Annotated in this window: 55 protein-coding genes and 1 pseudogene (2 of these 56 only partly in view); 23 read left to right on the top strand and 33 right to left on the bottom strand. The window is 71.6% G+C overall.

Annotation, left to right across the window (positions count from 1 at the left end):
• Positions 1-601, top strand: the end of a protein-coding gene (locus ACH0A8_RS03140) for a DUF2142 domain-containing protein (RefSeq protein WP_209685163.1). 974 nt of this gene lie to the left of the window's left edge; 601 of the gene's 1,575 nt are visible here — the last part of the coding sequence; its start codon lies off the left edge, out of view; its stop codon occupies positions 599-601.
• Between the two features lie 102 nt (positions 602-703).
• On the opposite strand, the gene ACH0A8_RS03135 is transcribed toward ACH0A8_RS03140, so the two are convergent.
• Entirely contained in the window at positions 704-1,660 is a 957-nt protein-coding gene (locus ACH0A8_RS03135; RefSeq protein ID WP_406906459.1) for a lysylphosphatidylglycerol synthase domain-containing protein, read from the bottom strand.
• A gap of 147 nt (positions 1,661-1,807) precedes the next feature.
• Here ACH0A8_RS03135 and ACH0A8_RS03130 point away from each other — a divergent pair, with 147 nt between their 5' ends.
• Entirely contained in the window at positions 1,808-2,866 is a 1,059-nt protein-coding gene (locus tag ACH0A8_RS03130) for a hypothetical protein (RefSeq protein WP_209685159.1), read from the top strand.
• A complete protein-coding gene (locus ACH0A8_RS03125) occupies positions 2,863-4,068 on the top strand; it encodes a glycosyltransferase (protein ID WP_406906456.1) in 1,206 nt (401 codons plus the stop codon). Before ACH0A8_RS03130 ends, ACH0A8_RS03125 begins: the two co-directional genes overlap by 4 nt.
• Before the next feature lie 90 nt (positions 4,069-4,158).
• On the opposite strand, the gene ACH0A8_RS03120 is transcribed toward ACH0A8_RS03125, so the two are convergent.
• From ACH0A8_RS03120 to ACH0A8_RS03110, 3 genes are read right to left on the bottom strand one after another with little or no spacing between them, the layout of a single operon-like run.
• Positions 4,159-5,466: a UDP-glucose/GDP-mannose dehydrogenase family protein gene (locus tag ACH0A8_RS03120; protein WP_251159528.1), complete on the bottom strand. Its 1,308-nt coding sequence runs from the start codon at positions 5,464-5,466 to the stop codon at positions 4,159-4,161.
• Positions 5,467-5,519: 53 nt separating this feature from the next.
• The gene (locus tag ACH0A8_RS03115; protein ID WP_066655064.1) at positions 5,520-6,068 is read right to left on the bottom strand and encodes a PH domain-containing protein; all 549 of its coding nucleotides are present in this window, start codon (positions 6,066-6,068) and stop codon (positions 5,520-5,522) included.
• A gap of 4 nt (positions 6,069-6,072) precedes the next feature.
• Positions 6,073-6,936: a biotin--[acetyl-CoA-carboxylase] ligase gene (locus ACH0A8_RS03110; RefSeq protein ID WP_066655066.1), complete on the bottom strand. Its 864-nt coding sequence runs from the start codon at positions 6,934-6,936 to the stop codon at positions 6,073-6,075.
• Positions 6,937-7,010: 74 nt separating this feature from the next.
• On the opposite strand from ACH0A8_RS03110, the gene ACH0A8_RS03105 reads away from it, so the two are divergent.
• Together ACH0A8_RS03105 and ACH0A8_RS03100 are read left to right on the top strand one after the other, a co-directional pair.
• On the top strand, positions 7,011-8,606 hold the full coding sequence (locus ACH0A8_RS03105; RefSeq protein WP_066655068.1) for an acyl-CoA carboxylase subunit beta: 1,596 nt from the start codon (positions 7,011-7,013) through the stop codon (positions 8,604-8,606).
• Positions 8,606-8,881 (top strand): acyl-CoA carboxylase subunit epsilon, encoded by a 276-nt coding sequence (locus ACH0A8_RS03100; RefSeq protein ID WP_271825324.1) that lies wholly within the window; start codon positions 8,606-8,608, stop codon positions 8,879-8,881. The genes ACH0A8_RS03105 and ACH0A8_RS03100 overlap by 1 nt, the downstream gene beginning before the upstream one ends.
• Before the next feature lie 472 nt (positions 8,882-9,353).
• On the opposite strand, the gene ACH0A8_RS03095 is transcribed toward ACH0A8_RS03100, so the two are convergent.
• The 4 genes from ACH0A8_RS03095 to ACH0A8_RS03080 form a co-directional block, all read right to left on the bottom strand.
• On the bottom strand, positions 9,354-10,400 hold the full coding sequence (locus ACH0A8_RS03095) for a hypothetical protein (protein ID WP_144411329.1): 1,047 nt from the start codon (positions 10,398-10,400) through the stop codon (positions 9,354-9,356).
• Positions 10,397-11,698, bottom strand: a complete 1,302-nt coding sequence (locus ACH0A8_RS03090; protein ID WP_406906452.1) for a sensor histidine kinase — start codon at positions 11,696-11,698, stop codon at positions 10,397-10,399. The genes ACH0A8_RS03095 and ACH0A8_RS03090 overlap by 4 nt, the downstream gene beginning before the upstream one ends.
• A 5-nt stretch (positions 11,699-11,703) precedes the next feature.
• Positions 11,704-12,420 (bottom strand): response regulator transcription factor, encoded by a 717-nt coding sequence (locus ACH0A8_RS03085; protein ID WP_251155536.1) that lies wholly within the window; start codon positions 12,418-12,420, stop codon positions 11,704-11,706.
• Between the two features lie 122 nt (positions 12,421-12,542).
• On the bottom strand, positions 12,543-13,802 hold the full coding sequence (locus ACH0A8_RS03080; RefSeq protein ID WP_406906450.1) for a class I SAM-dependent RNA methyltransferase: 1,260 nt from the start codon (positions 13,800-13,802) through the stop codon (positions 12,543-12,545).
• Between the two features lie 14 nt (positions 13,803-13,816).
• Between ACH0A8_RS03080 and ACH0A8_RS03075 the strand changes: the two genes are divergently transcribed.
• Positions 13,817-14,626, top strand: a complete 810-nt coding sequence (locus tag ACH0A8_RS03075; RefSeq protein WP_406906448.1) for a Maf family protein — start codon at positions 13,817-13,819, stop codon at positions 14,624-14,626.
• Positions 14,627-14,705: 79 nt separating this feature from the next.
• Positions 14,706-16,484 (top strand): biotin carboxylase N-terminal domain-containing protein, encoded by a 1,779-nt coding sequence (locus ACH0A8_RS03070; RefSeq protein ID WP_271825316.1) that lies wholly within the window; start codon positions 14,706-14,708, stop codon positions 16,482-16,484.
• An 84-nt stretch (positions 16,485-16,568) separates the two neighbouring features.
• Here the strand turns inward: ACH0A8_RS03070 and ACH0A8_RS03065 are convergent, their stop codons facing one another.
• The 17 genes from ACH0A8_RS03065 to ACH0A8_RS02985 all read right to left on the bottom strand — a co-directional run bounded on the left by ACH0A8_RS03065 (position 16,569) and on the right by ACH0A8_RS02985 (position 33,324).
• The gene (locus tag ACH0A8_RS03065; protein WP_251155532.1) at positions 16,569-17,504 is read right to left on the bottom strand and encodes a hypothetical protein; all 936 of its coding nucleotides are present in this window, start codon (positions 17,502-17,504) and stop codon (positions 16,569-16,571) included.
• 230 nt (positions 17,505-17,734) lie between these two features.
• On the bottom strand, positions 17,735-19,381 hold the full coding sequence (locus ACH0A8_RS03060; protein ID WP_406906525.1) for a phospho-sugar mutase: 1,647 nt from the start codon (positions 19,379-19,381) through the stop codon (positions 17,735-17,737).
• 71 nt (positions 19,382-19,452) lie between these two features.
• Positions 19,453-20,280, bottom strand: coding sequence for a purine-nucleoside phosphorylase (locus ACH0A8_RS03055; protein ID WP_066655080.1), 828 nt, complete (start codon positions 20,278-20,280; stop codon positions 19,453-19,455).
• 32 nt (positions 20,281-20,312) lie between these two features.
• Complete coding sequence (locus ACH0A8_RS03050; RefSeq protein ID WP_209685140.1) at positions 20,313-20,591, bottom strand: PTS sugar transporter subunit IIB; 279 nt, start codon at positions 20,589-20,591, stop codon at positions 20,313-20,315.
• The gene (locus tag ACH0A8_RS03045) at positions 20,588-21,034 is read right to left on the bottom strand and encodes a PTS sugar transporter subunit IIA (protein ID WP_066655083.1); all 447 of its coding nucleotides are present in this window, start codon (positions 21,032-21,034) and stop codon (positions 20,588-20,590) included. Before ACH0A8_RS03045 ends, ACH0A8_RS03050 begins: the two co-directional genes overlap by 4 nt.
• Before the next feature lie 2 nt (positions 21,035-21,036).
• Positions 21,037-22,149 (bottom strand): adenosine deaminase, encoded by a 1,113-nt coding sequence (locus ACH0A8_RS03040; RefSeq protein ID WP_209685139.1) that lies wholly within the window; start codon positions 22,147-22,149, stop codon positions 21,037-21,039.
• 131 nt (positions 22,150-22,280) lie between these two features.
• A complete protein-coding gene (locus ACH0A8_RS03035) occupies positions 22,281-23,570 on the bottom strand; it encodes a thymidine phosphorylase (protein ID WP_209685137.1) in 1,290 nt (429 codons plus the stop codon).
• A 1-nt stretch (position 23,571) separates the two neighbouring features.
• Entirely contained in the window at positions 23,572-23,991 is a 420-nt protein-coding gene (locus ACH0A8_RS03030; protein ID WP_066658412.1) for a cytidine deaminase, read from the bottom strand.
• Positions 23,992-24,118: 127 nt separating this feature from the next.
• On the bottom strand, positions 24,119-25,405 hold the full coding sequence (locus tag ACH0A8_RS03025) for an ABC transporter permease (protein WP_066655089.1): 1,287 nt from the start codon (positions 25,403-25,405) through the stop codon (positions 24,119-24,121).
• Positions 25,402-26,748 (bottom strand): ABC transporter permease, encoded by a 1,347-nt coding sequence (locus ACH0A8_RS03020; protein ID WP_271825313.1) that lies wholly within the window; start codon positions 26,746-26,748, stop codon positions 25,402-25,404. Before ACH0A8_RS03020 ends, ACH0A8_RS03025 begins: the two co-directional genes overlap by 4 nt.
• A complete protein-coding gene (locus tag ACH0A8_RS03015; RefSeq protein ID WP_066655091.1) occupies positions 26,745-28,265 on the bottom strand; it encodes an ABC transporter ATP-binding protein in 1,521 nt (506 codons plus the stop codon). The genes ACH0A8_RS03020 and ACH0A8_RS03015 overlap by 4 nt, the downstream gene beginning before the upstream one ends.
• A 95-nt stretch (positions 28,266-28,360) precedes the next feature.
• Positions 28,361-29,431 (bottom strand): BMP family protein, encoded by a 1,071-nt coding sequence (locus ACH0A8_RS03010; RefSeq protein ID WP_066655092.1) that lies wholly within the window; start codon positions 29,429-29,431, stop codon positions 28,361-28,363.
• A gap of 268 nt (positions 29,432-29,699) precedes the next feature.
• Positions 29,700-30,059, bottom strand: a complete 360-nt coding sequence (locus ACH0A8_RS03005) for a hypothetical protein (protein ID WP_144411330.1) — start codon at positions 30,057-30,059, stop codon at positions 29,700-29,702.
• Positions 30,060-30,345: 286 nt separating this feature from the next.
• On the bottom strand, positions 30,346-30,867 hold the full coding sequence (locus tag ACH0A8_RS03000; protein ID WP_144411331.1) for a hypothetical protein: 522 nt from the start codon (positions 30,865-30,867) through the stop codon (positions 30,346-30,348).
• A 60-nt stretch (positions 30,868-30,927) separates the two neighbouring features.
• Positions 30,928-31,323, bottom strand: coding sequence for a hypothetical protein (locus ACH0A8_RS02995; protein ID WP_144411332.1), 396 nt, complete (start codon positions 31,321-31,323; stop codon positions 30,928-30,930).
• Positions 31,324-31,484: 161 nt separating this feature from the next.
• Complete coding sequence (locus tag ACH0A8_RS02990) at positions 31,485-31,856, bottom strand: hypothetical protein (protein WP_406906444.1); 372 nt, start codon at positions 31,854-31,856, stop codon at positions 31,485-31,487.
• Positions 31,857-32,037: 181 nt separating this feature from the next.
• The gene (locus tag ACH0A8_RS02985; protein ID WP_406906442.1) at positions 32,038-33,324 is read right to left on the bottom strand and encodes an alpha/beta hydrolase; all 1,287 of its coding nucleotides are present in this window, start codon (positions 33,322-33,324) and stop codon (positions 32,038-32,040) included.
• A gap of 40 nt (positions 33,325-33,364) precedes the next feature.
• Here ACH0A8_RS02985 and ACH0A8_RS02980 point away from each other — a divergent pair, with 40 nt between their 5' ends.
• Complete coding sequence (locus ACH0A8_RS02980) at positions 33,365-33,523, top strand: hypothetical protein (protein ID WP_209685128.1); 159 nt, start codon at positions 33,365-33,367, stop codon at positions 33,521-33,523.
• A 528-nt stretch (positions 33,524-34,051) separates the two neighbouring features.
• Here ACH0A8_RS02980 and ACH0A8_RS02975 read toward each other — a convergent pair.
• The gene (locus ACH0A8_RS02975) at positions 34,052-35,167 is read right to left on the bottom strand and encodes a mannose-1-phosphate guanylyltransferase (RefSeq protein ID WP_066655104.1); all 1,116 of its coding nucleotides are present in this window, start codon (positions 35,165-35,167) and stop codon (positions 34,052-34,054) included.
• A 238-nt stretch (positions 35,168-35,405) separates the two neighbouring features.
• On the opposite strand from ACH0A8_RS02975, the gene ACH0A8_RS02970 reads away from it, so the two are divergent.
• The 6 genes from ACH0A8_RS02970 to ACH0A8_RS02945 all read left to right on the top strand — a co-directional run bounded on the left by ACH0A8_RS02970 (position 35,406) and on the right by ACH0A8_RS02945 (position 41,010).
• A complete protein-coding gene (locus tag ACH0A8_RS02970) occupies positions 35,406-36,644 on the top strand; it encodes a glycosyltransferase family 1 protein (RefSeq protein ID WP_251159542.1) in 1,239 nt (412 codons plus the stop codon).
• 78 nt (positions 36,645-36,722) lie between these two features.
• A complete protein-coding gene (gene sdhC / locus ACH0A8_RS02965; protein WP_209685124.1) occupies positions 36,723-37,172 on the top strand; it encodes a succinate dehydrogenase, cytochrome b556 subunit in 450 nt (149 codons plus the stop codon).
• An 18-nt stretch (positions 37,173-37,190) separates the two neighbouring features.
• Complete coding sequence (sdhD, locus tag ACH0A8_RS02960) at positions 37,191-37,637, top strand: succinate dehydrogenase, hydrophobic membrane anchor protein (protein ID WP_066655106.1); 447 nt, start codon at positions 37,191-37,193, stop codon at positions 37,635-37,637.
• Between the two features lie 91 nt (positions 37,638-37,728).
• Complete coding sequence (sdhA, locus tag ACH0A8_RS02955) at positions 37,729-39,522, top strand: succinate dehydrogenase flavoprotein subunit (protein WP_066655109.1); 1,794 nt, start codon at positions 37,729-37,731, stop codon at positions 39,520-39,522.
• The gene (locus ACH0A8_RS02950) at positions 39,522-40,295 is read left to right on the top strand and encodes a succinate dehydrogenase iron-sulfur subunit (protein WP_066655113.1); all 774 of its coding nucleotides are present in this window, start codon (positions 39,522-39,524) and stop codon (positions 40,293-40,295) included. The genes sdhA and ACH0A8_RS02950 overlap by 1 nt, the downstream gene beginning before the upstream one ends.
• Positions 40,296-40,365: 70 nt before the next feature.
• Positions 40,366-41,010 carry a glycohydrolase toxin TNT-related protein gene (locus ACH0A8_RS02945; protein ID WP_066655114.1) on the top strand — a complete coding sequence of 215 codons (645 nt, stop codon included), beginning with the start codon at positions 40,366-40,368 and terminating at the stop codon, positions 41,008-41,010.
• A 75-nt stretch (positions 41,011-41,085) separates the two neighbouring features.
• On the opposite strand, the gene ACH0A8_RS02940 is transcribed toward ACH0A8_RS02945, so the two are convergent.
• The 7 genes from ACH0A8_RS02940 to ptsP all read right to left on the bottom strand — a co-directional run bounded on the left by ACH0A8_RS02940 (position 41,086) and on the right by ptsP (position 48,599).
• Positions 41,086-41,757, bottom strand: coding sequence for a DUF805 domain-containing protein (locus ACH0A8_RS02940; protein ID WP_406906439.1), 672 nt, complete (start codon positions 41,755-41,757; stop codon positions 41,086-41,088).
• Entirely contained in the window at positions 41,754-42,383 is a 630-nt protein-coding gene (locus ACH0A8_RS02935; RefSeq protein WP_406906438.1) for a DUF805 domain-containing protein, read from the bottom strand. Before ACH0A8_RS02935 ends, ACH0A8_RS02940 begins: the two co-directional genes overlap by 4 nt.
• Before the next feature lie 64 nt (positions 42,384-42,447).
• Entirely contained in the window at positions 42,448-43,380 is a 933-nt protein-coding gene (locus ACH0A8_RS02930) for an NADP-dependent oxidoreductase (protein WP_406906437.1), read from the bottom strand.
• A gap of 239 nt (positions 43,381-43,619) precedes the next feature.
• Complete coding sequence (locus ACH0A8_RS02925) at positions 43,620-44,774, bottom strand: mannitol-1-phosphate 5-dehydrogenase (RefSeq protein WP_251159547.1); 1,155 nt, start codon at positions 44,772-44,774, stop codon at positions 43,620-43,622.
• On the bottom strand, positions 44,771-45,208 hold the full coding sequence (locus tag ACH0A8_RS02920) for a PTS sugar transporter subunit IIA (protein WP_022907882.1): 438 nt from the start codon (positions 45,206-45,208) through the stop codon (positions 44,771-44,773). Before ACH0A8_RS02920 ends, ACH0A8_RS02925 begins: the two co-directional genes overlap by 4 nt.
• A gap of 75 nt (positions 45,209-45,283) precedes the next feature.
• Entirely contained in the window at positions 45,284-46,840 is a 1,557-nt protein-coding gene (locus ACH0A8_RS02915) for a PTS mannitol transporter subunit IICB (protein WP_066655119.1), read from the bottom strand.
• A 103-nt stretch (positions 46,841-46,943) separates the two neighbouring features.
• Positions 46,944-48,599, bottom strand: coding sequence for a phosphoenolpyruvate--protein phosphotransferase (gene ptsP, locus ACH0A8_RS02910; protein ID WP_400339069.1), 1,656 nt, complete (start codon positions 48,597-48,599; stop codon positions 46,944-46,946).
• 261 nt (positions 48,600-48,860) lie between these two features.
• Here ptsP and ACH0A8_RS02905 point away from each other — a divergent pair, with 261 nt between their 5' ends.
• The 9 genes and pseudogenes from ACH0A8_RS02905 to ACH0A8_RS02865 all read left to right on the top strand — a co-directional run.
• A complete protein-coding gene (locus ACH0A8_RS02905; RefSeq protein WP_058728882.1) occupies positions 48,861-49,631 on the top strand; it encodes a DeoR/GlpR family DNA-binding transcription regulator in 771 nt (256 codons plus the stop codon).
• Between the two features lie 75 nt (positions 49,632-49,706).
• Positions 49,707-49,979: an HPr family phosphocarrier protein gene (locus ACH0A8_RS02900; protein WP_066655121.1), complete on the top strand. Its 273-nt coding sequence runs from the start codon at positions 49,707-49,709 to the stop codon at positions 49,977-49,979.
• A 139-nt stretch (positions 49,980-50,118) separates the two neighbouring features.
• Positions 50,119-50,961 (top strand): exodeoxyribonuclease III, encoded by an 843-nt coding sequence (locus ACH0A8_RS02895; RefSeq protein WP_066658424.1) that lies wholly within the window; start codon positions 50,119-50,121, stop codon positions 50,959-50,961.
• Positions 50,962-50,995: 34 nt separating this feature from the next.
• The gene (gene trpS / locus ACH0A8_RS02890) at positions 50,996-52,006 is read left to right on the top strand and encodes a tryptophan--tRNA ligase (protein ID WP_066655123.1); all 1,011 of its coding nucleotides are present in this window, start codon (positions 50,996-50,998) and stop codon (positions 52,004-52,006) included.
• 11 nt (positions 52,007-52,017) lie between these two features.
• On the top strand, positions 52,018-52,614 hold the full coding sequence (locus tag ACH0A8_RS02885; protein WP_251155520.1) for a GNAT family N-acetyltransferase: 597 nt from the start codon (positions 52,018-52,020) through the stop codon (positions 52,612-52,614).
• Between the two features lie 12 nt (positions 52,615-52,626).
• Complete coding sequence (ribD, locus tag ACH0A8_RS02880; RefSeq protein WP_406906523.1) at positions 52,627-53,748, top strand: bifunctional diaminohydroxyphosphoribosylaminopyrimidine deaminase/5-amino-6-(5-phosphoribosylamino)uracil reductase RibD; 1,122 nt, start codon at positions 52,627-52,629, stop codon at positions 53,746-53,748.
• A gap of 29 nt (positions 53,749-53,777) precedes the next feature.
• A pseudogene (gene ribA / locus ACH0A8_RS02875) lies at positions 53,778-54,401 on the top strand (GTP cyclohydrolase II); the annotation flags it as partial.
• A gap of 268 nt (positions 54,402-54,669) precedes the next feature.
• A complete protein-coding gene (locus ACH0A8_RS02870) occupies positions 54,670-56,091 on the top strand; it encodes an MFS transporter (protein WP_066655129.1) in 1,422 nt (473 codons plus the stop codon).
• Positions 56,092-56,363: 272 nt separating this feature from the next.
• Positions 56,364-56,521, top strand: partial view of an ABC transporter ATP-binding protein gene (locus ACH0A8_RS02865; RefSeq protein ID WP_406906432.1) — the 5' end (the start) only. Its footprint extends 1,717 nt past the window's final position; 158 of the gene's 1,875 nt are visible here — the first part of the coding sequence; its start codon is at positions 56,364-56,366; the stop codon falls past the right edge of the window.

The raw sequence follows: 56,521 nt of genomic DNA, 5'->3' as shown, positions 1-56,521 counted from the left end.
CTGGGGGACGCTCACCAGGACGTTCTGGGGCAGCCCCGGCATGCGTGCCCAGGTGAGCATCGGTGACCTCCTGACCGCACTCCTCACGGTCGCCACCGTGGCGGTCGTCGCGCTCTTCGCCTTCCGAGCGGGTCCGCTCCGACGTCCGGCCGTCGTCCTCGCGGTGTTCCCCGCGCTCCTCGTGGTCGTGCAGACGGCGACGAGCGCCCGCGGGTACCTCACGACGACCGAGGTCGCAGCGACGCAGGGACGGTACTACTTCCCCGCACTGCTCTGCCTCGTCGCCCTGAGCGCGGTCGCGTGGCGACGGCTCGCACGGCGGGTCCACGGGCGCGCCCTCGTCACCGGTCTCGCGGTCGGCCTCCCCGCTGTCGGTGCGTACGGGCTCGTGGTCGTCGGCAACTGGTTCTGGAACGCGGCCGAGCTCCTGCCGACGGCGGCCGGGTCCGAGCGCTTCCGCACCTTCGCGCCGGTGCCGCCCGTCGTCGTCGGCATCGTCGTCGCGTGCGTCGCGGTCGGCGTCGTCGTGACCGTCCTCGCGATCAGCCGGCAGAGGTACCTCGCCGCGTCGTCCCCCGACGTCGGCGGTGCCACGACCTGACCCGCCAATCGGCCGCACGCGACCCGCGGGGCCGACGTGTGACCCGACCGCCGGTCCGGCCCGCCCTGTCGCCCGGGTGCAGTGCGGTGCCGTGCCGGTCCGTCAGACCTGTTCGGGTGCCTCCGCGTCGGGACCCACGGCGACGACCTTCCGTCGGCCGGAGCCGAACCAGGTCGGGATCGCTGCGGTCAGCAGGAACAGCGCGTCCACCGCGAGGCTCCAGATGCGTGTGACGACGACGACGACCAGGGCGACCGGGCCCGGCATCACGATCGCGAGCAGGAGCCCCTGGACGCCCTCGCGGACGCCGAGTCCGCCGGGAGCGAAGACGGCGAGCATGCTGATCGCGGACGCCATGCTCGCCGCGCCGATCACGAACGCGGCGTCCTGGACCCGCAGCGCCGGGTACACCGCGAGTGCGATGAAGTAGTAGGCGGTCCCGGAGATCACGGCGCCGAGGACGTACAGCCCGGCGCCGACCACCACCGTGCCGAGCGCCGGCCTGACGTCGTCGTCGAGCGGTCGGCGTCGGAGGATCCGCAGTGCGAGCTGGATCAACCCGAAGAACACCCGCGGGACGAGGCAGACGACGCATCCCACGAACGCCACCACCATGAGGACCACGAGCCAGACGTCGAGGGAGTGCGTCCTGGGGTCGACCAGCAGGAGGACCAGGGCGAGCGCCAGGGTCGCCGCGATCTGCAACGCGCCCTCGAGCAGTCCACTGACACCCAGACGCGCCTTCGACACGCCGTGCCGCGAGGCGAAGTAGACCTTGCCGACGATCCAGGTCGCAGCGCCCGGGATGTACCGCCCCATCCACGACTTCGCGTACACGAACGTGAGCGTCGTACCGCTGCCACGCAGGTCGCGGGCGCCGAGCCTGCGGAGGAGGAAGAACCAGATGCCGACGCCCCAGTACCGGAAACCGAGGCTGATGGCCGTTGCGAGTGCGACCCACCACCAGTTCCACTCGACGCCGGCCAGCTGCGCCCAGTCCACGCTCCGGACGTAGAGGAACACGAAGACGGCGAGGGCGACGTAGAAGACGATCGGCACGGCCCGCGTCAGGATCCGCTTCGCCCGAGCGCGCCGTCCTGCACCTGTCTGTTCCACAACACCCTCCACGATGACGCCCCAGTCTAGGTGACGTGCTCTCGGGGTCCGGTTCGTCCGGGGCAGGGCCCTGCAGTAACATCCAGCGGGATGGCCACCACCTACAGCTTCTACGGCATTCTCGACGTCAACCTCCAGACCGAGCACCGGGGATGGCGACGCTACTTCGACAACGAGTACGCGCGCATCGCCCGGCCGAGTGCCGACGCCCCCGCCGCACCGCTCACGGTGGACGTCCGCATCGCCGACCGCGCACCGAGCCGTGAGCCCGGTGACGTCCGTGGCACCGAGCGCTTCAAGGGGCTCTTCAGGTTCTCGTACGTCATCCGGGGCCTGGACACCGACCACGTGACGATCTGGTTCCGCAGCCACTGGCTCGACCGGGTCTACATGAACGCCATCGGCGTCTACCTGCAGGCCCAGGTCCTCGAGCCGATCATCTACGCGAAGCTCCTCGAGCGCGACGTCCTGCTCATGCACGCCGGCGGTGTCGCGTCCGACACGAAGGGGTTCCTGCTCCCCGCGTACGGCGGGACCGGCAAGACGACGCTCAGCATGTCCCTGATGGCCGCCGGGTACAAGCTCCTCGGGGACGACCTGCAGTTCGTCGACCTGCGCCGCGGTGTGGTGCACCCGTACCCGCGCCCGCTCCACATCTTCACGTACAACGTGCAGAACCTCGTCGGCGCGAAGGTGCCGTTGAAGTACTCGTCGGCGGTCTACACGAAGAACGTCATCCGGTGGTTCCTCGAACGCCTCCTGCGCCGCGAGTTCCTCATCTCGACCCGGATCCACGCGGACGAGCTCTACCCGGGCGAGGTGTTCGCGGACTCGGTGCCGTACACGGCGATCGGCTTCCTGCGGAAGACCGGACCCGGCGTCGAGTCCGTCCGGATCACCGACGAGAACGTCGACGAGCTCGCCGACGGCATCGCCGCGTCGGCGGACCTCAACGACAGCCTGGCGTCGATCCTGGAGCGCGACCCGCGGCTGGCTCCGATGCTCGAGCGGGAGCACCGGGTCCTCGTCACGCTGCTGCGGCAGTTCGACCGGCTGCTCTACGTCAACACGCGACAGATGGACCTCTCGTCGCCGGACGAACTCGTCCGCGAGCTCGAGGCGGGCACGCTCCGGCCGTCGGACGCATGACCCGCCCCGCCGGGTCTGCCCGGCCCCGCCTGCTCGTGCTCGCGTCCACCTTCCCCGCCCACCCGGACGACGGCGTCCCCGCCTTCGTGCTGGACCTGGCTCGGCAGGAGGCGGTCGAGTTCGACACCGCGGTACTGACACCGCGGGTCGCCGGCGCCGCCCGCTCGGAGACGATCGACGGCGTCCGGGTGCGTCGGTTCGCCTACTTCCCGCGGCGCTTCGAGGACCTGGCCGACGGCGCGATCCTGGACAACCTCAAGGCCGACCGGAAGCGTCTGCTCCAGGTCCCGGCACTCCTCGCGGCACAGTTCCTCGCGGTGCGTCGAGCCGTCCGCGCCGCACGTCCCGACGTGATCCACGCGCACTGGGCGATCCCCCAGGGGCTCGTCGCGGCACTGGCGGCACCCGGGGTGCCCCTCGTCGTCACGACGCACGGCGGCGACGTCTACGCGCTCCGCGCCGCGCCGCTGGTCCGGCTGAAGCGCTGGGTGTTCGGGCGTTCGGCGCACGTCACCACCGTCAACGACGAGATGCGGGCCCGCCTGACGGAGTGGGGTGTCGACCCGGCGCGGTCGAGCGTCGTCCCGATGGGGGTCGACCTCGCGCCCGCGATCGCGGCCAGGGAGACCACCGTCCGGCGACCCGGGCACGTGGTGGCCGTCGGCCGGCTGGTGGAGAAGAAGGGCTTCGGGAACCTCGTCGAGGCACTCCGCGGTCTCGAGGGCGTCGACTGGTCGCTGACCGTCGTCGGCGACGGCCCGTGGCGCGAGCGCCTCGAACGACAGGCCGCGGGGCTGCCGGTCACCTTCGTCGGGCAGCGCGGCAAGCACGAGGTGCTCGCCACCCTGGCGTCCGCCACCGTCGTGGCCCTGCCGTCCGTACCGGCCGCGAACGGGGACCAGGAAGGGCTCCCGGTGACGCTCCTCGAGGCGGCGGCGGTCGGCGCGGCGATCGTTGCCAGCGACCTCCCCGGCATCCGGGACGTCGTCCGCGACGACGTCTCGGGCCTGCTCGTGGAGCCCGGCGACGTCGACGCGCTGCGCGCCGCCCTCGAGCGAGCGCTCACGGACGCCGACGCCCGGGAGCGCCACCAGGCCGGAGCGACCGCCGCTGCGGCCGAGTACGCGACCGAGCGCATCGGCTCCCGCTACCGGGACGTCCTCCGCGCGGCCGTCGAGCGCCGCACCCCGCTCCGGGGCTGAACGCTCCCGGCCGGGTCCGCCCGTCCGGAGACGACCGACGGCCGCTCCCGGTCAGGGGAACGGCCGCCCGTCGTCAGCGGGGTCGGACCGCTAGCGGCCCATGCCCCGGTAGGTGAAGCCGGCGGCGGTCCAGGCCTCGCGGTCGAGGCAGTTCCGACCGTCGACCACGACCGGCGACGCGACGAGCGAGGCGACCTCGTCCGCGTCGAGCGCACGGAACACCGACCACTCGGTCAGCACGAGCACGATGTCCGCGCCGGTGACCGCCTCGGTCGGCGATCCGACGTACTCGAGCTCCGGGTGCAGCCGACGGGCGGTCTCGATCGCCTCCGGGTCGTACGCCGCCACCGACGCGCCGAGCTCGTGCAGGCGTGCCGCGATGTCGAGCGCCGGGGAGTCGCGGACGTCGTCCGAGTTCGGCTTGAATGCCAGGCCCAGCACGGCGACGCGCTTCCCGGTGACCGTCCCACCGAGCATCTCCGTGGCGAGGTCGACCGCGTGCGCGCGTCGACGGAGGTTGGTGGCGTCCACGTCGGCCAGGAAGGCGAGGGACTCCCCCACGCCCAGCTCGTCGGCGCGGGCCTGGAACGCGCGGATGTCCTTCGGCAGGCAGCCGCCGCCGAAGCCGAGACCGGCGTTGAGGAACTTCCGACCGATCCGGTCGTCGTGCCCGATCGCGTCGGCGAGCGCCGTGACGTCGGCGCCGGCGACCTCGGCGATCTCGGCCATCGAGTTGATGAACGAGATCTTCGTCGCGAGGAACGCGTTCGCGCTGATCTTCACGAGCTCCGCCGTGGGCAGGTTCACCACGAGGCGGGGCGTCCCCGCGGCGAGCGCCTGCGCGTACACCTCGTCGAGGGCCGCGACGGCACGCTCGCCGGCCTCGCCCTCCGGGACGCCGTAGACGAAACGGTCGGGCGAGATGGTGTCCTGCACGGCGAAGCCCTCGCGCAGGAACTCCGGGTTCCACACCAGGGTCGCACCGGGGACCGCCGCCTCGACCTCGGCGGCCAGGCGCGCGGCGGTGCCGACCGGGACGGTCGACTTGCCCACGACGAACGCACCGGCCGACAGGTGCGGCGTGAGCGAGGCGACCGCGGCGTCGACGTACCGCATGTCCGCGGCACCGGTGGGACCCTGCGGGGTGCCGACCGCGAGGAAGTGCACGGCGGACCCGGCGACCTCGGCCATGTCGGTGGTGAAGCGGATGCGACCGGACGCCAGGGCCTCGGTCAGGATCTCGGGCAGCCCGGGCTCGAAGAAGGGGGCCTCGCCGGCGGCGAGACGCTCGATCTTGGTCGGGTCGACGTCGACCGCGACGACCTCGTGTCCGAGCTTGGCCATGGAAGCGGCGTGCACGGCACCGAGGTACCCGCAGCCGATGACGGAGATACGCACGGGACGACGCTACCGGGTAACGAGGAAGACTCCCACTCCGGGCGCTCGGCACCTCACCGACCGGGGTCGCCCCAGGCGGGTCGCGAGGGTCCCCCGACGATCTCGTCCCAGTCCGGCTCGCGGTGCCGTCGGCGGGCCTCGTGCGCCTCGACCAGGTCGTGCAGCACGGCCACCACGAGGTCGGCGTGCGGGACGTCGGCGAGCACCACGGGCGTGTCCTCGCCGGGGAAGACGAGCACGTCACCGGACCGCCACACCCCCTGCAGGCCGCGGCGCCGCACCGTGACGTCGTACCCGCGGGAGTGCAGGAGCTCGCGACGGGTCCGGGTGCCGAGACCACGGACCACCACGAGCCGCCGGGTCGTCACCACGTACCGCTCGGACATCCACCGCAGCAGCGGGACGAGGCCGCCGAGGACGACGAGCAGGACCGTCAGTCCGGCGACGACCGCGTTCAACCACGCGAGGTGTGCGCGGAACACGCCGAAGCCGAAGCCCCCTGCCAGTGCGACGACCACGACGAAGACGGCCGGACGGACGAGTCGGCGCGCGTGCGGCCGCAGCCGCGCGACCACGCGTTCGGGCGGCGGCTCGGCGGTCATGCCGTCATGCATAGCGCAGGTGGGTGAGGTCCCCCACCGCGACGCCCCTGGTTCGGCCGTCCCGATCCCGGATCGTGATGCGACCGTCGTCGTCGATGCCGGTGGCGTCGACCTCGTCGACGGTGCCGTCGGGCAGTTCCAGACGGACCCGGCGACCGATCGTGCCGCACGCTGCGCGGACGTGTGACCGGACGGCTCCGGCGGCCGCACCCCCGTCCACCAGCGCACGCACCGCCTCCAGGACGGCCGTCGTCCAGGTGGACAGCACCGCGTCCGCCAGGCCGTCGGCGTCACCGGTCGCACCGGCGACCGCCAACGACGTCGCGGTGGGCGTCGGCAGGGCGTCCTCCGGGATCGTCAGGTTCACGCCGGCGCCGACGACGACGCTGCCGTCGGCGGCGACCTGGCAGAGGATGCCGCACACCTTGCGTCCGTCGACGAGCACGTCGTTCGGCCACTTCACCAGGACACGCGGCTCCGGCACGGGCGTCGCGTCGTCGGCGTCGGCGGCCGGACGGGAGGCCCTGGTCGCCGCGTCGACGTCGCCCAGCACGGCGGACACCGCGTCGCGCATCGCGGCGCCGGCGACCAGGGGCAGCCACCCGCGGTCGCGGTCGGCCAGGTCGGCGCGGACGAGCAGGCTCACCGCGAGCGTCTGCCCGGTCGGCGCGCTCCACGACCGGTCGAGCCGCCCGCGCCCCGCCGTCTGGTCGAGCGTGACCACGGCGCTGCCGTGCGCCCGACCGGGAGCGACGTCCAGCAGGTCGGCGTTCGTGGAGCCGGTGCGCCCGACGGCGTCGAACACCCCACCGGCGGCCTCGACGACGGCACGGGCACGCGGCAGGACCGGCGGGACGGGTGTGGACATGCACGCAAATCTACGGGCAGGAACCGTGGGGGTCCTCCAACCGGCCCCGCCGTGGCCGCCGGTAGGGTGAGCGGGTGACCACAGGAGACACCCCCGACCTCTCGACCACGGCCGGTCGCCTCGCGGACCTGCGCGACCGCTACCACGAGGCCGTGACCGCCGCGGGCGAGGCCGCCATCGCGAAGCAGCACGCGAAGGGCAAGGGCACCGCCCGCGAGCGCATCGAGCAGCTCCTCGACGAGAACTCGTTCGTCGAGTTCGACGAGTTCGTGCGCCACCGCACGACGTCGTTCGGCATGGACGCCAAGCGCCCCTACGGCGACGCCGTCGTGACCGGCGTCGGCACGATCCACGGCCGCAACGTCGCGGTCTACGCGCAGGACTTCACCGTCTTCGGTGGCTCCCTCGGCGAGGTCGCCGGCGAGAAGATCGTCAAGGTGATGCAGCACGCGCTGAAGACGGGTGTGCCGATCATCGGCATCCTCGACTCCGGCGGCGCCCGGATCCAGGAGGGCGTCGTCGCCCTGGGCAAGTACGGCGAGATCTTCCGCCTGAACACCCAGGCCTCCGGGGTCATCCCGCAGATCTCCATCGTGATGGGGCCGGCAGCCGGTGGTGCGGTGTACTCCCCCGCGCTCACCGACTTCGTCATCATGGTGGACAAGACGAGCCACATGTTCGTCACCGGTCCGGACGTCATCAAGACCGTCACCGGCGAGGACGTCGGCTTCGAGGAGCTCGGCGGCGCACAGACGCACAACGCCGTCTCGGGCGTCGCGCACTACCTGGCCGAGGACGAGACCGACGCGCTCGACTACGCGCGCTCCCTCGTCGGCTTCCTGCCGGACAACAACCTGTCCGACCCGCCGGCCTACGACGTCGCCCCGGAACTCGAGACGACCGACGCCGACCACGAGCTCGACGTCGTCATCCCCGACTCGACGAACCAGCCGTACGACGTCACGACGATCGTCGAGCACATCGTCGACGACGGTGAGTTCCTCGAGGTCCAGCCGCTCTTCGCCCCGAACATCATGGTCGGCTTCGGCCGCGTCGAGGGCCGCACCGTCGGCATCATCGCGAACCAGCCGCAGGCGATGGCCGGGACGCTGAACATCGACGCCGGCGAGAAGGCGGCCCGCTTCGTGCGGTTCTGCGACGCGTTCGGCATCCCGATCCTGACCCTCGTCGACGTCCCCGGCTACCTGCCCGGCACCGACCAGGAGTGGACCGGCGTGATCCGGCGCGGCGCGAAGCTGCTGTACGCGTACGCCGAGGCGACCGTCCCGCTCGTCACCGTCATCACGCGGAAGGCCTACGGCGGCGCGTACATCGTGATGGGCTCGAAGCAGCTCGGTGCGGACATCAACCTGGCGTGGCCGACGGCCGAGATCGCGGTGATGGGCGGCCAGGGTGCGGTCAACATCCTGTACCGGGCCGAGATCAAGCGCGCGGAGGAGGCGGGCGAGGACGTCGCCGCGGTGCGCACCAGGCTCGCGAACGAGTACACCTACAACGTGGCGTCGCCGTACCTGGCGGCCGAGCGTGGCGAGCTCGACGGCATCATCCAGCCGCACGCGACCCGGGTCTCGGTGATCAAGGCGCTGCGGGCGCTGCGCGGGAAGCGCGCGTCGCTGCCGCCGAAGAAGCACGGGAACATCCCGCTCTGATGGGACGACACGCAGCACACCTCCCGGCGGACGCCGCGGTGCCGGCCGCGGCGGACGGCCCGGTCGGCGCCGACGTCCGGGTCGTCGCGGGCGACCCCTCGCCGGAGGAGCTGGCGGCCGTCGTCGCCGTGCTCCAGCGGCAGGCCGACGAGGTCGCCGCCACCGGTCGCGCCGAGGTCACCGAGTCACCACGTGCCGGGTGGGACGCGTCCGCCCGCGGCCTCCGCCGGCCGCTCGAGCACGGCTCCGGCGCCTGGGCCCGCTCGTTGCGCTGACCGACGGGCTGCGAGCCGCACGCCGCACGTCCCTCAACGGACCCCCGCCGTTCCCCGGCGGGGGTCTTGCGCGTCCGGGGGTACCGGCGGCACGATGTACCCCTGTCGCACCGCGCGACCCGGTCGTCGAACTCGGGTTGCGGGGTGCACTTCCCGGTCGGTCTCCCCTCGGACGGGGGACACCTCGACCGCGGAACCACCGGGAGGGCGTGGCTTGTCCCCCATAATGACGACTGACACGGCTTCGGGCAGCGGGCATAGTTGTCTGTGTTCGGTGTCCTTCCCAGAAGAACATCGTTGGTCGGTGGCCGACTAGGGTACGACGCCTCCGACCAGCTGCGAGCCAGGGCGACATTCGGGTTGTCGCTCAGGCTCGGGTCGTGAACGGGCCGGCCCCTCGGGACCGGCCCGTTCCCCGTTCCCGGGTGGCCTTGCGCGCGCGTCACGCTGGACGGCGGCCGCCGGTGCCGCCTCAGACCGTCGCGCGGCGCGGGATCTCGGTCCAGAGCACCACCGAGTCGTCCTCGTCGCCGTCGTCGTCCGATCCGACGCCGAGCGCCGCGGACTCGCTCGCCGCGGTGTCCAGTCGCAGCCCGACGATGGTGACCGCCGCCTCCGACCCCTCGGCCACCGTCCGGACGATCACGTTGTCCGCCTCGCGGGCTCGGCGCAGCGCACCGGCGATCTCGGCGTGCACCCGGCGGAGCTCGTCGATCTCCAGGTCGTCGAGGCCACCGTCGTCGTGCAGCTGTACCGTGGCCCCCCGTCGCCGCAGGCGCATGACCTCGTCACGGACGTCGTCGGACAGCAGCGACCGTCCGCGGATCTCGTCGCGGATCGCCTGCTCGAGGTGCAGGCACTCGGCCCGCTCGGCGTCGGTCAGGTCCCCACCCCGATCGATCACCTGCTGCAGCATCGGCAGCGCCATCCGGGTGGTCTGGCTCAGGCGGAACTGCCGCTCGAACACGTGGGCGTCCTGCGCGGCCTGCCAGTCGGCGGTCTCCTGCTCGGCACGGATGAAGTCGCGCGTGGTGCGGGTCGCCCGGTCCATCGCGACGGCGAAGCCGGTGGCGACGGCGACCCACGTCAGGTTGCCGACCAGTCCGAGCGCCCCGAAGGCACCCGGTCCTGCCCAGACCACACCGAAGACCGTGACGAAGCCGACGCCGACCCACGCGAAGGCGCGTCGGCCCCGCACGACGAGCACGACCATGAGCGTGCCGACCGCGGCGACCCACCAGGTGATCGAGTCGTCCTTCACCGTCAGGTCGACGACCGGGGCGGCGATGACCGGCATGACCAGCGCGGTGGCGAGCGAGAAGCACGCCGCCCAGACCGGGAGGGTCCGACCGGGCAGGAAGATCGCGACGGCACTCGCGGCGGCGTAGAGCGCCATGCACGTGAGCACCGGACCGACGTCACGGACGAACGGGAACGACGCCACGCCCAGTACGAGGTGGAAGACGGAGAACAGCGCGGCGAGCCCGATGGCGATCCTCGCCGGCAGGGACACCCTCATGCGGACACCTCCGGGTGCCACTCGAGGCGGACCCGCGTACCCGCCCCGGGGTTGCTCGCGACCACCGCCGTGCCGCCCACGGCCTGCACCCGCTCGATGATCGAGCGGCGGACGCCGAGCCGCGCGGCAGGGACGGCAGCGAGGTCGAACCCGGCGCCGTCGTCACCGACCTCGACGTGCACGGCGCCACCACGCTGCTCGACACGGACCCACCGCTCGACCCCTGCCCCGCCGGCGTGCTGCACGCTGTTGACGCACGCCTGCAACGCCGCGGATGCGAGCGCGTCCGCGATCGTCGCCGGCATGCGCAGCCCGCCGACCGGGGCGTCCCGCAGCCGGACGGGAGCGGCGAGCGCTCCGACGGCGTCGGTGATGCGGACGCGGAGGTCGTGCACCGTCACGGGCGGGGCCTCCCCCGGCAGGTCGGCTGCAGCGGCGCCGAGGTGGTCGATGGCGTTGCGCGCCATGCGGGCGGCGAGGGCCTTCGCCTCGGGTGTGTCCGCGCGTGCCGCCGAGAGCAGCGTGGTCAGGACGCTGTCGTGGACGATCGCGTCGACCTGCACGCGCTCGACCTCGGTCGCGTGCTCGCGGATCGCGAGCGAGTAGCGCCGCACCGCGGTGGCCTGTGCGGCGTCCACCGCAGCGGCGGCCCGACGGAGGAGCACGGCGATGACGAGGACCGCTCCGCTGAGGATCGCCGAGTACACGCCCTGGAGCACCGCGCTGGCCCCGGCGTCGCCACCGAGCGGCGTGAGGCGCACGACGACGTAGACGGCGGGCACGAGCGCGGTGTAGACGGTCGCGCGCCACGGTGCGAAGCCCATCGCCGCCGCCGTCGACCCCACGGTGAGGAACCACCACGGCCAGGGGTACTGACTGTCCGGGATCGGCTCGCGGACGGTGAGCGGCCACGTGACGAGCACGACGAGGAACAGCAGCGCGCACACGATCTGGGCGACCTGCGCGAACCGCTGCGCGAACGCGGACACCCCGACCGCCACGAACGACGCGCCGAGGACCGCCGCGGCGACCGGGCCCCACACGGGATCGAGCCACGGCAGCTGCCGCACGACGGCGGGCGCGTAGACCGCGCCGTACCCGACCGCGGCGACCGCGATGAGGATCGCGAAGAGTCGTTCGACCGATGCCTGCGTCAGCGCGGGTCGCACACCGCGCAGCGGGTCGACGCCGAACGGTGCCGCCTCGGTCGGCGCGACGTCGTCCGTCGCGGAGCCCGACCCGTCGGGCGCCCCGGCCGGGACACCTGCCGACCGTGCCGGTCCGGCCGTGGTGGCCATCGGGGTCAGCGGCCGTCGGCGTCGGGGTCGATGCCCGAGTCGAGCCCGGGCAGGATGCCGTCCTCGACCGCGCGGCGCAGCAGGTCGACCTTCGTCGGCGCCGGACGCCCCACCTCGACGTACTTCACACGGATGCGGTCGAGGTACTCGCGCGCCGTCGAGTACCCGATGCCGAGCTGCTGCGCCGCGAGCTTGAGCGGCAGCCCGGAGGCGTAGAGGTGCAGGATCTCGCGCTCGCGGCGTCCGAGCTGCGCCTTGGCGAAGTCGCGGTCGGCGTCGATGGCGCTCGCCCACTCGAGGTTGTTGAGCACGTCGCCGCGGGCGACGGTCGCCACGGCCGCCATCACGGTCTTGGTCGCGGACGACTTGGGGATGACGCCGGCCGCCCCTGCGGCCAGTGCCTCGCGCACGCTCGCGACGCGGTCGGCGATCGAGTGGACGAGCACCGCGGAGCCGGTGCCCTGCACACCCTTGACGTTCGCGGTCACGGTCGAGCCGTCGCCGAGCGACAGGTCGAGCACGACGACGTCGACCTCACGCCCGCCGAGCTGGGCCACGTACTCGGGCACGCTCGCGGCGGTGAGCACCACCTCGAACCCCTCGTTCTGGCACGCCGCCTGGATGCCGAGCCGCACGGACTCGTGGTCGTCGACGATCGCGACGCGGACGGGCCTGGTGGCCAGTCCGGTCGTCCCGCTGCTGGTGTTCGTGTCTGCTGCCACGGTGACCTCTCGTTCCGATGCGCGCCCGGCCCCTGTCGCCGGGAGCGATCACCGACCAAGGATACCCAGGTCGGACCCAGGCTCCGAGTTGTGGGACACCGCGTCACACTGCGGACCCGGGGTCAGGCGATCGGGACCAGCCGCGCGACCGCCTCGAGGTGGTGGGTGTGCGGGAACAGGTCGAACGCACGCAGCGCCTCGAGCCGGTACCCGAGGTCGGCGAAGGTCGCGACGTCGCGCGCCAGGGCGACCGGGTCGCAGGCGACGTAGACGACCTGCGCGGGCTGGAGCGCGGCGACCTGCACGACGACCTCGCGGCCCGCGCCGGACCGCGGCGGGTCGAGCACGACGGTGCCGGCACGGAAGCGCTGCAGCTCCGGTCGGGACGCGTCGGCGGCCGTCCGGGCGAGCCAGCGGTCCACGCGGCCGGTCTCGGCACGCGCGCCGATCCACTCCGCCAGGTTCTCCTGCGCGTGCTCGGTGGCCCGGGCCGCGCTCTCGACGCTCGTGATGCGGGCCTTCGGGCCGACGACGTCGCCGAGTGCCGCCGCGAGCAGTCCGACGCCGCCGTAGAGGTCGAGGTGCTGCCCCTCCGGGTCGAGCCGGTCACGGTCGACCAGGTCCTGCACGGCCGCGGTGAGCACGGCCGGCGCCTGGCGGTGGACCTGCCAGAAGCCGTTGTCGTCGACGGTGAACGAACGCTCCCCCACGAGCTCGGTCACGACGGTGGGCTTCTGCTCGTCGATGACGAGCCGGGCCCCCTCGGCGCCGCTCGGCGCGAGGACGTCGACGACCGACGCGCCCGGCATCGCACCGCGCCCGAGCGGCGCACTCTCCTGCACGCGCGCGGAGGCGAGCGGGAGCGAGGCCACCGGCACCACCGTGTGGGAGCGCGAGGCGAACGGGCCCGCCGTGCCGTCCTCGTCGACGTGCAGCCGGACGCGCGTGCGCCAGCCGAGGCCGTTCGACTCCTCGTCGCCGGGGGCGGCCTCGACCATGACGTCGTGTCCGAGCACCTCGGTGAGGTCCGTTCGGGCGAACCGCGCGAAGGCGTCGACCAGGACGTCGTGCTTGAGGGTGCGCTGGTTCGGCAGGGCGATGTGCCCGAACTCCGCACCGCCGGCGCGCACGGCGGGGTCGCGGTCGAGGGCGGCCTCGGGCCAGACGTGGTCGACCCGGTGCTCGCTCGGCGACAGGACGGACACGGTGTCGGCACGCCAGAACGACTTCTTGCGGTCCTCGGTCACGCGCGCGACGACGCGCTCGCCCGGCACCGCGTCCGAGACGAAGACCACACGCCCCTCGTGCCGTGCCACCGAGATGCCGCCGTGGGCGATCCCGGTGACGTCGAGTTCGAGCAGCGTTCCGACGGATTCACCCATGGTTCGATGTTCCCATGCGTCTGTACCTCGCGAGTACCTCCCCCGCCCGCCGTGCGCTCCTGGCGCAGACCGGCATCGAGCCGGTGCTCGTCGCGCCGGGCGTGGACGAGGACGCCGCCGTCGTCGCCGCGCGGGCCGCGCTCGGCCGGGAGCTCACCGGTCCGGAGCTCGTCGGGCTCCTCGCGGTCGCCAAGGCGGACGCCGTCGCGGACGCCCGCGTCGCCGGGTCCGCCGTGGACGGCTTCGTGTTCGGCGGCGACTCCGCCTTCGAGGTGGACGGCGTCCTGCACGGCAAGCCCCACGACCCGGAGGTCGCGAAGGAGCGGTGGCGGCAGATGCTCGCCGCGGGCGGCGGCACCCTGTGGAGCGGCCACTGCGTCGTGGACCGGCGCCTCGACTGCGGTCTCGACACGGCCCCGGACGCGACCGGGGACCGGCCTGGAGGCGCGGAGGGGACCGGCACCGTGCCTCCCGTCCGACACGTGGACGCGGCAGACGGCGGGCCGCTGGGCATCGCGGGTCACCTCGGTGACGTCGCGCCGGGCGGGTCCACGCTGGTCACCGCCGGCGACCACGTCGTCGCCGTGGACAGCGCCGTGCTGACCTTCGCCGAGGACGTGTCGATCGAGGAGATCGACGCGTACGTCGCGACGGGCGAGCCCCTCGAGGTCGCGGGCGCCTTCACGATCGACGGACGGGCCGCGGCGTACATCACGCGCATCGACGGAGCACCGTCGGCCGTGGTCGGGCTGTCGCTGCCGGTCCTGCGGTCGATGCTGCTCCGTGGCTTCGGCGTCGCCTGGCACGATCTGTGGGCGCTGTAGACATCCACACTGCTGGACGCTGTTTCTTTGTACGTGCCGGTCAAAACCGGCCGCCGCTGCACGAATACGCTGACGTACCATGCCCCGTATCAGCAAGGTCCTCATCGCGAACCGCGGCGAGATCGCCGTCCGCATCATCCGCGCGGCCCGCGACGCTGGCAAGGCCTCGGTCGCGGTGTACGCCGACCAGGACCGCGACGCCCTCCACGCCCGCCTCGCCGACGAGGCCTACGCGCTGAACGGCACCACGAGCGCGGACACCTACCTCGTGATCGACAAGATCATCTCGGTGGCCCGCCGGTCCGGCGCCGACGCCGTGCACCCCGGCTACGGGTTCCTCGCAGAGAACGCCGACTTCGCCCGTGCCGTCATCGACGCCGGGCTCACCTGGATCGGCCCCTCGCCGGAGTCGATCGAGCAGCTCGGGGACAAGGTCTCCGCGCGCCACGTGGCCGAGAAGGTCGGCGCGCCGCTCGCGCCGGGCACCATCGAGCCCGTCGCGGACGCTGCCGAGGTCATCGCGTTCGCGGACGAGGTCGGTCTGCCGGTCGCCATCAAGGCGGCCTTCGGCGGCGGCGGCCGTGGCCTGAAGGTCGCACGCACGCGCGACGAGGTCGCCTCGCAGTTCGAATCGGCGACGCGCGAGGCCATCGCCGCGTTCGGTCGCGGTGAGTGCTTCGTCGAGAAGTACCTCGACAAGCCGCGCCACGTCGAGACCCAGTGCCTGGCCGACGAGCACGGCAACGTCGTCATCGTCTCCACGCGCGACTGCTCGCTGCAGCGTCGGCACCAGAAGCTCGTCGAGGAGGCCCCGGCGCCGTACCTGACGCCCGAGCAGCAGACGCGCCTGTACGAGTCGTCGAAGGCGATCCTGCGCGAGGTGGGCTACGTCGGCGCCGGCACGTGCGAGTTCCTCATCGGCGCGGACGGCACGGTCTCGTTCCTCGAGGTGAACACCCGCCTGCAGGTCGAGCACTGCGTCTCCGAGGAGGTCACGGGCATCGACCTCGTCCGCGAGCAGTTCCGGATCGCCGAGGGCGGCACGCTCGACTACGAGGACCCCACCCCGCGCGGTCACTCGTTCGAGTTCCGCATCAACGGCGAGGACCCGGGACGGAACTTCTTCCCGGCACCCGGTCCGGTGCACGCGTTCACCGCACCGTCGGGCCCCGGCGTCCGCGTCGACTCCGGTGTGGTCTCCGGCGACGTCGTCTCCGGCTCGTTCGACTCCATGCTCGCGAAGCTCGTCGTCACCGGCGCCACCCGCGAAGAGGCACTCGAGCGGTCGCGCCGCGCCCTGGCCGAGTTCGAGGTCACCGGACTGCCGACCGTGCTGCCCTTCCACCGTGCGGTCGTGTCGGACCCGGCGTTCGCGACGGACGACGAGACGCCGTTCAGCGTGTACACGCAGTGGATCGAGACGGACTTCCAGAACGACGTCCCGGCCTGGAGCGGTTCCCCCGAGGAGCTCCCCGCACCGGCCGCCCGCGAGAGCGTCGTCGTCGAGGTCCAGGGCAAGCGCATCGAGGTCACCATGCCCTCGATCGTCGGCGGTGGCGCTGCCGGTGCCGCCGGTCGGCGTCCGGCCGGTCCCTCCGCTCCCCCGAAGCGCCGGTCGTCCGGTGTGAAGGGCGGGCTCGTGTCCTCGGGTTCGGTGACGTCCCCGATGCAGGCAACCGTCGTGAAGCTCGCGGTCGCCGAGGGCGACACCGTCGTGAAGGGCGACCTGCTGGTCGTCCTCGAGGCCATGAAGATGGAGCAGCCCGTCCAGGCCCCGCGCGACGGGGTCGTGACCGGCCTGAACGCCCCCGTCGGCCAGACGATCTCGTCCGGCCACGTGCTGCTCGAGCTCGCGTAGCGCGCCGCGCCGCTTCGAACCACGAAAGCGACGTCGAACCACGGCCCGACCCCGGTTCGACGTCGCTTTCGTGGTTCGTCGCGCTCACCACTCTGGCGTCACGCGGAGCCCACGACGCACCGGGACGCCGGCATCGGCCAGCATCGCGGGGAAACGTCCTCCCGGAACGACGTCACGCCAGACCGGGCGGATGACGCCGCGCACCTCCGGGAGCGCTCGGAGGCGGTCCTCGCGGAGCTTCTCCGCGATGACGATCTCGTCCGCGGAACGCCCGCCGCGCAGATCGGGATCGCGGTACTTCGCGAGCCCGTCGAACTCGACGACGAAGCCCTCGTCAGGCAGCCAGAAGTCGACCCGGCCGATCAGACCGGTAGCGTCCTGGAACACCTGCTGCTGGACTGGCGGCGGGCAGCCGACGTCGTGCATGACCAGGTGCGTGACGCTCTCCCCCGCCGACTCGGACAGCCCGGACGCGAGCCCGAGCACCTGTCGCGCGCGTCGGTGCGCGCGGACCGGGAGCCGTCGCGTGAGCATCTCCTGGAGGTCCGACTGCTCCACGCCCCGACGGACGGCCGCGTCCGCGACCGCGAGCGCACGGCCACGGTCGTACCGCAGGAGGACGTCGATCGCCGTCTCGGGGACGTCGGTGACGACCAGTCCGTCGACGACCGCGGTGCGCACCCGACGGCCGGCACCCGGCACCTTGTCGACGTGCCGGGTCCGCTGCGTCGTCGTCCGGCGGGGATCGGTCAGCGTCACCCGGTCGGGCACGGGCAGGATCCACGGCAGACGGTGGAGCACGACAGCGGATGCGTGGGACACCGCGGTCCCGGGTGCTCGCTCGTGCGCTGCCCTCGTCCGAGCGATGTGCCGCTCCCACTCGGTCGCCACGTCCCACTCGGCCTGGACGGCGAACGCCCCGTAGCCGATCACGACCAGCGCCCCACGCTCGACCATGCGCTGCTGGCGACGTGCCGCGGCCGGGTCTGGGTGTTCTCGGACGACGTTCGGAACGGTCATCTCGTCAGGATGCCGATCATCGAGCTCCCCGACAGTGCTCGACGGCCGCGGAGTGAAGGACGCCTCCCTTCCACAGCGCCGTGACGACGAGTGACGAACCACGAATCCGACATCGAACCAGGCGCAGGGCGTGGTTCGATGTCGGATCCGTGGTTCGACAGCGCGGCGGCGAGCGGAGCGGAGCGGAGCGGCGGCGGCGGCGAGCGGAGCGGAGCGGCGCCGGCGCCGGGCTACGACACCAGCGGGCGCACGTCGGCGGCGAGGGCGTCGACGAGCGCCTGCGCCTCGGCCGGCGAGGCCGCCACCGTGTCGATGTAGACCTTCACCTTGGGCTCGGTGCCGCTCGGGCGGACGATGACCCGCGCGCCGCCCTCGAGGTCGTAGCGCAGGATGTCGGACGGCGGGAAGCCCTCCACGCCGTCCGAGTAGTCCGTCACCCCGGTGACCGTACGGCCGCCGAGCGACGAGGGCGCCGACGACCGCAGCGACGTCATGATCTCCCCGATCCGCGACAGGTCGTCCACGCGGGTCGACACCTGTCCGGAGGCGAACGCCCCGAACTCGGCCGCGAAGGCGTCGAGCTGGTCGGCGACGGTCCTGCCCTCGGCTGCGAGCGAGACGGCGAGGTCGAGCAGCGCCAGGGCCGCCGAGATGCCGTCCTTGTCGCGGACGACGCCGGGGTCGACGAGGTAGCCGAGCGCCTCCTCGTACCCGAACACCAGGTCGGGCACGCGGGAGACCCACTTGAACCCGGTCAGGGTGTCCCGGTACCCGAGCCCGTACCGCTCCGCGACGCGGGCGAGCGCGGGCGAGGACACGATCGACGCCGCAAGCACACCCGACCCGTCCGACGAGCCCGCGGCCTGCGCACGAGCGGCGGCCCGCCAGCCGAGCAACCAACCGACCTCGTTGCCGGACAGGCGACGGAACGAGCCGGCACCGTCGGGGATCGCCAGGGCGAGGCGATCGGCGTCGGGGTCGTTCGCGATGACCAGGTCGGCCCCGACCGCGACACCACGCGCGATCGACAGGTCCATCGCACCCGGCTCCTCCGGGTTCGGGAACGACACCGTCGGGAACGCGCCGTCCGGCTCGATCTGCTCCGGTACGACGGCGGGCTCGGCGAACCCCGCCGCGGCGAACACGGCTCGCGCGGTCTCCCACCCGACGCCGTGCATCGCCGTGTAGACGACCTTCGGTTGCGCGTCGACCGGGAGGGTCGGGGCCGGCACCGTCGCGGCGGTCGCGTCGACGTAGGCCCGGGCGAGCTCCGGACCGGCGACCGTGTAGTCGGTGGAGCGCACGAGGTCGCGGACGTCCCCCGCGGCGACCGCGTCGATCGCCGCGGCGATCTCGCCGTCGACCGGCGGGACGATCTGCGAACCGTCGTCCTCGCCCCCGAGGTACACCTTGTAGCCGTTGTCCCGCGGCGGGTTGTGGCTCGCGGTCACCATGACGCCCGCGCCGACACCGAGGTGGCGCACCGCGAACGCGAGCACCGGCGTCGGGAGCGCGGACGGCAGGAGGGTGACCTCGAGCCCGAGGCCGCGCATGACCTCGGCGGAGTCGCGAGCGAAGACGTCGGAGTTGACCCGGCCGTCGTAGCCGATCACGACGCTGCGGTCACGACCGGTGTCGATCAGGAAGCGCGCGAGCCCCGCCGCGGCCTGCGTGACGACGACGCGGTTCATGCGCTGCGGCCCGGCGCCGAGCTCGGCGCGGAGGCCGGCGGTGCCGAACTGCAGGCGACCGGAGAACCGCGCGGCGAGCTCCTCGGCGTCGCCGCGGTCGATCAGCTGCTGGAGTTCCGCACGGGTCTCGTCGTCCGGGTCCTGCTCCACCCACGCGCGGGCGCGGGACAGGACGTCCTCGTCCACGGCGGCGAGGGCACCGCCGTCACCGAGGTCGCCGTCCGCGATGGCGCCGTCCGAGGCGCCCTCGTGCCGGGTCACAGCGCCGCCACCACGCGGGCGAGGAGGTCCGCGATGACCGGCTCGGCCTCGCGCCCGGCCTCGAGCACCTCGGCGTGCGAGAGCGGGGTCTTCTGGATGCCCGCGGCGAGGTTCGTGATGAGCGAGAAGCCGAGGACCTCCATGCCCGCCTGACGGGCGGCGATCGCCTCGAGCGCGGTCGACATGCCGACGATGTGCCCGCCGATGGTCTTCGCCATCTGCACCTCGGCCGGGGTCTCGTAGTGCGGGCCGCGGAACTGCGTGTAGACGCCCTCGTCGAGGGTGGGGTCGATCGACTTCGCGACCTCGCGCAGCCGTGCCGAGTACAGGTCGGTCAGGTCGACGAACGTGGCGCCCTCGAGCGGGCTGTCCGCCGTCAGGTTGATGTGGTCGCTGATGAGGACCGGAGTGCCGGGCGTCCAGTGCTCCTTGATGCCGCCGGCGCCGTTGGTCAGCACCATGACCGACGCCCCGGTCGCCGCGGCGGTGCGAACGCTGTGCACCACGCGACGGACGCCGTGGTTCTCGTAGTAGTGGGTCCGTGCACCGATGACGAGTGCGTGCCGGCCGTCCTGCAGGCGGATCGACCGGACCGTGCCGGAGTGTCCGGGCACCGCAGAGGCGCTGAAGCCGGGGACCTCGGCCGCGGGGATCTCGGACACCGTCTCGCCGATGATGTCGGCGGCCTTGCCCCAGCCGGAGCCCAGGGTCAGGGCGATGTCGTGCCGCTCGATGCCGGACCGGTCGGCGATGACGGCGGCGGCGTCGCGGGCGACCTCGAACGGGTCGGCGGCGGGGTCGTTCAGCGGGTTCTCCGTGCTCATGCCCCAACTCTAGAGGCAGCGTCGGGAGCTGCTCAGTGCTCCCCGAGCGCCCGGTCGACCGCGGCCGTGATCTCGCCCTGGTCGAAGTGGTTCCGGATCACGATGACCTCGGCGTAGGTCTCCCCGATCGCCTCGACGAACTCCTGGCTGGTCAGGATCACGTTGGCGTCCTCGGCCACGGCGCGCACCGAGGCGACGTCCGCCGCGACGACCGACGCCGACAGCCCGAGCGTGCCGAGGGCCTTCTCCGCGTTCACCTTGAGGATCCCGCTGGACCCGATCCCCGCACCGCAGATCGTCACGATCTTCACGCCGACACCCCCATGATCGTCCGGACCTCGTCCGCCGAGCCCGCCGCCGCGAGCCGCGCCGTCACCGTGGCGTCGTTGAACGTGTTCGCGATGTCGCCGATCGACTCGAGGTGCGTCCCGACCTCGGCGACCGCGAGCCCGAGGACGACCGACACCGGGTCGTTGTGCGGGTGCCCGAACGACACCGGTTCGCGCAGGGTCACGACGGCCAGCCCGTCCCGCAGCACCGCCGGTCCCGGCCGGGCGTGCGCGAACGCGAGCCCGGGTGAGATGACGATGTACGGGCCGTGCTCCTCGACCAGGTCGATCATCGCGTCGGTGTACGGCGGCGTCGCCGACCCCGAGGTGACGAGCGCGGCACCGGCGAGCCGGAGCGCGTCGCGCCACGAGGACGCGCTCGCTCCGAGCACGACGGCGTCGTCCGGCAGCGGCGGCAGGGACATCGCTAGGCCTCCTGGTGTCCGGCCGTGATGGTCGCGATGATCTCCTCGCGGTCCTCGAGCGGCAGGAACGAACCGAGCGCGGCGTTGATCTGGAACGCGGCGAGGTCGTCGAGGTCGTAGCCGAAGGTGCCGGCGAGCAGGGCGAGCTCGCGTGACAGCGACGTGCCGCTCATCAGGCGGTTGTCGGTGTTCACCGTCACGCGGAAGCCGAGCTGGTACAGCACGTCGAACGGGTGGTCGGCGAGGTCGTCGCCCCACGCGGCGATCGCACCGGTCTGCAGGTTCGACTGCGGGGCGACCTCGAGGGGGATCTCGCGGTCGCGGACCCACGACGCGATCTCGCCCAGCGACGCCAGCGTGGAGCCGTCACCGGCGTCCGACAGGGTGATGTCCTCGAAGATCCGGACGCCGTGGCCGAGGCGGAGCGCCCGACCGTCCACCAGCGCGGAGCGGATCGACGCCAGCCCGTCGGCCTCGCCGGCGTGGACCGTGACCGGGAACAGCTCGGATGCCAGGTACTCGAACGCCGCACGGTGGTTCGCGGGCGGGAAGCCTGCCTCGGCCCCCGCGATGTCGAAGCCGACCACGCCGCGGTCCCGGTGCCGGACGGCGAGCTCGGCGATCTCGAGCGACCGGTCCGCATGACGCATCGCGGTGACCAGCTGGCCGATCCGGATCGCGCCACCCGCGGCGTCGACCGCCTCCTCGATGCCGGCCTGCACCGCCTCGACCGTCTCGTCGAGCGTCAGCCCACCCCGCAGGTGCTGCTCCGGTGCCCACCTGATCTCGCCGTAGACGACCCCGTCGGCCACGAGGTCCTCGACGAACTCCTTCGCGACACGGTGCAGCTGCGGCGCGGTCTGCATCACCGACGTCGTGACGTCGAAGGTCTTCAGGTACTCGACGAGCGAGCCGCTGTTCGACTGCTCGGCGAACCATGCGCCGAGTGCCTCGGGGTCGGTCGTCGGCAGCTCGATGCCCGCCTCGTCCGCCATGTCGACGATGGTCGCCGGGCGCAGACCCCCGTCGAGGTGGTCGTGCAGCGAGACCTTGGGCAGGTCGTCGATGACCGCTCCGGCGTCGGGCAGGCGGTAGGTCGGGGCGTCGGCGCTCATGCTCCCAGGCTAGCGGTGGTCGCCGACGCCGCGTCGGCACCTGTGCACAACAGACGGACGGACCGACTGGAGGCTCCCCACAGACGAGTGGGGAGCCTCCGGTCGGTGTGGCCGGGTCGCGGCCGCGGCGCTCAGCCGGTGATGCGCTCCCGCACGATGGGGCCGCGCTCGGGCGCGGACGACCCGATCGCCCACGCACCCTCGAGCGACTCCAGCGCGCGGTCGAAGCGCGCCGGCTCGTCGGTGTGGAGCGTCCAGAGCGGCTGGCCCGCGGTGACGGTGTCGCCGGGCTTGACGTGCAGCTCGATGCCGGCTCCCGCCTGCACCGGGTCCTGCGCGCGGGCCCGGCCGGCGCCGAGACGCCACGCGGCGATGCCGAACGGCAGGGCGTCCTGCTGGACGAGCACACCCGACTCCGTCGCCGTGACCACGTGCTGCTCGCGGGCGACCGGCAGGTCCGCAGCGGGGTCGCCGCCCTGTGCCTCGATCATCCGGCGCCACGTGTCCATCGCGCGACCGTCGGCCAGCGCTGCCGCGGGATCGGCGTCCGGCAGCCCGGCGAGCCGCAGCATCTCCGACGCGAGCTCGACCGTCAGCGAGACCACGTCGGACGGGCCGCCGCCGGCCAGGACCTCGACCGACTCCCGGACCTCGAGCGCGTTCCCGATCGTCAGGCCGAGCGGGACCTCCATGTCGGTGAGCAGCGCCGAGGTCGCCACGCCCGCGTCGTTGCCGAGGTCGACCATGGTCTGCGCGAGCTCCTTCGACGCCTCGTACGTCGGCATGAACGCACCGGAGCCGAACTTGACGTCGAGCACGAGCGCACCCGTGCCCTCGGCGATCTTCTTCGACATGATGCTCGACGCGATGAGCGGGATGCACTCGACGGTGCCGGTGATGTCACGGAGCGCGTAGAGCTTCTTGTCCGCCGGTGCCAGTCCCGAGCCGGCCGCGCAGATGACCGCGCCGACGTCGCGGAGCACCTCCATCATGCGGTCGTTCGAGATCGACGCCTGCCATCCGGCGATCGACTCGAGCTTGTCGAGCGTGCCGCCGGTGTGGCCGAGCCCGCGGCCGGAGAGCTGGGGCACCGCCACCCCGAACGACGCGACGAGCGGCGCGAGCGGCAGCGTGATCTTGTCCCCGACGCCTCCGGTGGAGTGCTTGTCCACCGTGGTCTTGCCGAGGGCGTCGAACGACATCCGCTCCCCCGACGCGATCATCGCGAGCGTCAGGTCCTTGATCTCCCGCCGTTCCATGCCGTTGAGGAAGATCGCCATCGCCAGGGCCGCCATCTGCGGGTCCTCGACGTACCCGCGCGTGTACGCGTCGACGAGCCAGTCGATCTCGGCGGTGGCCAGGGCCTCGCCGGAGCGCTTGGTGCGGATGAGGTCGACGGTGTCGAAGGGCTCGACTGCCATGTCAGTGCTCCTGCTGGTAGGTCGCGAGGGTGCGGGGCCCGAACGCGTCGGGGAGCACCTGGTCGATCGTGCGGATGCCCGAGACCGTCTCGAGGAGCATGCCCTCGGTCGAGTGCTCGAACAGCAGCTGCCGGCACCGGCCGCACGGCATGAGCGTCGCACCGTCGCCGTCCACGCAGGTGAACGCGACGAGCTTGCCGCCGCCGGTCATGTGCAGCTGCGAGACGAGCGAGCACTCGGCGCACAGGGTGACCCCGTACGACGCGTTCTCGATGTTGCAGCCCGAGACGATCCGTCCGTCGTCGGTGAGTGCAGCAGCGCCGACCGGGAACGACGAGTACGGCGCGTAGGCCCGCCGCATCGCGGCGGTCGCAGCGTCCCGCAGGGCGCTCCAGTCGACGTCGACGCTCGCGTCGATCACGGTGTCCGGGTCGGACGGGAGGCTCGTGGCCGGGTCCGTCCAGGACGGCTCGCCGGTCGCGGGGCCGGTGGTGACCTCCTGGTCACCGGAAGGGTTCGTGTCGGTCATGTGCCGCGCCTCCAGGCCGTCAGCTCTTGGTGTACGGCTTGCCGGCGGCCGCCGGTCCGCGCGACTGCCCGACCAGGCCGGCGACCGCGAAGATCGTGACCACGTAGGGCAGCATGAGCAGGAACTCGCTCGGCACCGGCGAGTCGATCGCGCCGAGGATGTTCTGCAGGTTCGACGCGAAGCCGAACAGCAGCGCCGCGAGCGTCGCGCGGATCGGGTCCCAGCGACCGAAGATGACGGCGGCCAGGGCGATGTAGCCCGCGCCCGCGGTCATGTCCTTCGTGAACGGGCCGACCGCGTCGAGCGTGAAGTACGCGCCGCCGAGACCGGCGATCGCGCCGGCGAGCGAGACGTTCCAGAAGCGCGTCCGCGCGACGTTGATGCCCACCGTGTCCGCGGCCTGCGGGTGCTCGCCGACCGCGCGGAGGCGCAGGCCCCAGCGGGTCTTGAACAGCGCGAAGGTGACGACCGCGACCGCGACGTAGGCGAGGTAGACGACGACCGTCTGCTCGAAGAACACCGGGCCGATGACCGGGATCTGGTGCAGGACCGGGATCTCGAGCTTCGGGAAGCGCACGCCGATGTTGAGCGTCTGCTCGTTCGGCGAGAGCACCTGCGAGTAGAGGAAGCCCGTCAGGCCCGAGATGAACGCATTGATGACGACACCGACGATGACCTGGTCGACCAGGTACTTGATGCTGAACGCCGCCAGGAGGAACGAGACGAGCACGCCGGCGACGAGCGCACCGACGAGGCCGACCCACGCGGAACCGGTCAACGAGGCGATCATCGCCGAGGTGAACGCGCCGGCGAGGAACTGGCCCTCGATGGCGATGTTCACGACGCCGACACGCTCCGAGATGACGCCGCCGAGGGCACCGAACACGAGCGGGACGCTGAGTCCCAGGGCGCCCAGGAGCAGGCCCGGCACGGGGATGGTGTCCCCGGCGGCCGACCAGGCGAGGAAGCCGACGACGAAGACGACCGCGAAGACCGCGGTCAGCCAGAGCGGGATCCGGCGGTTCGCGCGGACCTCGACGACAGCGTACACGGTGGCGAGCGCCAGCAGGACGATGACGACGATGCCGGTACCGGTCGCGGGGAGCGGCACGTTCGGCAGCGCGAAGAAGTCACCGCCGTTCGCGAGCCGGAACGTGGTGTCGCCGGCACGGTGGAGCACGCCGAAGAACAGCAGCGCGAGCAGGGTGAAGACGCCGAAGCCGATCGGGGCCTTCCAGCTCCGGGTCGTCTCGATCGGGCGGTCGGACAGCGCCGGTGCGGGCGCCGCGGTGGTGGTGGTGCTCATGCGGCGACCGCCTTCCGGGAGTTCTTCGCGGCACGACCGCGACGACGCGCACCCGGCTGCGGGATGCGGAAGATCGCGCGGACGAGCGGCGGTGCGGCGATGAACAGGACGATGAGCGCCTGGATCACGCCGACGATGTCGATCGGGATGTCGTTCGCGGCCTGCATGGCGTAGCCGCCGTTCTTGAGGACGCCGAACAGGATCGCGGCCCAGAACACGCCCCACGGCTTCGAACGGCCGAGGAGGGCGACCGTGATCGCGTCGAAGCCGATGCCGGCGTCGATGCCCGAGGTGAAGCCCGAGGTCACGGCGCCCTGCACCTGGTAGGCGCCGGCGATGCCGACGAGCGCACCGGAGATGACCATCACCCAGATGGTGAGCGCGGGGACGCTCATGCCGGCGACGCGGGCGGCGCGCGGGTTCTCACCGATCGTGCGGAAGCGGAAGCCGAGCGACGACTTGTTGACGAGCCACCACACCACGACCACGGCGATGAGCGCGACGACGAAGCCGAGGTCGATGCCGTACCGGGGACCGAACAGCGCCGGGAAGACCGCGCTCTCCTTCGTGGCGGGCGAGATCGGGTTCGAGCTGCCCGGCGCCTGCAGCAGCCCCGGCGTGCGGAGCAGGTAGCTGACGAGGTAGAGCGCGACGTAGTTGAGCATGATCGTCAGGACGACCTCGTTGGCACCGGTGCGGGCCTTGAGGACCCCGACCAGGCCGCCCCAGACCGCACCGCCCACGATGCCGGCGACGACGGTGAGCGGGATGTGGATCGCGGCGGGGCCGTCGAACGAGAAGCCGACCCAGCCGGCGGCTGCGGCACCGATGAGGATCTGACCCTGGCCGCCGATGTTGAAGAGGCCGGCCCGGAAGGACAGCGCGATGCCGAGGCCCGCGGCGATCAGCGGCACGGCGTAGTCGACCGAGCGTGTGATCGGCGCGATGGCCTGCGCGAAGGAGCTCGCGCCGAAGTTCACGACCGAGCCCTGGAAGAGCGACCGGTACGCGCCACCGACCGCGGTGCCGACGGCCTGGAAGGTGTCGGTGGGGCGGGCGAAGAAGTACCCGGCCGCCGCGCGGACGTTCTCGTCGGTGACGGCGATCAGGATGCCGCAGGCGACGAGGGCGAGGACGACGGCGAGGACGGTCACGAGCACGGAGCCGTTGACGATGCTCTGCAGCGCCGTGCTCCAGCGGTCACCGCCGGCAGCCCGACGCTCGGTGTCGTCCGCCGAGTCCGTCATGAGGTGCGGGGTGCCCTCGACGTCCTGCATGCGGTCGTCGGTGGGTGCCTCGGCCGGGGTCGCCGGCTGCGTGTTGTCTGGCGTGGGGGTGCTCACGCTGCCAGCTCCGTTCCTTCTGGGATCTCCCCGGCCATCATGAGGCCGAGGACGTCGCGCGGGGTGTCCGCGGGGACGATGCCGACGATGCCGCCGCGGTACATGACCGCGATCCGGTCGGCGAGCGCCACGACCTCGTCGAGCTCCGTGGAGACGACGATGACCGGGACGCCGGTGTCGCGGGTGGCGACGATGCGCTTGTGCACGAACTCGATCGAGCCGACGTCGATGCCGCGCGTGGGCTGCGCGGCCACGAACAGCCGCAGCTCGCGGCTCAGTTCGCGGGCGAGGACGATCTTCTGCTGGTTGCCGCCCGACAGCCGACCGGCCGCCGTGGTGCGGGACGGCGTGCGGATGTCGAACTCCGCGATCTTCTCGTCGGCGAACGCGTCGCGCTCGGCGGCGCGGATCGTGCCGGCCCGCACGAACTCGTCGTGGTCGGCGCGGTCGAGCATGAGGTTCTCGGCGATCGTGAACTCCCCGACCAGGCCGTCCTCCTTGCGGTCCTCGGGCACGAAGCCCACCCCCGCGTCGAGGACCTGCTTCACCGTGCGACCGGTGAGCTCCTTGCCGTCGAGCGTGATGCGACCCGCGTGCACGGGCTCGAGGCCGATGATCGCCTCGGTCAGCTCGGTCTGCCCGTTGCCCTGCACACCGGCGATGGCGAGGACCTCGCCGCGGCGGACGGTGAACGAGACGTCGTCGACGAGCACGACGCCCGACGGGTCGGTGACGGTCACGCCCTCGACCACGAGGGCGTCCTCGCCGCCGGACGCGGGCGTCTTGTCGACGACGAGCGAGACGGCCCGGCCGACCATGAGCGCAGCGAGCTCGTTGTTCGTCGCGGTCGGCGAGGCCTCGCCGACGACCTTGCCGAGGCGGATCACCGTGATCCGGTCGGCGACCTCGCGCACCTCGCGCAGCTTGTGCGTGATGAAGACGATCGCGGTGCCGGCCTCGCGGAGCTGGCGCATGATGCCCATCAGCTCGTCGGTCTCCTGCGGCGTCAGGACCGCCGTCGGCTCGTCGAAGACGAGGACCTTCGCGTCGCGGGACAGCGCCTTGATGATCTCGACGCGCTGCTGCACGCCGACGGGCAGGTCCTCGATGCGGGCGTCGGGGTCGACGTCGAAGCCGAAGCGGTCGCTGATCTCGCGGACGCGCTTGCGGGCCCCGGCGAGGTCGAGGCGACCACCGAAGGTCGTCTGCTCCTGACCGAGCATGACGTTCTCGGCGACGGTGAACACCGGCACGAGCATGAAGTGCTGGTGCACCATGCCGATGCCGGAGCGCATGGCGTCGCCGGGGCCGTCGAAGTCCTGGACGACGTCGTCCAGGAGGATCTCGCCCTCGTCCGCCTGGTACAGGCCGTAGAGCACGTTCATCAGGGTGGACTTGCCCGCACCGTTCTCGCCCAGGAGGCAGTGCACCTCACCGGGTTCGACCGTGAGGGAGATGTGGTCGTTCGCGACCAGGGGGCCGAACCGCTTGGTGATTCCGCGGAGCTCGAGCTTCATGTTGTCTACTGCGTTCCTGTTGGTCAGCGCGTCACCCGTCGGTGGACGCGCGGAAACGCGGGCGGAGGATCGATCCCCCGCCCGCGTTCACCCGACTACTTGTCCGACTGCGTCTCGACCGTGATCGAGCCGTCGATGATGCCCGACTTGATCTTGTCGAGCTCGTCCTGCAGACCCGAGTCCACCTTGGACTCGTAGTCGTGGAACGGCGCGATGCCGACGCCGTCGTTCTTCAGGGTGCCGACGTACGGCTCCTTCGAGAACTTGTCGTCCGCCGCCTGCTCGACGACGTCCTTGACCGCCGGGCGCATCCCCTTCATCACCGAGGTGAAGGCGATGTCCTTGTAGCGGGGGTCGGCTTCGTAGAGGTCGCTGTCCGCGCCGATCAGGACCGAACCGTTGTTCGCGTCCTTGATCGCCTCGGCTGCCGACTGGTAGATCGGGCCACCGACGGGCAGGATCACGTCGGCGTCCTGGTCGAGCAGGGTCTGCGCGACCGACTTGGCCTGCGTGCCCGCCTCGAAGCCACCGGTGAAGGAGCCCTTGCCGGTCTCGACGTTCCAGCCGACGACCTTGACGTCCTTCTTCTTCTGCTCGTTGTAGTACTTCACGCCGTCCGCGAAGCCGTCCATGAAGATGGTGACGGTCGGGATCTGCATGCCGCCGAAGGTGCCGACGACGCCGGTCTTCGAGTAGGACGCCGCCGCGTAGCCGGCCAGGAAGGCGGCCTGCGAGGTGTCGAACGTGATCGGCTTGACGTTCTTCGCGTCGATCGAGTTGTCGTCGATGATCGCGAACTCGGTGTCGGGGTTCGCAGCTGCCTGCTTCTTCGTGGCGTCTGCGAGGTTGAAGCCGACCGTGATGATCATGTTGCAGTTCTGGTTGACGAGCTGCTCGATGTTCGAGTCGTAGACCGTGGCGTCCTTGGACTCGGCCTTGTTGTAGTCGGCGCCGAGCTCCTTCGCCGCGTCGACCATGCCGTCGAAGCCGAGCTGGTTGAAGGACTTGTCGTCGAAGCCACCGGCGTCGGAGACCATGCAGGGGCGGAAGTCGGTCTTCTTCGCCGAGGTGGTGTCGGACGGGGCAGCCGAGCAGCCGGCCAGGACGGCCATGGTGCCGGCGAGCGCGAGGCCGCTGAGCAGGACCTTGCGGGTACGAGATGTCACGGGTTGGTTCCTCCGGGGGGCGGTGCCCGGACCACGTGCGTTCCGGGCGATCGTGGCGACAGTACACGACCGTCGGGCCGGTACAGAACGCCCCTGAGGGACTGCTGGGATCAGTTACCCGATCGCGACCCCGACGAAACGCGCTCGTAACGCCGACGTCCCCCGGGGACCCGGTCCGGGGGACGATCCGAGGATTTCGTGGTGGAGCGCTACAGCGAGCGACACCTGCCGTCGTTCGTGCACGGAAGCACCAGACGACGGTCCTGCATCACTCGTCGGCCTGCTGCTCCGCGATGCGGTCGGCGTCGCCGGGGAAGCACAGGGACACTGCCTGGACCGTGGAGTTGCCGGGGGAGGCGTACGCACTGATCGAAGCGATCTGTTCACCGCCGCGCCCGAGCACCGCCGGTCCGTCGTCTGGATCACGGACGATGACCCGCAGCCCCTGCCCACGCCAGTGCTCCGCAATCCGGGCGCCCTCCTCGGACGGGTCACCCGCCAGCGTGCTCCCCGAGAGGTACCGCCACTGCGCACCCTGCTCGCCGTCGGACAGGACGCAGTCCTCGGGGTGGTCAGGTCCGGCTCGCGCCTTCCAGTGCCCGCCGAGGAGTCGGGTTGCATCGTCCACGGCGTCGATCATCTGCTGTTTCGCGGTCGCTGCATCCGGGTAGGACTCCGTTCGTCGGTCCGTCGCTGTGTCGGTCGCGCTGGGGACACAGCCGCGCAGCAGACCCGCGAGCGCGAAGACGACGGCGGAGCTCGCGACGATCCGCTCGCTGCTCCGGCGAACGGAGACCGCCGTGAACGATGCTCCGTGCGTCACCCGTCGGCCTGCTGCTCCTCGACCCGTGGTCGTGGTCAGACGACGCGCGGGCCGTCCTGCGTGCATGCGCATCCTCCTTCGACGGAGCGGATCAGGACCCGCTGCTCTGCTCCTCTTCGATCTCGTCGGCACTCCCCGCGAAGCAGAGCGATTCGGCCTCCAGCGTGTACTTGCCCGGGAACGCGTACAGATCGATCAGCGCGGTCGAGGCTCCACCCCGTCCGACGACGACCGGGCCGTCAGGATCCGCGACTCGTCCGACGGTCATGCCCGCGGACTGCCAGGTCTTCGTGACCGCCGCAGCATCGTCGTCCGGATTGCCCCCTCCGTCCGTCCTGGTGGTCAGGTAGACCCAGTTGGCTCCTTGTCCACCGTCGGGGAGCGTGCAGCTGTCGACGTAGTCCGGACCCTGCGTGGTGACCCATTCGCCCCCGAGCGCCGCAGCGGTCCTGTCGACGAGCTCGGTCATCTTCCGCTGAGCAGTCTCGGGGTCCACCTGGGCCGTCCTTCCATCGTCGGACAGCGTCTCGCCGACCGGAGGGTGTTGCGTGCAACCGCTGATGACGATCAGCAATGCGAGGGGTGTGAGGGCAACGCTCGTCAGGCGCCGCATGGTCAGCTCGGCAGACATTCGTCTCCTCTCGAGACGCTCCGGCGTCTCGTCCTCGGAGGCTCACTCGACCTCGTCGGCGTCGTCCTCGGCCATGCGGTCGGCGTCGCCGGGGAAGCACAGCGAGACGGCCTGGCCGGTGTAGTTGCCGGAGACCGCGTAGAAGCTGATGGACGCGATGTCCCCGCCTCCCCCACCGAAGACCACCGGCCCGGTGCTCGTGTCCCGCGCGGTCACGCGCTTGCCCTGCGCACGCCAGTGGTCGGCCATCGCCGAGCCGTCTTCCTCCGGCCGCCCCTCGATCGCGCTCCCCGTCAGGTACCGCCAGTGTGCTCCGCGCTCCCCGTCCGGCAACGAGCACCGCTCCGCTGCGTCCGGTCCGGTCCGCGCCGTCCACACTCCGCCGAGGAGCTCGGTGGCGTCGTCCACAGCGGCGATCATCTGTTGCTTCGCGGTCACTGCGTCCACGATCGGATCCGTTGCGCTGGCCGTCCTCGTCTCGACCGCTCGGGACGCACACCCGGTGCTCAGTCCCGCGAGCGCGAGGACGACGATGAGGCTTGCGAGGTCGCGCGCGCTGATCCGGCACGGCCAGGACACCACGAACCCGGGATCGCGGGTCATTCGTCGGCCTGCTGCTCCTCGATCTCGTCTGCGTCGCCAGCGAAGCACATCGAGAGCGCTTGGATGCTGTAGTTGCCGGGGAAAGCGAAGAAACGGATCATCTCGACGCGATCGCCGCCGCGAGCGACCACCGCCGGCCCCTTGGAGTCAGCGAGTCGGTCCACGGTCAGACCGGCGGACCTCCAGACATCGGAGGCAGCAGCAGCGTCCGCCTCGACGTCGGCGAACTCTGCTCGAGCAACTCGGTACACCCACCGAGCTCCTTCTTCGTCGCTCGACAGCTGGCAGCTCTCGACGTAATCGGGAGACGTCCGCGTCTCCCATTCGCCGCCGAGCGCGGCCGTTGTCTGATCGACGATGTCGATCATGTTTCGCTTCGCAGTGTCTGCGTCCACGGAGGACGTCCTCTCAGTCGGTCGGGTTGCATCATGCTGCTGCCCGGCACATCCGGCGGTCACGACGACGACTGCCAGTAGCGCCGCCGTCGCCGCGAGTGCGCGACGAGCACGGTGTCGTGCGTTCATGTGCCTCCTCCTTCGTCGGACCGGGTCATCGATCTCGCGCCCCGGTCAGCAACTCGTCCTGACCTGTGGTGGCGAGTGCCACGTTGTGCAGTGACTCGGTACCACGGTCCAGGTAACCTCGGTGGTCCTTGAACACCGGGGCGTGATGCAGGACCGACGCAAGGGTCTGCCCCTCGCTCCCAGTCCCGCCGTCGGCGCCGAACACGGTCGCTCCGAAACCCTGCGCGGTCGGGTCGACGCGATGGGCGAGGCTCTTCTCCCGGCCGAACGTCGCCCATTCGTCACCCTGTCCGGACTCGCCGGTGGGGCCGTCCTTCGCCTGAGCCGCGAAGACCTGGTCTGCGTGCAGCTGCTGCGCATCGTCGAGACCATCGGGCAGCCCGGCAGAACCCAGTGCGACGAACCGATCAACGTGGACACCCCGCTCGGCCAGAGCCACAGCGCCCGCGGTCGTGCCGTAGGAGTGCGCCACGACGTTCGTCTGCACGTCATCAGTTCCGCGGACGGCTGAGAACCCGCGGATCGAATCTGCGAGACGCTTGCCGCCGTCCTTCGCCTTGGCCATGAGGAGCACATCCTGTGGTCCCGGGGTGGTGTAGCCGACCCAAGCGACGACTGCTCGATCCGAAGGGTCTGCGACGTCTGTGGTGTCCGCAACGTCCGTTTGCTCATCGGCGATGTTCTGAGCGGCCCTCGCCCACGTCGTCATGTCCGCTGTCGTGGTGTCCATACCAGGGACAGCCCAGGTCGCTGACTTCGCACGGTCCAGATCGCCGATCGAGACGGCAGCGAGCGGCGGTCGATCATCCGTGAGAGCGATGAGGAAGCGCTTGCCGTCGGAACCCTTCTTCGTCAAGGCAGCATTGACGTTCCGGAGGGCCTTGCGGTCCGCGTACCGCGCCGTCAGTTCCCGCGCCAACACCCGTGAGCCGTCACCCGCCGATGCGACCGTCCGCTCCAGCTGCTCGATCTGGCGCTCCACGTCGACCAGTCGCTGGTTCAGCACGAGGGCGTTCGCCGTACTCCGCGCCCAGTACGGGACACCCTCGAGGTTCCCGAGTCGCGCGAGCACGTCCGTCGGGAAACCGTCGAACACGCTGGCGTCGGCCGTCGTCAGCCCGAGCGCAGCCCAGCGCTCCGCGACCTCCGTCGGCGTCAGGTGCTCCGCGAACAGCCGTTGGAGGGCAGGCGCCGCCTGTCCGGTCGCCGCGATGTCGAGAGCCGCGTTCGACAGCGACCCACTGCCGCCGGCGGCCTCGAAGGCGTCGGCGATCCTGCCGATCCAGCTCCGATCCTCGTCGTTCTCGCGCACGTAGCGCGCGAAACCCGCCGGCATGCTCGCGCGGTCGACCGTGACCCAGGCGCAGGAGGACCGGAAGGAGGACCACGCCGATCGCACGCGCTCGGACTCGGCCGACGCGGTCGTGTCCGGTCCCGAGGTCGTCGTCACGAAGGCCCGGAGCGCGCTCGGATCGGCAGAACTCCTGCCACGGCTCGCTCCGTCGCCGTAGCGCGCACGCTCCCGACCGCGGAACTCGGCGTCGACCTCCGGCCTCGGCTCGGGTTCGGTCGCCGGCTCGGGATCGCCGAAGCGCTCCAGTGCGTCGACGACCGATCGTCCTGCGGAACCGGCGAAGGCCTCGGCCACGGACGCCGCCCGCTTCCGGTCGGCGTCACGCGCCTTCCAGTCGGCGTGGTCACGCTGGCGCTCCCGTTCGCGCTCCGCAGCAGCGACCGCGGCGTCGATCTGGTCGGCGAGGTCGACCAGCACGCCCGCCAGTCGTGCCCGGTCCTCGGCCTCGACCACGGCCGCCTCACGGAACCGGTCGGCGTACGAGCCAGCAGCGTCGTCGAGCGCGGATGCGACGGCGCCCGACCGCGGACCGGCCTGCCCTCGCAACGTGTCAGCGGCTCGTCGCGCGACACGTGCGAGCGCACTCGCGTCCGAAGTCTCGAACTGGATGTCCCCCATCAGCACTCCCCCGAGTCAGCCCGGCCCCCGCGACCGGAACATCACCGTACACCAGGTCGGCGGACCGTCAGAGCACGTCCCCCCGACCGCTCAGCTTCAGTGCGTCCACCACACCCTTGACCCGCTGCGCGTTCGCGCTCGTGGTGACGAGCAGCGCGTCCGGGGTGTCGACGACGACGATGTCCTCGACCCCGATGAGCGAGATGAGCCGCTGGCTGTGCGCCACGACGATGCCGCTCGACGAGTCGGCGAGGATCCGCGCGCCGTCGCCGAGCACGGCGAGGTTGTTCGCCCGCCCGCCGGACTGCAGCTTCGCGAGCGAGGCGAAGTCGCCGACGTCGTCCCAGTCGAAGTCGCCGGGCACGACGGCCATGCGCCCCGCGGCGGCGGCGGGCTCGGCCACGGTGTAGTCGATGGCGATCTTCTCGAGCCCCGGCCAGATCGCGTCGACGACCGCGCCGCGCGAGGAGGTGTCCCACGCCGCGGCGAGCTCCTCGATGCCGGCGAGCAGCTCGGGCTTCGTGCGACCGATCTCGGCGAGCAGCACGTCGGCCCGCGCGATGAACATGCCGGCGTTCCAGAGGTACGAGCCGTCCTCCAGGTAGCCGCGGGCGGTGTCGAGGTCGGGCTTCTCGACGAACGACTTCACCGCGTGCACCGTCGACGCACCCTCGACCGGGAGCGCGGCGCCGTCGGCGTGGATGTAGCCGAAGCCGATCGCCGGCTCGGTCGGGGTGATGCCGATGGTCGTCACGTACCCGGCGCGTGCGGCGGCGACGGCTTCGCGCACCGAGCGGCGGAAGCCCCGGGCGTCACCGATGACGTGGTCCGCCGCGAACGAGCCGATGACCACGTCCGGCTCACGGCGGCGCAGGATGGCGGCGGCGAGCCCGATGGCCGCGGTCGAGTCCTTCGGCTCGCTCTCGAGCACGACGTTGTGGTCGGCCACGCCGGGCAGCTGTGCCTCGACGGCTGCTCGGTGCGCCCGCCCGGTCACGACCATGATCCGCTGCTCGCCGGCGAGCGGCGCGAGCCGGTCCCAGGTCTGCCGCAGGAGCGACGCGCCGGAGCCGGTCAGGTCGTGCAGGAACTTGGGCGCGTCGGCGCGCGAGAGCGGCCAGAGGCGGGAACCGATGCCGCCGGCCGGGATGATCGCGTAGAAGTCCTCGAGTGCGTCTGCCACCCGCTCACCGTACCGGTGTCGCCGGACGTGACCTGGACGCCACCCGGACGACCGCCGCACCGCTCCTGCGGGTGCCCGCAGCGGCCGCTCGCACCGGGACGGGCCGCAGCCGACGGGACCACCGTGCCCCGCGCCTCCCGACCGGCTCGCAGCGCAGCGCGAGTTCACCGGCTGCGCGCCGCCCGTTCACCCGCACCGCCCCGGCCGGTCACGGCGCGCGCGGACCATGGACAGCACCATGAGCGCACGCAGCGTGGAGCGCGGCACGTCCCAGCGGACCGTCGCCGTCGTGACCGAGAGCTTCCTGCCCACCCTGAACGGCGTCACCACCAGCGTCCTGGCGGTCCTCGACCACCTGGAGCGCCGCGGCCACCGCGCGGTGGTGATCGCCCCGGACACCCCCGGTCTCGCTCGGTTCCGCTCGGGGACCCGGGTCGAGCGCTACCGGTCATTCGACGTGCACCGGGTGCCCGCCGTGGCATACCGGCAGTTCCCGGTCGCGCTCCCCCACCCCGTGCTCGACACGATCCTCGCCGCCTCCGGCGCCGACGTGCTGCACGCGGCGAGCCCGTTCCTGCTGGGCGGTCGCGCGATCACGGCCGCCGGGAGGCTCGGCATCCCCTCCGTCGCCGTCTTCCAGACCGACGTGGCCGGGTTCGCCCGCCGCAACGGGCTGACCGCGACCGTCCCGTTGGTCAGGAGGATCCTGGGCCGCATCCACGCGGGGGCGTCGCTGACGCTCGCCCCGTCCAGCGCGACCGCGGCGATGCTCGCCGAGGACGGCGTGCCCCGCGTCGCCCGCTGGGGCCGCGGTGTCGACACCGACCTGTTCCACCCGGACCGGCGACGCTCGGCGCACGTCCGTGCGGCGCGGCGGCGGATCGCACCGGGTGGCGAGACCATCGTCGGCTACGTCGGTCGACTCGCGCCCGAGAAGGAGGTCGAGCGGCTCGCCGAGCTCGGCGGCGTCCCGGGCATCCGGCTGGTCGTCGCCGGCGGCGGGCCGTCGCGTGCGTCCCTCGAGCGTCGGCTGCGACACCTCGACGTCACGTTCACGGGACCCCTGCGCGGCGACGCCCTGGCCGACGCCTACGCGATGCTCGACGTCTTCGTGCACACGGGTCCGGCCGAGACCTTCGGGCAGACCCTGCAGGAGGCCCACGCGAGTGGCCTGCCGGTCGTCGCGCCGGCATCGGGCGGCCCGATCGACCTCGTCGCGCCCGGCCTCGACGGCGAGCTGTACGACCCCGACGTGCCCCAGGCACTCCGTCACGCCGTGCTCGGGCTCGTGACGGACCCGGCGGCGGCCGCACGGATGGGCTCGGCCGGGCGTCTCCGGGTCGAGGGCACCACGTGGGAGGCCGTCGGCGACCAACTCCTCGCACACCACGACACCGCCCGCACGATCGGTGCTCCGCCGACCCTGTCCCGGACCCTCCGTGTCGGGTGGGACGAGAGTGTCAGCGCACGCGCATAGGATGGGACGTGTTCCACACGAACACGAACGGCAAGGGCTCGCCGATCGGACGAGCCCGTCCTATGGGAGGACTCGCTCATGGCCGAGCAGACCGCAGGCGGGACGACGATCGTCGAACCGAGAGTGACGATCGAGGCGCCCCGTGCGTCCCGGAAGCTCGAAGGAACGCTGTACCGCGGGTCCACGGGGATGTGGTCCTGGGTGCTGCACCGCATCACCGGTGTCGCGATCTACTTCTTCCTGCTCGTGCACATCCTCGACACCGCGCTGGTGCGCCTGTCCCCCGAGGCGTACAACGCCGTGATCGGCACCTACAAGACGCCGATCATGAACATCGGTGAGATCGCGCTCGTGATGGCGATCGTCTTCCACGCGCTGAACGGGCTGCGGATCATCCTGGTCGACTTCTGGTCGAAGGGGCCGAAGTACCAGCGCGCCATGTTCTGGATCGTCCTGGTCGTGTGGGCCGTCCTGATCGCGGGCTTCCTGCCCCGTCAGCTCATGAACCTCGTCGCGGACTTCCAGTAGGCGAAGGGACCCACGGACATGACCACGCAGATCGTCGAGCCGCCTCGTTCGGCCGCAGCAGCCCGCCGCACCACCAACTGGGAGAAGTGGGGGTGGATCTACATGCGCGCCTCGGGCGTCCTGCTCGTCGTGCTGATCTTCGGCCACCTCTTCGTCAACATGGTCGCCGGCGAAGGCGTCAAGCAGATCGACTTCGCCTTCGTCGCCGGCAAGTGGGCGAACCCCTTCTGGCAGGTCTGGGACTCCCTGATGCTCGTCCTCGCCCTCGTGCACGGCTCGAACGGCATGCGGACGATCATCAACGACTACGTCGCGAAGCCCGGCATCCGGAAGACCCTGCTGCTCGCGGTGCTCATCGCGTGCGTCGCGCTGGTCGTGCTCGGCCTGCTCGTCTGCTGGACGTTCGACCCGTGCCCGGCCGGCGCCGCCGCTGCCGACCTGCCGTCGTTCTGCCCCGCGCAGTAGCAGCACGGCTCGGCCACGAGCACCGCGCCGTAGACCCACGCGAACGCCGCGACCACCCCGCCGGCGCGCTGACCCACCCCGAAAGGCCCCAGTGAGCGAGACCACCGTCCACCACCACCAGCACGACATCGTCATCATCGGCGCGGGCGGTGCCGGCATGCGTGCCGCCATCGAAGCCGGCCCGAAGGCGAAGACGGCCGTCATCTCGAAGCTCTACCCGACGCGCTCGCACACCGGTGCGGCCCAGGGCGGCATGGCTGCGGCCCTGGCCAACGTCGAGGAGGACTCGTGGGAGTGGCACACCTTCGACACGATCAAGGGCGGTGACTACCTGGTCGACCAGGACGCCGCCGAGATCCTGGCGAAGGAGGCGATCGACGCCGTCATCGACCTCGAGAACATGGGCCTGCCGTTCAACCGCACGCCCGAGGGCAAGATCGACCAGCGGCGCTTCGGCGGGCACACGCGTGACCACGGCAAGGCCCCCGTCCGCCGGGCCTGCTACGCGGCCGACCGCACGGGCCACATGATCCTGCAGACGCTGTTCCAGAACTGCGTGAAGCTCGGCGTCGAGTTCCACAACGAGTTCTACGCGCTGGACCTCGTCATGGTCGACGTCGTCGGCGACGACGGGGTCACCCGTCAGCAGCCCGCTGGCGTCGTCGCGTTCGAGCTCGCGACCGGTGAACTGCACGTCTTCCACGCCAAGGCCGTGATCTTCGCGACCGGCGGCTTCGGCAAGATGTACAAGACGACCTCGAACGCCCACACCCTGACCGGTGACGGCGTCGGCATCGTCTGGCGCCAGGGTCTGCCGCTCGAGGACATGGAGTTCTTCCAGTTCCACCCGACCGGCCTCGCCGGCCTCGGCATCCTGCTCACCGAGGGTGCCCGCGGCGAGGGCGCGATCCTCCGCAACGCCTCGGGCGAGCGCTTCATGGAGCGGTACGCCCCGACCATCAAGGACCTCGCGCCCCGCGACATCGTCGCCCGGTGCATGGTGCAGGAGGTCGCCGAGGGGCGCGGTGCCGGTCCGAACAAGGACTACGTCCTCCTCGACTGCACCCACCTCGGTGCCGAGGTGCTCGAGACGAAGCTGCCGGACATCACCGAGTTCGCCCGCACCTACCTCGGTGTCGACCCGGTCGTCGAGCCGGTGCCGGTCATGCCGACCGCGCACTACGCGATGGGCGGCATCCCGACGAACACCAACGCCGAGGTGCTCTACGACAACACCACGGTCGTGCCCGGCCTGTACGCCGCCGGCGAGTGCGCCTGCGTGTCCGTGCACGGCTCGAACCGCCTCGGCACCAACTCGCTGCTCGACATCAACGTCTTCGGCAAGCGCTCGGGCAACAACGCGGCCGAGTGGGTGCAGACCGCCGAGTTCCTCCCCCTGCCCGAGGACCCGGCCGCCGGCGTCCGCGGGATGCTCGACCAGCTCCGCGCCTCGACCGGGACCGAGCGCATCGCCGTCCTCCGCAAGGAGCTGCAGGACGAGATGGACAAGAACGCGCAGGTGTTCCGCACCGACGAGTCGCTCGGCAAGATGACCGAGACGATCCACCAGCTCCGCGAGCGGTACCTGAACATCGCCGTGCAGGACAAGGGCAAGCGCTTCAACACCGACCTGCTCGAAGCCGTCGAACTCGGGTTCCTGCTCGACCTGGCCGAGGTGGTCGTGTTCTCCGCGCGGAACCGCAAGGAGAGCCGCGGCGGCCACATGCGCGACGACTACCCGAAGCGCGACGACGAGAACTACATGCAGCACACCATGGCGTACCTGACGGGCGACCCGCACTCGTCACTCGCCGACGACCACATCACACTCGACTGGAAGCCCGTCGTCGTGACGCGGTACGAGCCGATGGAGAGGAAGTACTGATGACCGACACCCTGGTCTCCGACAGCCCGCGCACCGACACCGTGCAGAGCGCTCCTCCCGGATCGTTCCCCGTCACGATCATCGTCCGCCGGTTCGACCCGGACGTCGACGACGAGCCGCGCTGGCAGGACTTCGACGTGATGATGCTGCCGACGGACCGCATCCTCGACGCCCTGCACCAGATCAAGTGGGAGCAGGACGGCTCGCTCACGTTCCGTCGGTCCTGCGCGCACGGCGTGTGCGGCTCGGACGCGATGCGCATCAACGGGCGCAACCGGCTCGCGTGCAAGACCCTGATCAAGGACCTCGACGTGTCGAAGCCGATCTACGTCGAGGCGATCAAGGGCCTGCCCCTCGAGAAGGACCTGGTCGTGGACATGGAGCCGTTCTTCCAGTCCTACCGCGAGGTCCAGCCGTTCCTGCAGGCCTCGAGCAAGCCGGAGAAGGGCAAGGAGCGCGTGCAGTCCGTCGCCGACCGCGCCCGGTTCGACGACACCACGAAGTGCATCCTCTGCGCCGCGTGCACCTCGTCGTGCCCCGTGTTCTGGACCGACGGGCAGTACTTCGGCCCGGCGGCGATCGTCAACGCACACCGCTTCATCTTCGACTCGCGCGACGACTCGGCGAACGTGCGCCTCGACATCCTCAACGACAAGGAGGGCGTGTGGCGTTGCCGCACCACCTTCAACTGCACCGACGCCTGCCCGCGCGGCATCCAGGTGACCAAGGCGATCTCCGAGGTCAAGCAGGCGATCATGCGCGGCGGCGTGTGAGACGTCGACCCACCGGGGGCACGGCGGTGTCTCGGCGAACGGCATGGAACCGGCCGGTAGGCTCGCGCCCATGACGTTCGCGGAGACCCGCCCCATCCTGGACCAGCTCGGCTACACGATCCGCTACGTGCAGCTCCCCGGTGAGACGCTCGGCGAGCCCCCGGTCGAGGGTGCACTCCGGGTCGTCCCTGCCGAGGCGCACGGTGACTTCGCGCTCGAGGTCGTCGACTACGGCACCGCTCGCCGACTCGCCACCGCGCGTGGTGAGGACGACGCCGTCGAGATGCTCCGCCGCTTCCTCAACCGCGCCTTCCCGGCACCGCGGGACATCCCCCGGCACGAGCTCGACGGGCTGCGTGACCGTGCTGCGTCGACGTACCCGCAGCTCGCACAGCAGGTCGGCCAGGCCGGTCCGCAGGGCCTCACCATCCAGATCCCGGCCGGCGTCCCCGTCGACCGGGTCGGCGGCCCCGACGGCTACCTGCTGCACCCGCTCGACACCCCGCTCCCCCAGCGGTCACTGCCGCCGCACGTCGCGGCGGCACCCGAGGTGCACCGCTACGTCGTCGACCGCCCCTTCATGGTCACGGTCACGTTCGTGCAGCCCTGGTTCGACCAGCCGGGAGGCGCGCTGCGGTTCGCGACGGCCGACCCGTCCGTCACGGTGCGCGACCTCGTCGTGGACGGTTCGCTGGTCCGTCTCCGGGTGGTCTGAGCCTCCGCCCATCTCCCTGACGTGACGAAGCGGCCCACCCCTGCCGGGGTGGGCCGCTTCGTCGTGTCCGGGCGCTCAGACCTGCGGGCCGGGTGCCTCCGGTCGGTCGTACTGCGCCCCGGCGGGGCTCGACTCCAGGCACCCGAAGACGATGCCGGCGACCCCAGCCGCGAAGGAGACCAGCCAGAAGGGGCCGGCGAGACCGGCGTCGTGCACGCGGCGCCAGCCGAGCGCGAGGGACGGGACGAACGTCGCGAGTCCCCACAGCCCGAGCAGCCCGGCGAACAGGAGCGCGACCGCCGGGAAGCCGCCGGTCGAGGTCGTGGTGCCGTACTCGTCCGTCGTGGTGGCCCCGGCCGCCCAGACGAGGATCGAGGCGATGTACGCACTGAACAGGACCGTCACCACGATCGCGTTCGCCAGGTACCACCACCAGAACTCACTGCGGCTCGCGCGCCCGTCGAACCGGGCGTACTTCTTCCAGAACCGGACGAAGGCGTCGAGGAACCCGGCGCCGTACCAGGGCGCCCAGAGCGGCGGGGCGCCGCTGGCGTCCGTCGGGATCGGCGCCTGCTGCTGGTACTGCGGGTACGGCTGTCGGTACGGCTGGTGCTGGGGGTAGGGCTGGCCGTACGGCTGCTGCTGGCCGTACGGCTGCTGCTGCTGCTGAGGCGGCTGCTGCGGCTGCGGCTGCGGCTGCGGCTGCGGCTGCTCAGGGTTCCGGTCGTGCTGCTCGCCGTTGGTCATCGCGATCCCTCCGGTCGGTCGAAGCGGGCGCCTGCGGGCTTGGAGTCGAGCAGGGTGAATACGAGGAGCGCGATCCCGCCGAAGAACGGGACCAGGCCGAGGAAGAAGAACGGGCCCGCCAGGTTCGCGTCGTGCAGGCGTCGCCACGCCAGGGCGATCGAGGGCAGCACGATCACGAGCATCCACAGGGTCCCCACGTACCCCATGATGAAGAACAGCGCGGACGGCTCGCTGACGACCGTCTCGACCCCGGACGGCGTCACGTACGTCTCGCGGCCGGACTGCGCGAACCCGATGCCCCAGATCGCGCCCAGCACGACGGAGATCGCGACGTTCCAGAGGTACACCCACCAGAACTCGCTGCGGCTCGCACGCCCGTCGAAGCGGACGTACTTCCTCCAGTAGCGCGCGTACGCCTGGACGAAGCCGATGCCGTACCAGGGTGCCCAGAGCGGAGGGCGCCCGTCCGGTCCCACCGGCGCCGAACGCTCGTACAGCGCCTGGCCCTGCGGTCGGAACTGCGGCGGCTGGTCGTACTGCGTCTGCTGGTACTGCGGCTGCTGGTACTGCGGTGCCGACGGTGGGCCCGTCGGTCCCGGTCGCTCGGACGGTCGTTGGTCGCTCACGTGATCCCCCTCGTGGTGTTCGGTCGTGCGACGTACCCGTCGAGTCAACCAGAACCGAGCGCCCTCACGGGATCAGTGCGAGCTTCCCGCCCGGGTGCTGCGACTCGAGCACCTCGGCGGCGTACATCGCGTCGGCGAGCGGGAACGTGCGCGCCACGGGCACCTCGAGCTCCCCCGCCGCGGCGAGGTCGACCAGCCGCTGCCGCACGGAGTCCCGGAAGGCCTGGCTCTCCGGCTGCGCACCGCCCACCGCGGGGAAGCCGTCCTGCTGCGCGCGGCCGAAGGCCGCGATGGTCACGATGCGGGAGCGGTCGGCGACGAGTGCCAGCGACACGTCGACCGCCTCGTCCGTCCCGACGCAGTCCAGCGCCACGTCCACACCGGAGGGTGCGAGGTCCCGGACGCGCGCCTCCAGGCCGTCGCCGTACGCGACCCACTCGCCCCCGAAGCGGCGGACGGTCTCGGCGTTGCGTTCCGAGGCGGTGCCGATGACGCGTGTGCCGAGCTGGCGGAGGAGCTGCAGGACGGCGACCCCGACCGCACCGGAGGCGCCGTGCACCAGGACCGTGTCGCGTCCCTCGGCACGGGTGACCCGGATCATGTCGGCGGCGGTGGTCCCGGCGAGCAGCAGGTTCGCGGCCTGCGGGTGGTCGAGCGACGCGGGCTTGGCGAAGACGTCCGCGGCCGGGACGGTGATGCGCTCGGCCCAGCCGCCCTCGACCCGGAAGGCGAGGACCTCGTCGCCGACCGCTCCCCCGCCCGAGGCGATCTCGGTGCCGGGGCCGACCGCGCTGATCACGCCGGACACCTCGTACCCGACCGCGATCGGCAGGTCGGACGGGTCACCCTGCCGGGTGTGCTTCGTGTCGGCGGGGTTCATGCCGGCGGCACGGACGTCGATCGTGACCTCGCCGGTGCCGGGGGCGGGCACCTCGACGTCGACGTACTCGAGGACCTCGCTGCCGCCGAACTCGGGGGTGACCCAGTGCTTCGTCATGGGGTGGACGCTACGCTCCGGGACCGGCCTGCCCTCAGGTCCGGGCGGCGCCGCAGCGTGACGGCGGCGTCTCGTCGAGACGCCGCCGGGTCGGCGAGACACCGTCGGATCCGGCTGCGTCTCGCGGGCAGCACGGCGTCTCGCGGGCAGCGCGGCGTCTCGCGGGCGGCGCGGTACCCGGACGCACGGGAGGCGCAGTGCCGGCCGGCACCGCGCCTCCAGAGCGTCGTGTCGTCGCGTCAGCCGCGCGCCGACCGCACCCGGTCGGTGAACGCCGCGTGCAGCGGGTGCTGTGCGTCGAGCCCGGTGATCTCCGTCGCCACGTCGGCGTCCGAGCGGTCCGAACGCAGCAGCTGCTGCAGCTCGACGCTCTGCTCGTCGTCGGCGACGTCGAAGCGCAGCGCAGCGCCCATCGCGTCGAGCAGCGCGGTCGGCTCGGTACCGTCCTCGGCGAGGGCGGCCGCGGGCGAGACGAAGCGCTCGTCACGCGACAGCTTGCGGAGCGGCTGCCGACCGACGCGGGTGACCGTGTCGGGCAGGTGCGGGTTCTCGAAGCGGCCGATGATCGCCTGCACGTACGAGCGGTGCACCTCGGGGTCGAGCTCGTGACGACGCACCAGCAGGTCGCTCGTCTCGGCGAGCACCGACTCGAGCTCCGACCGCACGGCCGGGATCGCGATCGCGTCCGAGATCTTGTCGGCGCCGGCGAGGAAGCCGTGGTACGCGACCGTGGCGTGTCCGGTGTTCACCGTGAAGAGCTTGCGCTCGATCGACGCGGCGAGCCCGTCGACGTAGTGCGCACCGGGGATCTCCGGCTCGTTCCCGCCGAAGGGCGTGCGGTCGATGGCCCACTCGAAGTACGTCTCGACCGTCACGTCGAGGCCGGCGCCCTCGGGCTGGGCCGGGACGATCCGGTCGACGGCGGTGTTCGCGAACACGGCCTTGGCCAGGGCCTCGTCGCGCGACTCGGCCGGGAGCGCCTCGACGATGAACTCGCGCAGGCGGTCGGTCGCGTTGATCGCGTTCTCGCACGCCATGACGGCGAGGGGCGCGGCACCGGCGTCGCGCTGCTGGAGCGCCTTCGCGATGACCGGGGCGATGAACTTCAGGACGGTCGGCCCGACGGCGCAGGTCACGATGTCGGCGGCGGCGACCTCGGCGACCACGCCGGCCTCGTCCTGCGCGCTGTTCACGGCACGGAAGCCGGTGACCTCGTGGTCCTGTGCGCCCTGGCCGACCTCGTGCACGGTGTACGAGTCGGCGGCGGCGAGGGCGTCGATGAGCGGCGCGGCGACGTCCGCGAAGACGACCTCGTAGCCAGCTTCGTGGAGCAGGAGCCCGACGAAGCCGCGCCCGATGTTGCCGGCGCCGAAGTGGACGGCGGTCCCGGTCACTCGTTGACCTCACCGAGGATCGACAGGATCGCGGCGGTGTCCGGCGCGTCGGTGAGCTTCTGGACCTCGTCCTCGTCCGAGAACACGATCGCGATCTTCGACAGGATGTCGAGGTGCTCGTTGTTCACGCCGGCGATGCCGACGACGAAGCGCACGGGGTTGCCGTCCCAGTCGATCGGGGTGGCGTAGCGGATGAACGACAGGGCCGAGGACTTGATGGCGTCCTTGGCGTCGTTCGTGCCGTGCGGGATGGCGAGGAAGTTCCCCATGTACGTCGAGACGCTCTTCTCACGCTCGAGCATCGCCGGGTAGTAGTCCGCCGTGACCGCGCCCGCAGCCTCGAGGATCTCGGCCGCCTCCTTCATCGCCTCCGACTTGGTCGGGGCGGTGTCCTCGGTGTGGATGCGGATCTGGCTCTCCTGCAGGACGGGCATCGGGGTTCTCCTTGTTCTCGACGGACGTGGTGGAGGGGACGGGTTCGCACCCGTCCCCTCCGATACTGCACTTCGTTACTGGTTCTTGAGCTGGTCGACGACCTGGTCGTACTGCGGCGCGTTCATGAAGTTGCCGACCGACACGTGCTGTGCGTTCGGGTTCTTCTGCTTCGCACGGTCGGTCAGTTCCTCCTGCGTGATGATCAGGTCCTCGGTGCCGTCGAGGTTCGCGATCGCCTTGTTGACGACCGTGACGCCCTCGATGCCCGCCTTCTTGACCTTGTTGCGCAGGACGCTGGCGCCCATGGCGCTCGAGCCCATGCCCGCATCGCAGGCGAACACGACGCTCTCGACCCGGGTCGCCGTCGCGGTGGACGCCGAACCGACGCCACCGAGCGCGGCCTCGGCCTCCTCGTCGTTGGCCGGCGCGTTGTTGCCGAGCAGGCCCGAGGTCGCGGCGTTGACGTCGCGGCCCTTGTTGGCCTGGAGCTTCGCCATCGCGGCGCTCATGTCGCCACCGTTGTTCGCCAGGTCACGCTTGCGGCTGGCGAGCAGGAAGAACGAGGCCACCGCGAACGAGACCGCCGCGGACAGGATCACCGAGAGGATGACGCCGACGTAGCTGTCCTTCGCCGTGGCGGTGAGGACGGCGATGATCGAACCGGGCGAAGCCGGCGCGACCAGGCCGGACTGGAACGCGACGTTGGTCGCGACACCGGTCGCACCGCCGAGGATGACGGCGAGGAACAGGACCGGCTTCTGCAGCACGTACGGGAAGTAGATCTCGTGGATGCCGCCGAAGAACTGGATGAGGATCGCACCGGGAGCGGTCGAGCGGGCGATGCCGACACCGAAGAAGGTGAAGGCGAGCAGGATGCCGAGACCCGGGCCGGGGTTCGCCTCGAGCAGGAACAGGATGCTCTTGCCCGACTCCTGGACCTGCTGCGCACCGAGCTGGTCGAGCACGCCGTGGTTGATCGCGTTGTTCAGGAAGAAGACCTTGGCGGGCTCGATGATGACGCTGGCGAGCGGCAGGAGCGAGCTGTCGACCAGGAACTTCACCGCGGCACCGAGGCCCTCGGCGATGAGCTTGAACAGCGGCGCGAGCCAGAAGAAGCCGACGAGCGCGAGCACGAAGCCGAGGATGCCGGCCGCGTAGTTGTTCACGAGCATCTCGAAGCCGGGCTTGATCTTGCCGTCCCAGATCTTGTCGATCTGCTTGATGAGCCACGCGCCGAGCGGGCCGCAGATCATCGCGCCGAGGATCATGATCGTGCCGTTGGCGCCGATGATCACACCCATCGCCATGATCGACCCGACGACGGCGCCGCGGGTCTCGTAGATCATCCGGCCGCCCTGGAAGGCGATCGCGAGCGGGATGAGGTAGGTCAGGATCGGGCCGACGAGACCGATGTTGGCCACGCCGTCGGTCTCACCGAAACCGCCGAGGACGCCCACGGGCGTCCACCCGGTCTCGATGAAGAAGGCGGTGATGAGGCCCCACGCGATGAAGATCGCGATGTTCGGCATCACCATGCCGGAGAGGAACGTGCCGAACTTCTGGACGGCGACGCGTGCGCCGCCCCGCGACTTCGCGGGTGCGTCGGGCGCTGCAACGGACGACGTTGTCATGTGCCTGGCTTTCTGTGATGGGTGCTGCTGCGGTGTGAAGGGGTGCTGCGGTGGTGCTGGTGCTGCGGTGGTGCGGGTGCTGCGTGGGGTGGAGCTGGTCGGGTCAGACGGCGTGCGCGGCAGCCGCGGCGGACTTGGCCGCCGCCGCGGTGCTCGCGGCGAGTGCCGCCTTCGCCATCTCGCGGGCCTGCTCGAGCGAGTGCTTGCCGAGTTCGGCGCGCACGTCGGCCAGGGCCGCGGGGGTCATGGACAGGGTGGTGGCGCCGAGGCCGACGAGCACGACGGCGAGCAGCGGGTCGGCCGCGGCCTCGCCGCAGATGCCCACGGCCTTGCCCGCGTCGGCGCCGGCCGCACCGAGCTGTGCGACGAGGCGCAGCACGGCGGGGTGCCACGGGTCCTGGTAGGACGCGACGGTGCCGAGCATGCGGTCGGCGGCCATCGTGTACTGGGTCAGGTCGTTCGTGCCGATCGACACGAAGTCGGCGTTCGTGAAGACCTGCTCGGCCATGAGTGCGAGCGAGGGCACCTCGGCCATGACACCGGCGGTGCGGATGCCGAGCTCGCGGGCCAGGTCGACGAAGTACTCGGTCTCCTCGGCGTCGGCGACCATCGGTGCCATCACCCAGAGGTCGGCCTCGGTCGCCGCGTCGGCCTGGGCGAGCGCGGTGAGCTGGTCGCGGAGGACCTCCTCGTGGTTCCGCAGCGCGCGCAGTCCGCGACGGCCGAGTGCCGGGTTCTCCTCGTCCTTGTCGGTGAGGAAGGGCAGCGGCTTGTCCGCGCCGGCGTCGAGCGCGCGGACGACGACCTTCTTGCCGGGGAACGCCTCGAGCAGCTGGCGGTAGGACTCGGTCTGCTGCTCGACGGTCGGCGCCTTCGGCGAGTCGAGGAAGAGGAACTCGGTGCGGAAGAGCCCCACGCCCTCCGCACCGAGAGCAACGGCGCCGGCGGCGTCGGCGGGGCTGCCGAGGTTCGCGAGCAGCGGGACGGTGTGGCCGTCGGCGAGGGCACCGGCGGTCAGCGGTGCGGCGGCGGCGGCGAGGCGGTCCGCGATGCGCTGGTCGACGTCGGCCACGAGCTCGGTGGACGGGTCGGTGACGACGGTGCCGGCCGCGGCGTCCACGACGACGTGGGTGCCGTCGGACAGGTCGTCGGCGCCGGTGACGCCGACGATCGCGGTGATGCCCTTGGCACGGGCGAGGATCGCGGTGTGGGAGGTCGGGCCGCCGTCACGGGTGACGAGGGCGAGCACCTTGTCGAGGTCGAGCAGCGCGGTGTCGGCCGGCGCCAGGTCACGGGCGACGAGGACGAAGGGGGTGTCCGACTCGGGGACGCCCGGGGCGGGGACACCGCGGAGCTTCGCGATGATGCGCTGTGCCACGTCGTCGAGGTCGGCCGCGCGCTCCCCCATGTAGCCGCCCATGCCGACGAGGAGGTCACGGAACTGGCCGAATGCCTCGAACACCGCACGCTCGGCATTGGTGCCGCCGTCGATGCGGGCGTGCACGTCGTCGAGGAGCGTCGGGTCCTGCGCCATGAGCGCCTGCGCCTCGAGCACGGCCTGGGCGTCGCCGCCGGCGAGCTGTCCGCGCTTGTTGAGGTCCTCGGCCACGGCCGCGAGCGCCTCGGCGACGGCGTGCTTCGCGTCGTCCGCCGTGCCGGCCAGCGCGTCCTTCGAGGGTTCGCCGAGCGGGTCCGCCATGCGGAGCACGGGGCCGTGGGCGACGCCACGGCCGACGCCGGTGCCGAGCAGTTCGGACATTCGAGACTCCTTCATCTCCACGCGCTCACGGTGGGGGTGGTTCGTTCGGTGCGCAGCGACACGAACGGACCACGCCCGTGCGGCTTGGCAGCACACTACCCCGATCCGCGTTGACAAACAAACACATCCGGGGATAAAAATGCAGAAACAGATGCCCGTTTGCGTCTGGCGGACGAAGCGATCCGGACGGATCCGGCGCCGGTCTGCCCGAGCATGCCCGTTCTGTTCCGAGCAGGCCGATCGACCGAGACGACGAGGTCCATGTACGCACCAGAGCGCCACCAGCGCATCGTCGAGCGCGCCAGGTCGCAGGGACGGGTCGACGTGAAGGACCTCGCCGAGCTGCTCGAGGTCACGCCCGAGACCATCCGTCGTGACCTCACCAGCCTGGAGCGCCGTGGGCTCGTCCGTCGTGCACACGGTGGCGCGATCCCCGTCGAGCGGATCACCCTGCACCCGGGCGTCGGCGACCGCGGCGGCATCAACCAGGCCGAGAAGATGGTCATCGCCGAGGCGGCCCTCGCCGAGCTGCCGGAGAACGGCTCGGTGATGATCGACGCCGGGACCTCGACGATCTGCCTGGCCGAGATGCTCCCCACCGACCGCGGGCTCACCGTCGTGACCCACTCGCTGCCGGTCGCCATGGCCGTCGCGAACCGGTCCGGCATCGACCTGCACCTGCTCGGTGGCAACATCCGCAGCGACTCGCTCGCCGGCGTCGGCACGTGGACGCACCAGCTCATCGGCATGGTCAGCGTCGACGTCGCCTTCATCAGCATCAACGGCATCACGCCCGAGCGCGGGCTGACGACCCACAACATGGCCGAGGCCGCCGTGAAGAGCGCGATGATCAAGTCCGCCCGCAGGAGCATCCTGCTCGCGGACCACACCAAGTTCGGCCGCGAGGAGTTCGGTCGCGTCGCGCCGCTCGCCGCGATCGACACGATCATCACCGACCCCGGCGTGAACGCCGACCTCGTGCGCGAGGTCGAGGCCGCCGGCACCGAGGTCCTCTGGCCCGGTCGCGACTGACCGGCGCCGGTCCCCGGGACCGCCCACCACGCGCTCGCTAGCATGAGCGCACCACCCGTCGACAGGAGTCCATCGATGTCCGAAGCCACCCGCACCGTCACCGTCGCCAGCGCGTCCGGCCTGCACGCCCGCCCCGCGTCCCTCTTCGTCCAGACCGTCACCGCGTCCGGTCACCAGGTGACGATCGCCAAGGGCGACAAGTCCGGCAACGCGGGCAGCATCCTCGCGCTCCTCGGCCTGGGCATCGAGAACGGCGACGAGGTCACCCTCACGGTGACCGGCGACGACGCCGAGACGACGGCCGACAGCCTGGTCGAGTTCCTGCAGACGGACCACGACGCGGCCTGAGCAGGTCGGTCGCGCGACGCGACCACGTGACGGACGGGAGGCACGGTGCCAGCTGGCACCGTGCCTCCCGTCCGTCTGTCGCGACCCACGGCGACGGGCTGCGACGGAGCCGTCGGCCCGCGTCGGTAGGGTGGTCGGCATGACACGCCTGCGCCTCGCATCCGTCAACGTGAACGGCGTCCGCGCCGCGTTCCGGAAGGGCATGGGCGACTGGCTCGCCACCCGCGACGTCGACGTGCTCGCCCTGCAGGAGGTCCGCGCCTCGACCGACGACCTGGCGGGGCTGCTCGGCGACGAGTGGGACATCGTGCACGACCCCGCGACGGCGAAGGGCCGCGCGGGGGTGGCGATCGCCTCGCGGCACCGCGCGCACGTCCACCGTGTGGAGCTCGGCCCGTCCGACTTCGACTCCGCCGGGCGCTGGATCGAGGCCGACTACGAGCTCGACGGCACCACGGTCACGGTGGTGTCCTGCTACGTCCACTCGGGCGAGGTCGACACCCCCAAGCAGGACGAGAAGTGGAAGTTCCTCGACGGGATGACCGAGCGGCTCCCCGCGCTGCGCGAGCACAACCCGCTCGCGGTCGTCGTCGGCGACCTCAACGTCGGGCACGACCAGCGCGACATCAAGAACTGGAAGGGCAACGTCAAGCGCGCCGGTTTCCTGCCGCGGGAGCGCGCCTACTTCTCGCGGTTCTTCGGCGCCGAGGGCGAGCAGGTCGAGGGCGCCGACGGGTCCACCGCGCCGGGTCTCGGCTGGGTCGACGTCGGCCGTGAGCAGGCCGGCGACGTCGACGGTCCCTACACGTGGTGGTCGTGGCGCGGGCAGGCGTTCGACAACGACTCCGGATGGCGCATCGACTACCAGGTGGCCACCCCCGACCTCGCCGCGAAGGTCACGAGCTGCACGGTCGACCGCGCTGCGGCGTACGACCAGCGATGGTCCGACCACGCCCCCGTGGTCGTCGACTACGAGCTCTGACCCCCTCCCCTCCACGCAGTACAGGAACACCCTCATGACCAAGACGCGCATCTTCTCGGGCATCCAGCCGTCGGCCGGATCCCTCCACCTCGGCAACTACGTCGGGGCGCTCATGCAGTGGCGCGACCTGCAGGACGACCACGACGCCATCTACTGCGTGGTCGACATGCACGCGATCACGTCCCCGCAGGACCCCGCGGAGCTCCGCGCGAGCACCCGGGCGACCGCGGCGCAGTACATCGCCTCCGGCATCGACCCGACGAAGTCGACCCTGTTCGTGCAGTCGCACGTGCCGGCGCACGCCGAACTCGCCTGGGTGCTGAACACCCTGACGGGGTTCGGCGAGGCGAGCCGCATGACCCAGTTCAAGGACAAGTCGGCACGGCAGGGCGCCGAGGCGGCCTCGGTCGGGCTCTTCACGTACCCGGTCCTCATGGCGGCGGACATCCTGCTCTACGACACCGCCGTGGTGCCGGTCGGCGACGACCAGCGACAGCACGTCGAGCTGACGCGGGACCTGGCGACCCGGTTCAACTCCCGCTTCGGCGACACCTTCGTCGTCCCGAAGGCGCAGATCGGCACCGAGACCGCACGCATCTACGACCTGCAGGACCCGACGAGCAAGATGAGCAAGTCCGCCGCGTCGGACAACGGCCTCATCCGCCTGCTCGACGACCCGAAGCGCACCGCGAAGAAGATCCGCTCCGCCGTCACCGACACCGAGCGCGAGATCCGGGCGGACCGCCAGGAGAAGCCCGGCGTGACCAACCTGCTCGCGATCCTGTCGGCGTTCACGCGGACCCCGGTCGCGTCGCTCGAGGAACAGTTCGTCGGCAAGGGCTACGGCGACCTCAAGGGTGCCGTGGCCGACGCCGTCGTCGCCGAGCTCGAGCCCGTGCGCGCCCGGACGCTCGAACTGCTCGACGACCCTGCGGAGCTCGACCGGCTGCTCGCCGTCGGCGCCGAGCGTGCCGAGTCCATCGCGCAGGCCACGCTCGCCCGCGTGTACGACCGCATCGGCTTCGTGCCCCGCTCGCGCGGCTGACGATGCTCCCCGTGACGCTGTCGTCGGACCGGGTGCACCTCACGGTGCCGACCCGGTCCGACACCGCGGCCATCACGCGGGGCTGCCAGGACCCGTCGGTCGTGCGGTGGACGACCGTCCCGACGCCGTACACGGACCGCGACGCGCAGACCTTCGTCGACGCGCTGGTCGGCCCGGGGTGGGCGTCCGACCGCGAGTACACGTGGGGCATCCGGCGCCCGGGGTCGACGTGGCTCGAGGGTGTGGTGTCGTTCCGCACCGAGCACCGCGACCTCGGCTTCTGGCTCGCACCGACGGCCCGTGGCGAGGGGCTGATGCACGCGGCGGTGGAGCTCGTCGTCGCGTGGGCGTTCTCCCAGGGGGCGCCCGACGTGTACTGGGAGTGCTACGAGGGCAACGTCGGCTCCGCCTCGGTGGCCCGCGCCGGCGGCTTCTCGTTCACCGGCACCGGGACCGCCCGGATCCCGGACCGGGACGGCGGGCCGACGACCGCGTGGACCGGCCTCCGTCGCGCGGACGGCGTCCCTGCGTCCGACCTGCCCTGGCCCGCGGCGTCGTTCGCTGACAGGGGACAGCAAGGTGACGCGTCATCGACGCCTCGTCGGTAGTGTCGGAGCGTGATGTCGCCGTCCGACCCGCGCGCCCGCCCCGAGGAACTCCGGGCGATGCGCCGCGCCCTCGAGCTCGCCGCGCTCGGACCGGTCGTCGGTGACCACGCCCGCGTCGGTGCCGTGCTCCTCTCCCCCGCCGGGGACGTCCTCGCCGAGGGCTGGCACAAGGGCGCGGGGACCCCGCACGCCGAGGTCGACGCGATGGCGAAGGTGCCCGCCGAACAGCTGCGGGGCGCCACCGCCGTCGTGACGCTCGAGCCGTGCAACCACGTCGGTCGCACCGGCCCCTGCGCGCTCGCCCTGATCGAGGCCGGCGTCGGCCGCGTCGTCTACGCCGTCGACGACCCGGGTGAGCAGGCGAGCGGCGGGGCCGAGCGACTGCGGACGTCCGGCGTCGAGGTCGTCAGCGGCGTCCTCGCCGACGAGGCCGAGGCGTTCCTCGAGCGCTGGCTGCTGTCCGTCCGCACCGGGCGCCCGTGGGTGACCGTGAAGTGGGCGTCGAGCCTCGACGGTCGCGCGGCCGCCGCCGACGGCACGAGCAAGTGGATCACCGGCGCGGCAGCCCGACAGCACGTGCACGAGCAGCGTGCCGCCCACGACGCGATCCTGGTCGGCACCGGCACCGTGCTCGCCGACGACCCGAGCCTCACCGCACGCGGCGACGCCGGCGAACTGCTCGCCGACCAGCCGCTCCCCGTCGTCGTCGGCGACCGAGCGGTGCCCGACGACGCGGCCGTCCGACGCCACCCACGCGGCCTGCTCGCCCTGCCGGGGCACGACCTCGCCGCCGCGCTGCGCACCCTGCGCGACCACGGCGTGCACAGCGTCCTCGTCGAGGGCGGTCCCACCGTGGCCTCGGCGCTCGTCGCCGCGGGCCTCGTCGACGAGCTGCTCGTGTACCTCGCGCCCGTGCTGCTCGGTGGCCCGCGCGTCGCGATCGGTGACGTCGGCGTGGGAAGCATCGGCGACCGCCACCCGTTGGACATCACATCGACCACCAGCCTGGGACCCGACCTCCTGGTCCGCGCTCGACCCCACCGCGCCCGGACCGCCCGTGCCGACGACGCGACGTCGACGGCCGCGACGACCAGGACCGCCGACCAGGCACAGAACGACCGGAGCACCCCATGACCGACGCCCTCACCTCCCCCACCCCGGGCAGCCCGGTGCAGTTCGAGGTCGCGACCACCGTCCCGACCACCCACGGCACGTTCGAGATGCGGGCCTACCGCGACCTCGTCACGAGCGCCGAGCACGTCGCGATCATTGCCGCGCTGCCCGACGGATCGGCCCCCGGGGACGACGCCCTGGTCCGCGTGCACTCGGAGTGCCTGACCGGCGAGGCGTTCGGGTCGCTGAAGTGCGAGTGCGGGCCGCAGCTCGACGCCGCGCTCGACACCATCGCCACCGAGGGCGGGGTCGTGATCTACCTGCGCGGGCAGGAGGGACGCGGTATCGGGCTGATCAACAAGCTCAAGGCCTACCGCCTGCAGGAGGACGGTCTCGACACGCTCGACGCGAACCTCGCGCTCGGACTGCCGGCCGACTCCCGCGAGTACGGCGGCGCGGCGGGCATCCTCACCGACCTCGGCATCGCCCGCGTCCGACTGCTCTCGAACAACCCCGAGAAGCGTCGGCAGCTCGAGGAGCACGGCATCGCGGTGTCGTCGCTGGTCCCGCTCGTGGTCGGCGTCGTCGCGCAGAACGCCGGGTACCTCGACACCAAGCGCGACCGCATGGGCCACCAGCTGCCCGCGCACCTGGAGACCGGCGCGACCAGCTGACGGCGGTGGCCGGCTGACGGTCGTGGCCGGCTGACGGCGGTGGCGGCGGCTGACGGACGCTCCGCGACGCGCGGACGCTGCCACGGGCCTCCCGGCCGATTTCCAGCTGCGCGACGGGTGTCGTAAGGTGAGGGTTCCGTCACGAGCGGTCCACCACCCACCGAACGCACCCGGTCCGAGCCCGCGCCACCCCGCGCGACCGACCGGTGTCCGCAGCCTCGGTACACCGCCGCGCTCCTCGTGAGTGCTCCCCTCGGAGTCCCCGTACATGACCGCCGCCCCGGCACCCGCCGCCACGACCGACACGAAGGCCACCGGCAACCCGCGCTCCCGCGTGATCATCGCCAGCCTCGTCGGAACCTCCATCGAGTTCTACGACTTCTACGTCTACGCGACCGCCGCCGTCCTCGTCTTCCCCACGCTGTTCTTCCCCAACGAGGACCCGACGGCCTCGCAGCTGTCGTCCTTCGTCACGTTCGCCCTGGCGTTCTTCGCCCGCCCGGTGGGGTCGATCGTCTTCGGCCACTTCGGCGACCGTGTCGGTCGCAAGGCCACCCTCGTCGCGTCGCTGCTCGTGATGGGGACCGCCACGTTCCTGATCGGCTGCCTGCCGACCTTCGCGTCGATCGGCATCTGGGCACCGGTCCTGCTCGCCGTGATGCGCTTCGCCCAGGGCGTCGGGCTCGGCGGCGAGTGGTCCGGCGCGGCGCTGCTCGCGACCGAGAACGCGCCGAAGGGCAAGCGCGGTGTGTTCGGGTCGATGCCGCAGCTCGGCGCCCCGATCGGCTTCCTGCTCGCGAACGGCCTGTTCATCGCGATCAACGCCGCGATGCCCGCCGGTGCGGACGGCACCCCGAACGCCGACTTCCAGGCGTGGGGCTGGCGCATCCCGTTCCTGCTCTCGGCCGTCCTCGTGATCGTCGGCCTCTACGTCCGGTTCAAGCTCGTCGAGTCCACGGTGTTCCGCGGCGTGCAGGAGTCCGGCTCGGTCGCCAAGGTGCCGCTCGGACGGGTGTTCCGCACCTCGTGGAAGGCCCTGATCGTCGGCACCTTCGGCATGGTCGCGACCTACGTGCTCTTCTACTTCATGACGACGTTCACGCTGTCCTACGGCACCACCGCCGCCGAGGCCGGCCCGCTGGTGCCGAAGGTCGGCCTCGGGTACAGCCGGGGCGAGTTCCTCACGCTGCTCATGATCGGCGTCGTGTTCTTCGGCGTCTTCACCCCGATCGCCGGGTGGCTCGCCGACAGGTACGGCCGCCGACGCACGCTGATCCCCACCACGATCGGCATCGCCCTGTTCGGCCTGACGTTCCAGTTCTGGTTCGCCGCGTCGACCGGGCCGATCACCGTCGTCACGTTCCTGGTCGTGGGGCTCTCGCTCATGGGCCTGACGTTCGGTCCGATGGGGGCCCTGCTGCCGGAGCTCTTCCCGACGAACGTCCGCTACACCGGGTCGGCGATCGCCTACAACGTGGCGTCGATCCTCGGGGCGTCGCTCGCTCCGACGATCGCCCTGGCGCTGTGGCAGCCGGACGGCACGATCGTCTGGGTCGGGCTCTACCTGACGCTCGCCGCCGTGGTGACCGTGGTCGCGCTGTTCTTCGTCCGTGAGACGAAGGGTGCGGGGCTCGACGAGGCCGACGCAGCCGGCTCGCCGGACGCTGCTCCGGCAGACGTGCGGGCATGACCGGCGCGTCCTGACGCGACCACCCGACGGACGGGAGGCGCGGTGCCGGTCCGGCACCGCGCCTCCCGTCCGTCGCGTCCAGGGTCGCGCGCGCGATGTCGCCTGCGCGTGCTGCCGCTGTGGGACGACACCCCCGACGTCGTCCGACAGCGGGGATGTCGTTCAACGGCGAGACGACCAACACGACGCCGCGCACCACGCTCCCACGGGACGGTGCGAAGATGGACGACGGCCGCCAGCACACCCCGCACGGGCGGCAGGAACCAGGAACGATGAGCCTCTTCTCCGCACGCCGCAAGCCGTCCGAGGGCCCACGGGCGAGCTTCGGCCGCCTGCTGACCTACCTGTTCGAGAACAAGCCCGCGATGGCCCTGATCATCGTGCTGAGCGTACTCGGAGCCGGCGCCTCGCTCGCGCAGCCGTTGCTCGT

It is taken from the genome of Curtobacterium sp. 179-B 9B NHS (assembly GCF_045370965.1).
GTDB lineage: Bacteria > Actinomycetota > Actinomycetes > Actinomycetales > Microbacteriaceae > Curtobacterium.
The sequence above is the reverse complement of the archived record's forward strand: the minus strand, read 5'-3'. Positions and strand labels throughout refer to the sequence as shown.

What these genes read in the sequence shown, in the direction of transcription:
- ACH0A8_RS03090 (WP_406906452.1), bottom strand. Translation starts at nt 11,698, where the DNA reads ATGGCCACCACGGCCGGACCGGCACGGTCGGCAGGTGTCCCGGCCGGG.
- ACH0A8_RS02990 (WP_406906444.1), bottom strand. Translation starts at nt 31,856, where the DNA reads ATGATCGACATCGTCGATCAGACAACGGCCGCGCTCGGCGGCGAATGG.
- ACH0A8_RS02970 (WP_251159542.1), top strand. Translation starts at nt 35,406, where the DNA reads ATGAGCGCACGCAGCGTGGAGCGCGGCACGTCCCAGCGGACCGTCGCC.
- sdhC (WP_209685124.1), top strand. Translation starts at nt 36,723, where the DNA reads ATGGCCGAGCAGACCGCAGGCGGGACGACGATCGTCGAACCGAGAGTG.
- ACH0A8_RS03035 (WP_209685137.1), bottom strand. Translation starts at nt 23,570, where the DNA reads ATGGCAGTCGAGCCCTTCGACACCGTCGACCTCATCCGCACCAAGCGC.
- ACH0A8_RS03000 (WP_144411331.1), bottom strand. Translation starts at nt 30,867, where the DNA reads ATGCGGCGCCTGACGAGCGTTGCCCTCACACCCCTCGCATTGCTGATC.
- sdhD (WP_066655106.1), top strand. Translation starts at nt 37,191, where the DNA reads ATGACCACGCAGATCGTCGAGCCGCCTCGTTCGGCCGCAGCAGCCCGC.
- ACH0A8_RS02915 (WP_066655119.1), bottom strand. Translation starts at nt 46,840, where the DNA reads ATGACAACGTCGTCCGTTGCAGCGCCCGACGCACCCGCGAAGTCGCGG.
- ACH0A8_RS03080 (WP_406906450.1), bottom strand. Translation starts at nt 13,802, where the DNA reads ATGGGTGAATCCGTCGGAACGCTGCTCGAACTCGACGTCACCGGGATC.
- ACH0A8_RS02870 (WP_066655129.1), top strand. Translation starts at nt 54,670, where the DNA reads ATGACCGCCGCCCCGGCACCCGCCGCCACGACCGACACGAAGGCCACC.
- ACH0A8_RS03110 (WP_066655066.1), bottom strand. Translation starts at nt 6,936, where the DNA reads ATGTCCACACCCGTCCCGCCGGTCCTGCCGCGTGCCCGTGCCGTCGTC.
- ACH0A8_RS02950 (WP_066655113.1), top strand. Translation starts at nt 39,522, where the DNA reads ATGACCGACACCCTGGTCTCCGACAGCCCGCGCACCGACACCGTGCAG.
- ACH0A8_RS03015 (WP_066655091.1), bottom strand. Translation starts at nt 28,265, where the DNA reads ATGAAGCTCGAGCTCCGCGGAATCACCAAGCGGTTCGGCCCCCTGGTC.
- ACH0A8_RS02930 (WP_406906437.1), bottom strand. Translation starts at nt 43,380, where the DNA reads ATGACGAAGCACTGGGTCACCCCCGAGTTCGGCGGCAGCGAGGTCCTC.
- ACH0A8_RS03025 (WP_066655089.1), bottom strand. Translation starts at nt 25,405, where the DNA reads ATGAGCACCACCACCACCGCGGCGCCCGCACCGGCGCTGTCCGACCGC.
- ACH0A8_RS02905 (WP_058728882.1), top strand. Translation starts at nt 48,861, where the DNA reads ATGTACGCACCAGAGCGCCACCAGCGCATCGTCGAGCGCGCCAGGTCG.
- trpS (WP_066655123.1), top strand. Translation starts at nt 50,996, where the DNA reads ATGACCAAGACGCGCATCTTCTCGGGCATCCAGCCGTCGGCCGGATCC.
- ACH0A8_RS02920 (WP_022907882.1), bottom strand. Translation starts at nt 45,208, where the DNA reads ATGCCCGTCCTGCAGGAGAGCCAGATCCGCATCCACACCGAGGACACC.
- ribD (WP_406906523.1), top strand. Translation starts at nt 52,627, where the DNA reads ATGTCGCCGTCCGACCCGCGCGCCCGCCCCGAGGAACTCCGGGCGATG.
- ACH0A8_RS03115 (WP_066655064.1), bottom strand. Translation starts at nt 6,068, where the DNA reads ATGACCGCCGAGCCGCCGCCCGAACGCGTGGTCGCGCGGCTGCGGCCG.
- ACH0A8_RS03040 (WP_209685139.1), bottom strand. Translation starts at nt 22,149, where the DNA reads ATGAGCGCCGACGCCCCGACCTACCGCCTGCCCGACGCCGGAGCGGTC.
- ACH0A8_RS03100 (WP_271825324.1), top strand. Translation starts at nt 8,606, where the DNA reads ATGGGACGACACGCAGCACACCTCCCGGCGGACGCCGCGGTGCCGGCC.
- ACH0A8_RS03095 (WP_144411329.1), bottom strand. Translation starts at nt 10,400, where the DNA reads ATGAGGGTGTCCCTGCCGGCGAGGATCGCCATCGGGCTCGCCGCGCTG.
- ptsP (WP_400339069.1), bottom strand. Translation starts at nt 48,599, where the DNA reads ATGTCCGAACTGCTCGGCACCGGCGTCGGCCGTGGCGTCGCCCACGGC.
- ACH0A8_RS02895 (WP_066658424.1), top strand. Translation starts at nt 50,119, where the DNA reads ATGACACGCCTGCGCCTCGCATCCGTCAACGTGAACGGCGTCCGCGCC.
- ACH0A8_RS02940 (WP_406906439.1), bottom strand. Translation starts at nt 41,757, where the DNA reads ATGACCAACGGCGAGCAGCACGACCGGAACCCTGAGCAGCCGCAGCCG.
- ACH0A8_RS03070 (WP_271825316.1), top strand. Translation starts at nt 14,706, where the DNA reads ATGCCCCGTATCAGCAAGGTCCTCATCGCGAACCGCGGCGAGATCGCC.
- ACH0A8_RS03075 (WP_406906448.1), top strand. Translation starts at nt 13,817, where the DNA reads ATGCGTCTGTACCTCGCGAGTACCTCCCCCGCCCGCCGTGCGCTCCTG.
- ACH0A8_RS03065 (WP_251155532.1), bottom strand. Translation starts at nt 17,504, where the DNA reads ATGACCGTTCCGAACGTCGTCCGAGAACACCCAGACCCGGCCGCGGCA.
- ACH0A8_RS02900 (WP_066655121.1), top strand. Translation starts at nt 49,707, where the DNA reads ATGTCCGAAGCCACCCGCACCGTCACCGTCGCCAGCGCGTCCGGCCTG.
- ACH0A8_RS03055 (WP_066655080.1), bottom strand. Translation starts at nt 20,280, where the DNA reads ATGAGCACGGAGAACCCGCTGAACGACCCCGCCGCCGACCCGTTCGAG.
- ACH0A8_RS03130 (WP_209685159.1), top strand. Translation starts at nt 1,808, where the DNA reads ATGGCCACCACCTACAGCTTCTACGGCATTCTCGACGTCAACCTCCAG.
- ACH0A8_RS03045 (WP_066655083.1), bottom strand. Translation starts at nt 21,034, where the DNA reads ATGTCCCTGCCGCCGCTGCCGGACGACGCCGTCGTGCTCGGAGCGAGC.
- ACH0A8_RS02945 (WP_066655114.1), top strand. Translation starts at nt 40,366, where the DNA reads ATGACGTTCGCGGAGACCCGCCCCATCCTGGACCAGCTCGGCTACACG.
- ACH0A8_RS03125 (WP_406906456.1), top strand. Translation starts at nt 2,863, where the DNA reads ATGACCCGCCCCGCCGGGTCTGCCCGGCCCCGCCTGCTCGTGCTCGCG.